The sequence below is a fragment of the Kibdelosporangium banguiense genome (genome assembly GCF_017876405.1).
GTDB lineage: Bacteria > Actinomycetota > Actinomycetes > Mycobacteriales > Pseudonocardiaceae > Kibdelosporangium > Kibdelosporangium banguiense.
In genome coordinates this window covers 459,527-513,910 of the sequence record NZ_JAGINW010000001.1, presented here as the reverse complement: position 1 = coordinate 513,910, position 54,384 = coordinate 459,527, and the positions used below count along the sequence as shown (strand labels likewise).

The following is a 54,384-nucleotide window of genomic DNA, read 5'->3' as shown; positions in this document are numbered from 1 at the left end:
AACGCGAAGCGCCGAGAGTCGCCGCCGCTTCCTCAAACCGCGGGTCCGCACCTCGCAGCGCACCCTCAACGGCGATGACGAGGAACGGCATCGCGACGAACGCCTCGGCGACAACGACCCCTGCGGTGGTGAACGGCAACGAGACGCCGAACCACGAATCCAGATACTGGCCGACCACGCCGCGCCGCCCGAAAACCAGCAGCAGCGCGACGCCACCGACCACCGGCGGCAGCACCAACGGCACGGTGACGAACGCTCGCGCGATCCGTCTGCCCGGAAAGGTGGTCCGTGCGAGGAGCCACGCCAGCGGCACGCCCAGCACCAGGCAGATCACCGTCGCGGATGTGGCGCAGACAAGGGACAACCGGAGGGCGTCGCCGACCTCGGCCGTGCTCAGCTGGTCGATCAATGTCGACCACGGCGACCTGATCACCAACCCGATCAACGGAAGCACCAGGAACGCCAGGCCGACCAGCGCCGGAATCACCAATACCGGCGGTATCCGAGTCCGTACCACCCGCCGAGCAGTCGTCATGGTGCAAGTGTGGGCGCTGGCCGCGTCACGGGGCGTCGAACCCTGCCTTGGCCAGCACCTGACGGCCCTTGTCGGACAGCACGAAGTCCATGAACGCCTTGCCACCGGCGGAGTTCGGCGCCTTGGGCAGCGTCACGATCGGGTAGTCGTTGATCGCCTGCGCGGCCTCCGGGAAGTCCACGCCGTCCACATCCTTGGCCGCGGCGGCGACGTCTGTCCGGTAAACCAGCGCGGCGTCGACCTCGCCGAGCTTGACCTTCGTCAGCGTCGCCTTGACGTCCTGCTCCAGCGTGACCGGCTTGGGCGTCAGCTTGGCCGCCTCGAACGCCTTCTTCGCCGCCGCGCCACACGGGACCTGCTCCGCGCAGAGCGCCAGCTTCACCTCCGGCTTGATCACATCGGCCAGCGTTGCGATCTTCAGCGGGTTGCCCTTGCCTACCGCGATCTGCAGTTTGTTGCGCACGAACGTGACCGCACCGGTCTCCGTGACCTGCTTCATGTTCGTCGGGCTGGCCGACGCGAACACGTCTGCGGGCGCGCCCTGGTTGATCTGCTGAGCCAGTGCCGAGCTGCCGCCGAAGTTGAACTTGACCTTCGCGCCCGGGTTGGCGGCCTCGAAGTCTTTGCCGAGCTGGGTGAACGTCTCGGTCAACGACGCCGCGGCGAACACCGTGATCTCGCCGGTGACGTTCTGGCCCGAGGTGGCCGGACCAGTGGCTGCGGGCTGCTGTTGACCAGTGCTGCCACACCCGGCCAGTGCGATCGACGCCACGAGCAGCGCCACCAGTCTCTTCACGGCAAACCTCCGTATCTGCGGAACTGTACGCAATCTACGTCAGCATTCGCGGAGGTCCAATATTCGTTTGCGGATGTTGTTAGCGTTGTAATCACCATGAAGATCTGACATCGCCACCCGTCCGCGCCCGAGGCTGCTCGCCCGGCGGATGTCCACCCATGAGCTTTCACGGCGGTGTGCGATGTCTAAATCCCCCTATCTGCTTGCCCGCGATCTCGGCAAGGTCTACGAAGACCGGCGCGTGCTCGACGGCGTGTCCCTGACCGCGTCTCCCGGCCAGCGCCTGGGCCTGGTTGGCGAGAACGGTGCGGGCAAGTCCACGTTGCTCCGGCTCCTCGCGGGAGCCGAGGAACCCGACAACGGCGAGATCATCCGACCGCCGGACTACGGATTCCTGACGCAGGAGTCGCCTTACGGTCTGGGCCAGTCGGTTCAGGACGTCATCGACGACGCGTTGGCGGAGATCCGCGTGGCGGAGCAACGGCTGGCTCATCTCAGTGGCCAGCTCGACGATCCTGAAGCGTTGTCGGAGTACGGCGACGTTCTGGAGTGGGCGCAGGCGCACGACATCTGGGATGCCGACAGGCGTGCGGCACTCGTGCTTGAAGGCCTCGGCCTCGCCGGTATCGGCACTGACCGATTGCTCGGCTCGCTGTCGGGTGGTCAACGGTCCCGGCTCGGCCTGGCCGCGTTGCTGATCAGGCAACCGCAGGCGTTGCTGCTGGATGAGCCGACGAACCACCTGGATGACGACGCCATGGTCTTCCTGGAGAGCCGGCTCAATCGGCTGCCCGGGGTGGTCGTCGTGGCGTCCCATGACCGGGTCTTCCTCGACGCTGTCTGCACGGCCATCATCGACCTGGATCCGACACGCGACGGGACCACGCTGTACGGCGGCGCCTACAAGGACTATCTCGACGCGAAGCGCGCGGAACGCGCGCGGTGGGAGCAGCAGTACGAGACCGAGCAGAGCGAGCTCAAACAGCTCAAGCACGCGGTGGCCGTCACGGCGCGCGGTGTCGCGCATAACCGTGCACCACGCGACAACGACAAGATGAGCTACGACTTCTTCGGTGGTCGCGTTCAGAAACAGATCTCCCGGCGCGTCCGCAACGCGCAACACCGGCTCGATGAGCTGACCCGTACACAGGTCCGCAAGCCACCGAAGCCCTTACGGTTCTCGGCGGACCTGACGACGGCTCCGTCGACCGACAAGCTGGCTCTCTCGTTGCGCCACATCCGGGTCGACAGCCGTCTCGACATCGGGAATCTCGACGTCGAGATGGGGGATCGGCTCATGATCACTGGCTCGAACGGCGCCGGGAAGTCGACCCTGTTGCAGGTGCTCGCCGGTCGGCTCGCACCCGACGACGGCGAGGTGCGCCAGGCGCACGGCGTCCGGATCGGTTTGCTGGAACAGGACGTCGTCTTCGCCGAACCGACCAAGACCGCGCGGCAGCTTTACTCCGGTTCGGTCCCGCTGTCCGACCTGGGACTGGTCGCGCCGCATGACCTGGACCGCCCAGTGAGCCACCTGTCGGTCGGGCAGCGGCGCAGGCTGGCTTTGGCCATGCTGATCGGCAACCCACCGGACGTGCTGTTGCTCGACGAGCCCACCAACCACCTGTCGCTCAGTCTCGTCGAGGAGCTGGAGGAGGCGCTGCGGTCCGCTCCGGGAGCCGTCGTGATCGCGTCGCACGACCGGTGGCTGCGTCGCAGTTGGGACGGCGCCGAACTGGTCCTCCGGGAGGGCCAGGTGAAGTGAGAGAACGAAGTGGAACCTCGACCGGTCGATAGACGTCTAGTGGGTACTTTCGATCGTCTGCTGAAGACATGAGGAGCGCGGCGAGTTGCCCCTTTGGCTACCCACAGGTGCGACGTCGCTACGTTCGGGAGCTTCGTACGTAGAAGCTCGACAGGATGTGCGTAATTACCACGAAGCGCTGATCTTTGCCGTGGGCCACCATTGTCCGGGGTAGGGGACCTCCTGGGGAGAGAGTCGAGGAAGCAATGACGGGGACTGCTCATTACAAGCGCCTTGTGCTGGAGCTGTGCCGGGCGTTCAACGACGGGAAGATCTCGAAGATCGACGACTATCTGACGCCCGACTTCGCTGATCTCGGTGTGTCGGCTGGACCGGACTGGTTCAAAAGCTCCGTCCAGGCGTTGCGGCGATCGTTCAGCGAAGCGCGGTGGGACGTGCTGGGATTGGTAGCCGAAGGCACCACGATCGTGGTGCGGTTGAGGTTCTCAGGCGTGCACATAGGTGAGTACCTCGGCGTCGCACCAACTCGGTGCACGGTCAGCGTGGAACAGGTGCACATCTACGAGGGCCGTGACGGCCGGCTCGCGACGCACTACTGCGTGCGTGACGACCTGGAACTGCTTGACCAACTGGGCGTCCGCCCGGACACCACGATGGTCGGGGAGACCAAGCCCATGCGCAAGAAGAAGATCACGGTCGCCGCGGCTCAGGCATCCTGAGCGGGCTAGGACGACTGACCAGCACGGATGACCGCTGCGGCGAGCGCGGCCCTGGATGTCACATCCAGTTTCGCCCGGATGTTGGAGACATGTGTCTCGACGGTGCGTCTGCTGAGCCGTAGCCGCTGCATGATCTCCTTGTTGGTCAGACCGTCCGCAACCAGCTGGGCGACCTCTGTCTCACGAACGGTCAGGTGCGGAAGGGTGGCTCCCGCCGTGGACCTCCCGGCATTCGACCTCCTGCAGGACATGGTCGATCCCGCCGAACGCCAGAGCCGCTTTGCTCGCCCATTCGATGGCTTGTGTCGGCTCTTCGTCGGCCATATGCACGGTTGCACGGCTCAACGCGATGTGGCCCTCCCGGTTGGCCGGCACGTCACCGCCCCGGCTTTCGGCCACGGACTGCTCCATCAAGCTGATCCACTGCCACGCCTGGTCCAGCCGGCCGCGCGACAACTCCGCAGGCACCAGGCCCTGAGCGAAGACCGGGCGATGCAACGGGCCAGCAGCGGTAGCCCCGGACCGCCGGACAGGCGCAGCAGATCAGCCACCGTCAGCGCGGCCGATCAAGGTCATGAGTGGAAGTATCACAGGGATCTGCCCCGCTCTTGACAAAGCGTTGCACCGCAGGCGAAGTTGTATAACTGACTGGCCAGTTAATTTTCGGAGGAGTCATGGCACGCCCAGTTCGTGACGCGATCCAGTTGACTGCCGAGCAGCGCCAGTTCCTCGAACTGGCAACGGACTTCGCAGAGCGCGACATCAGGCCTGTGGCCCGTGCGGTGGACGACGCGCAGGTCGAATCCCCGCTGGACCTGTGGCGTGCGGCGGCGAAAATCGGGCTGACGGCTTTCATGCTGCCCGCGGATGCCGGTGGCGGCGGTGTCACGGATCTGCTGACCCAGGTCAGGGTCCAGGAAGAGCTGTGCCGCGGCGACATCGGGATCGGCAATCTGATCACCTCCAATGGTTTCTACGCCGCGCCGATCCTGGAGCTCGGTTCCGCTGAGCAACGTGCACGTTGGCTGGAACCGCTGTGCGGAGTCGACCCGCCTTTGACAGCGCTCGCAGTCACCGAGCCCGATGTCGGCTCCGACGCGGCCTCCCTGCGCACCACGGCGGCCCGGCGAGGGGACCACTACGTCCTCAACGGACAGAAGACCTGGATCTCCAACGCGCCCTACGCGCAGTCGTTCGTGATCTTCGCGACGGTGAATCCAGGATCGCGCAGCAAAGGGGTGACCGCATTCGTCGTCGATCGCGAGTCCAAGGGCCTCACAGTGGGCAAGCCGATGCGAAAACTGGGCCAACGCGCGATCGTCAACGCCGAGGTGTTCCTGGACAACGTCCAGGTCCCTGTGGTGAACCGGCTCGGTGAGGAGGGCCAGGGTTTCTACGGTCTGATGCGTACGTTCGACGCCTCCCGGATTCTCATCGGTGCCGCCACCACCGGTCTGTCCCGCGCCGCGCTGGACCTGGCTACGGACTACGCGAAGCAGCGCCAGCAGTTCGGCGTACCGATCATCGAGCATCAGGCGGTCGCGTTCCGGCTCGCCGATATGGCCACCAAGGTGGATATTTCACGGCTGTTGACAACGCGCGCAGCCCAGCTTTTCGACGCGGGCGAGGACGTCACCCCGGAAGCCGCGATGGCCAAGCTCGTCAGCTCGGAGAACGCGATGTGGTGCACCTGGGCCGCCGTCCAGACACTCGGCGGCTGGGGGTACTCCCAGGAGTTCCTCGCCGAGAAATGGATGCGCGACGCCAAACTGGAGGAGATCGAAGAGGGCACCTCCGACATCCAACGGCTGGTCATCTCCCGTCGGCTGGCCCGGCCATGACCCTAGCGGTCTTCCGTGACCCCGCATCCGTGGCAGTCGTCGGCGCCAGTGACCACCCCGCGAAATGGGGTAACTGGCTCGCGCGTGGTGCCATCTCCGCCGTACACCGCCGAGCGGTGTACCTCGTCAACGCCACGGCTTCCATTGTGCTTGATCGGCCGTCGTATCGCCGTCTCAGCGACTTGCCAGAGGTCCCAGAACTCGTTGTTCTGACGATTCCGGCATCGACGGCCGGCGTAGTCGTTGACGAGGCGCTCGAACTCGGCGTTCGCGGATTGATCGTCATCTCGGCTGGTGGTTTCGAAGAGGATCTGGGCAAGCGGGTCCAGGCGGCCAGTGCCCGGATGATCGGCCCCAACTGCCTGGGTCTCTACGACGCCGCGGCCGAACTGCGGCTCGCGTGGGGGAGCTTTACGGCCGGTTCGCTGGGAATCGTCTCCCAAAGCGGACAGCTCGGCGTTGAGATCGCCAACCTCGCGGCGGCCCAGGGCATCGGCGTGTCCCGGTTCGTGTCGGTCGGCAACCAGACGGACGTCACGATCCGGGATGTTCTGGAAGACCTCGTGGACCACGAGCCGACACGGATGGTCGCGCTGTACGCCGAGGACTTCGGCGATGGTCGCGTCCTGGTGCGTACCGTCGCACGGCTTCGGGAGGCTGGTAAACCGACGGTCCTCCTCACAGTCGGTGGAAGCGACGCGAGCCGAGAAGCAGCGCGTTCGCACACCGGCGCTCTGACGGCGCCATTGGACGTCGTCGATGCCGCGTGCCGCGCTGCGGGCGCGATCCGTGTCCGCACTCCTGCCGAGGCAGCCGCTGTGGCTCAGCTTTTGCTCCGGACAAATCCGGCGGGAGATCGGCTCGCGATTCTTGCCGACAGCGGCGGTCAGGGCGCGATCGCGGCTGACCTCGCGATCGCTGCCGGGCTGCGGGTCCCCAGACTTTCGGACGCACTGTCCGCGCAGCTCGCGCAGTGGCTTCCGGAGGGGGCCACCACCCGTAACCCGGTCGATCTCGCTGGTGCGGGCGAACAGGACCTCGGGGTCTACAGCCGCGTCGCAGGCATGCTCACGTCAAGCGAAGAAGTCGACACCGTGCTGCTGACCGGGTATTTCGGCAGCTACGGCGTGGACACGGCAACCCTGCAGGGCCGTGAGCTGGAAGTGGTCGCTGAACTCGGCCCGGCTACTGTGGTCCACAGCATGTCTGAGTCGTGTTCCACAGTGGATGCACTGCGGAACCAGGGCATCCCGGTGTATCGGGACGTCGACTCCGCGCTGACCGCACTCGGCGGGGGAGTGCGGTCACCGCGGGCCGTGCCGCGAGCCATGTCCCGAGTCGGTCGACTGACGGGCACTGTGGGCTCCGGCTATCTGGCTGCCCGGGAGCTCCTCAGCGCGATTGGGGTCCGGTTCCCGGCGTATGCCGAGGTCAACGGGGTGGTCCAGTTGGAGAGCCTGCGCGCGCCGTACGTTCTGAAGGCGGACTGGCTGTCGCACAAGAGCGAAGCCGGCGGTGTGGTGCTCGGGCTGACAGACAGGAACGAAGTCGTCGCCGCCCATGCGGACCTGGTCGCGCGGATTGGGCCAGGCCGATACGTCGTCGAAGAGATGGACACCCGGCCGCACGTGGTCGAAATGATCGTAGGCGCTCGCCGAGACCCGTCCTTCGGACCAGTGGTCATGGTCGGCGCCGGGGGCATCGAGGTAGAACTCCGTCGCGACACGACAGTCGAACTTGCGCCAGTCGACTCACAACAGGCTCTGGAAATGCTCCATCGGCTGCGCTGCGCACCCCTGCTCGACGGATGGCGTGGCCGGTCCGCAGTGGACAAACGGGGCCTGGCCGATTTGATCGCCGCGGTCTCCGAGCTGATCACAGCACGTCCGGATATCGCCGAAGTCGAGCTTAATCCGGTGCGCGTCACTGTGGACGGTCCTCTTGCCGTGGACGCGCTTGTCGTAGAGGTCTCGTAGTGCCCAGGATGACTGGCGGCGCCGCGCTGGTGGAATCCCTCGCGGCCCACGAGGTGGAAGTAGTGTTCGGCATTTCCGGAACCCACAACCTCGGGATCTACGCACACCTGGGCATCCAGCACATCTCACCTCGACACGAACAAGGCGCTGGATTCGCTGCCGACGGATATGCCCGTGCCACAGGCAAGCCAGGTGTCTGCATCATCACCAGTGGGCCCGGGATCCTGAACGCGGCGACGGCCGCTGCACAGGCCTACTCGGATTCTGTGCCCATACTGTTGATCTCGCCGGGCCCACCCGCCGACCACCCCGGCCGCGGGCCCGGGATGTTGCACGAAGTACGAGACCAGACCGGCGCGATGGAGACGGTCACCGCAGGGAGCCACCGGGTTCTGAGTGTCGGCGAGATCTCTTTGGCTGTTGCGCAAGCGTTTGCCGAGATGACGTCCGGTCGCCGACGCCCTCGCCACCTGGAGATTCCGTTCGACCTGCTCGACGCGGTGGCGGACATCAGAATCATCGACCCAGTCGCGATCACCGGACGACGGCGGACCCAGTCGTCGCGGCGGTAGCTCTGCGATCCGCGCACAGGCCAGGGATCATTGTTGGCGGCGGTGCAGGCGCCGCCGCTGCCGAGGTGGCCCAACTCGCGACCCGTCTGGCGGCGCCGGTTGTCTCGACTGCTAACGGTAAAGGCATCCTGCCGGAAGACCACGCTTACAGCCTCGGAGCCGGACTTCATCCCCCTTCCACGGCCGAGTTCGTGGCCGATTGCGACGTGGTGCTGGCCGTCGGCACTGAATTGGCGCCGTCCGATCTATGGAACGGCCCGCTCACTTTCAACGGTGAGCTGATCCGGATCGACATCGACCCCGTCCAGATCGTGACCAACGCGCTGCCGGACATAACGCTGGTCGGCGACGCCGCACAAACACTCGCCGCCTTGCTGCCGTTGGTGGAGTCCCGCTCTGACCCGGAACGCGCCTACAAGTGGCGCGCCAGGATCGCCACCGAAGCTGAGGTGGAGGCGGTGCGTGGTTGTCCATCGTGGGCGCGTTGACCGACGTGCTCTGCCGGGACGGAATCCTGGCCGGTGACAGTGCGATGGCCTGCTACTACGGTGCCGCGATATGTGCCCGGCCCGTTTCTGTATCCAACGGGTCTCGGCCTGCCCGCGGCCATCGGTGCGAAACTCGGCCGCCAGTTCGCCAGAGTGGCCGCGCTGCACGGCCATGGCGGCTTCATGTTCACCGCACCCGAGCTTGCGACAGCGGCGGCGCTGCGTATGCCGCTCCCGGTCATCGTCGTCGACAACGGTGGATACGGCGAGATCAAACGAGAGATGCAGGCGCGCGGCGACAACCCGATCGCCGTCGACCTGCCGTCACCTGATTTCGCGGCTCTCGCGCGTTCCTTCGGGTGCCATGGCATCACTGAACCGGATGACCTTGCGGGCGCGCTGAGGGAGGCGTTCGAAGCCGACCGGCCGACGCTGATTCACGTCGTCGAGCCCTGACGGAGGTCCTCCACGTAAGCCAGGCACGTGGCCTTCATGCGCTGGACGGTCATGTTCTGTGACCCGAGCAGCACCTGGAAAGCCATTCCGTCGATCATCGCGACCAGCATGTTGGCGAACTGCACCGGGTCGCCGCCGCGAATCTGACCGCCGTCCTGGCCGTCCCGGATGATGCCGGCGACCAGACGGCGCCAGGCGCCGTACATCCGCTCGTTGAGCTCTTGCAGGTTCGGCTCCCGCAGCCCTTCGGCCCACAACGCCGCCCAGACTCGCCACGCCTCAATGGTTTCCTCATCCAGCGGCAGATAGGAATCGATCACGAACCGCAGCCTGGAGACGGGATCGTCCGGAGAATCAAGGATCCACCTGCGGCGCTCCAGCGAGCGCGCAAAGTTGTACTCGAAAGCGGCGTGTACGAGGTCGCGTTTGCTGTCGAAGTAATAGTGGACGGTGCCGCCGCTGACTCCCGCCTGTTTGGCCACATCGGACACACGTAGGTTGACGTAGCCTTGTTCGGCGATGACCTGGCAGGTCGCTCGCAGGATCTGGTCCTTGCGTTCGGCTTCGACGCTGGGGCGGGGCATGGCTCACACCGTACTTGCCGCCGCAGGCCCGAATCGCCGCGAGATCAACTCGGACGCGTCCGCTGCGAGTGTGGCCGCCGCGGCTCGCGGGGTGGTTTTGTCTGCTGAAGCCCGATCAAGAACGCTGGCAACAAGTCGGCGCATGGTGTCCCGGATCTTGCCGAACGCCGCGTCGGCGTTGGCGTCGATGTCGCCGAACAACGTCCACCACCACCATGAATTGGTCGCCGAATTGGCCACCACGTCCGGGACGACAAGCACGCCGCGGTCGGTCAAACCTGCCTCGGCCTCGACCGTCACTGGCAAGTTCGCGGCCTCGACGATCAGTTTCGCGTGTACTGCGTCGGCGTTGTCGATCGCGTACGAGACAGCTGCCGGAATCAGAACCGAGGCCTCAATATCGAGCCATGCGGACCGCGGCAGCTCACGATCACTGTCACGCAACTGCTCACGCGCAATCGTCCCGAACTCGTCGCGAGTGAGCAGCAGCCGCTCAACATCCAGGCCGCCCGAGTTGGCCACGACGCCGGCCGCGTCCGCGATACCGACCACGGGAACACCGGCTCTCGCGAGGAACCTCGCGGTGGCGCCACCCATCGAGCCGAAACCCTGGACGAACGCACGCGGTTGCTCGAGATCAAGCCGTTCGATGCCGACCAACGCGGCCTCCGCGACACCGCAGCCACCGACCAGTTCGTCCAGCCCGATCCCGTCCACCGAGATCGCGAACGCGTCCGCGAGCCGTTGGCGCGCCTTGGTTTCATCGTCGAGCAGCGGATAGACCGCCTGGATCGACGACTGCATGCCCAGCTCCGCCAGCACCTCGTCGATGGTGTCCTGGTGCAGCCCGAGGTCCTCGCCCATCGTCCAGAACCGCTCGATGTAGGGGCGAACCGCGATCAGGTACCGGCGCAGGACATCCTTGGCGCCCGGGTCGCGAGGATCGAAGTCGATGCCGCCTTTCGCGCCACCCAGCGGAATGTAGCGCCCATCCGGGTGGTAGTTGAGCGCCTCTTTCGCTGTCATACCGGCAGCGAGGCCGGCGACTTCAGCGAGCGTGCAACCGGCGCGCATCCGCAGGCCTCCGCTGCACACGCCGCGCACGAGCCTGTCGATGACCAGGAAGCCCGGTCGCCCGGTGACCGGATCGTGCCATGTCACCTGAAGATAAGGCGACTTAACTTGATTGATCACTCAGTCAGTATCCCTGGCCGCTTGCCAGTGTCAAGCAGGCACTTTGCTGACAAGCCTTGACACAATTGGGTGACCCTGGTCACCGTATGCGAAATAACTGACTGACGAACCAGTTATGGAGGTCGTCATGGCGGACGCACTCGGCGCCGGCTGGGACAAGCAGCGTTCGCGGTTACGGCAGTCCTTGCGCCGGGTGGACGTCGTGTTCTTCCTGCTGTGCACCCTGGTCGGCCTCGACACCATCGGAAGTGTCGCGGCCAAAGGCCCGGAAGGCCTGACGTGGATGGTCATCCTGGCCATCGTCTTCTTCTTTCCCTACGGACTGCTGGTAGCTGAACTGGGCACCGCGTTTCCGGTCGAGGGCGGACCGTACGTGTGGACCAAACTCGCGTTCGGCCGTCGGATCGCCGGTGTCAATCAGGTGCTCTACTGGCTGACCAACCCTGTGTGGGTCGGTGGCAGCCTGACTGTCATCGCACTCACCACGTTCGAGACATTCTTCGTGGATCTAGGCGAAACCGGCACGTACATCGCCGGTCTGGTCTTCATCTGGCTCGGCGTGCTCGCTGTGGCCACCTCGATTCGGATCGGCAAATGGGTGCCGACGGCCGGCGCGATCGCCCGTATCGTGCTTTTGGGCTTCTTCACCGTGTCGGTGGTCGTCTACGGGTTCCAGCACGGTGTCCAGCCGCTGTCGCCAGGCAGTTTCACCCCGACCTACGTCGGATTCATCGCGTTGGTGCCGTTCGTGATCTACAACTTCGTCGGCTTCGAACTGCCCTCCACGGCAACGGAGGAGATGCGAGACCCGCAACGCACCGTCCCGTTCGCGATCCTGCGATCCGGTATCGCGTCCTTTCTGCTCTACGGTGGCCCAATCCTGGGGATCCTGCTGGTCGTCCCGGCGGACCGGATCGGGAGCCTGGCCGGCTTCATAGACGCGTGCAAAACAGTCCTGACCGTCTACGGCGGCTCCGTCGACGCGGCGGGCAACGTCACTCTCACCGGCGCGGGCCAGGTCTTCGGCACCATCTGCGCGGCCGGGTTGATCATCGGTCTGCTCACCAGTGGCGTCAGCTGGGCTATCGGTGCTCACCGCGCACAAGCGGTTGCCTGCGGACGGTGCCGGACCACGCTGGTTGGGAGAGATCTCGGCGAAACGAGGCACACCAATCCGTGTGAACGTGCTGTCCGGGATCCTCGCTTCGATCACGATGGCGCTCGCGTTGAGCCTCACGAGCGGATCAGCCGAGAAGTATTTCGCAGCCGGGCTCGGTCTGACGATCTCGATGACCTTCATGACCTACGTCGTCACGTTCCCGTCATTGCTGGTGCTGCGCAAGAAGATGCCTGACGTGCCGCGGCCGTTCCGGATTCCTGGAGGATGGGGCACCGCGTGGGTCGTTACGCTGCTACCTACCCTGCTGGTGGCGTTCACCGTCGCGACCCTGATCTGGCCTGGGCTCGGCGTTGGATGGTTCGACACAGACGGCAATCCTGACGACTCACTGCCATCGGCCTTCGCCGGCCAACGGCTGTCATACACGCTCAGCCAACTGATTCCGCTGGGTGCGTCAGTGCTGGTGGGTGTTCTGTTCGTGCTTTGGGGACAGCGGCAGACCCACACAGACCAGTTCGTCGAGGTGCCTCAACCAGTTCGGTAGACGTCAGTGGCTCCCTCGAAGTCCAACCGCCCGGCACAACGGTGGTAGCGCGAGCAAGCTTGTCCCAATACGGTTGTCCTGGTAGACCGACTGGGGAGGGGAGCATGATGATCGTTCTGGCGCACTTGAGCGACATCCACATCGACAACGACGAGCGAAGCATCGAGCGCGCGACCAGCGTCCTGAACTATCTCAATGACCTGACCGGGACCATCGATGCGGTCATCGTCAGCGGCGATCTCGCCGACCACGGGCTGCATGAGGAATATGAACAGGTCGCGAAACTGTTCGCAGGACCTCACACGCTGCTGCACTGCCCGGGTAACCACGATGCCCGTGGGCCATACCGGGAGGTGTTGCTGGGTGAAGAGGCCAGCAACGAGCCCATCAACCGAGTGCACCACGTCGGCGGCGCGGTGTTCGCCATGTGCGATTCGAGCATTCCAGGGCGGTCAGAGGGATTCCTTGCCGATGGAACGTTGACATGGCTGGAATCTGTACTCATCGAGGCCGGGGACGCGCCTGTTTTCGTGTGCTTCCACCACCCTCCTGTGCTGCTGTACCAGCCGTACATCGACAACATCAAGCAACACGGCGAGGACCGGCTCGCTGCTCTGATCACGCGGTATTCCAATGTCGTCGCTGTGCTGTGCGGGCACGCGCACACTGCCGCGGCGAGCACCTTCGCAGACCGCCCACTGCTTGTCGCGCCAGGTGTCGTGTCCACGCTGATACTGCCATGGGAGTCCGACAAGATCGTCGATCTGGAGGTGCCGCCCGCCATCGCCTTCCACATCTTGGATGACGAACGCAGGCTGACCACGCATTACCGGGTCATGTCACCAGGGCTTAAGCGGTAGCACGGCTTCGACGTTTCCGCCGTCCGGCCCTGGCCGCGCCTCGCAGCGGCCCCCGACCTCGGCGGCACGCTCGGACATCGATGCCAGCCCAACGCCAGGAAGCCAACCGTCAGGGCCGGGCGTGCCATTGTCACGGACCTGGATGTGCAGCTCGTCGCCCACTGTGATGCGCACGCGGACATTCTCAGCGCCAGAATGCTTCGCCGCGTTGTTCAACGCTTCTGCGCTGATCCGGTACGCCGCAACCTCTATCGCCGCAGGCAATTCCGGCATGTCCGGGGGAGCGTCCACGCTCACGGTCAAAGGACGTCCACCATCCTGGTAGGACAATCGCTCGGCTTCCCTATGCAGCGCGCCGACCAGGCCCAGCTCGTCCAAAGCTGGCGGCCGCAGGCCTTCGACCAGCCTTCGGATCTCGACGATCGCGTCACCGATATCGCCGCGCAGGCGCATCAGAAGGTCCACCGCCGTGTCGGGGTCCGAACGCGCAAGGTTTCGCACGGCGTCAGTGGCATAGGCGACTCCGCTCAATGTCGGTCCCAGCCCGTCGTGCAGGTCGCGCCGCAACCGCCGCCGTTCCTCCTCTCGTGCGGCGACAATCCGCTCCCTCGACTGTTGCAACTCCTCGGACAGCATCGTCGCACGGAGCGCCACGCCAAGCGGGATCGCGAGCACCGACAACACGTGTACATCCTGGCTGCCAAGCCGGCTCTGGCCAGGGCGCACGCCGATGACCATTTCGCCGCTCGCCGTACCGGATGCAGCCAGGGGAATGATCTCCAGAACCCCTGCGGCTGAGCCGGAGGCGGCGACCTCCCGCCCTCTGAGCCTGAACGCGACGTAGGGGAGTTGCAGCGCATCCCTGACCGCCGTCAGCAGATCGTCCAACGAGCCCATCTCAGCGTCGAGTCGCGCACTGAGGTGGCTCAATGCGCGGACCGGGTCGCGCCGATGTCCATAGAGCGTGCGATCAAGAACTCGTTGCAGTCGAGTCCTGACCGGGTTGAAAAGGACAGCCACTGCAACCGCTGACAGAGCGGCCACACCAAGGTGCGTCTCGAGGTTCAATGCCCGGCCGATTACGAGAACAACTCCGGAGTACAGCGCGATCACACCAACGGTCAGCAGCAGGTACAACAATGCTCGCGACACCACGAGCCTGATGTCGAGCAGCCGATAACGCAGCAAGGCGATGGTGATCGCGGCCGGTACGAGAACCGGCGTGATCAACAGGGGAATCGGTCCGAGCCGCATGAGCCACGGCAAGAAGGCCAGAGCATTGCCGATCAACGCGAGCACGGGCCACAACAGTTGCCGCCTCAGTACCTCGTCGCCACGCAGATACCGCACAACAAGGGAAGCGAGTACAGCCGCCGCCAGGACAGACTCCACTACCCGGGCTGGCATCCAGTCGATGACGACCATGGGGGTTGCTACCAACAGGGCCCACACGAGCATCTGCCACGACGGCCCGGGCAATCGACCCGTGGGGAACAGCAACAGTGCCAGTGGAAGCAGCAAGGCAAGTGACAGCACCCAAGCGTGCAGGCCAGGCGCGTAGTTCAACGGAAGCGCCACTGCTGTGACTGCGTGGGCCAGCCCACCAACGAGCAGCAGCCACCCGATGGGATTACGGGACCGCCGAGTGGCCAACAGGGCACCGCACACGGCCAGCGCTGCGCTCATCGCCACATTCGCAAGGGCATACCACCAGTGCCTGCCGTTGACCGCGGTCAGCACGACGGAAACGGTCGCCACGGAGACAGCGACCGTGAGCAAAACCCAGGTCAGCCAGGTCGTCAACCGATGAGCGGAGTGCGGCACTCGGTAATGGTCCGTCCTGCCGGCCGATTTGTCCTGGGATCGAGGTCCCAATCTCGTCCGGACAGTTTCCCGTCCTTTCCCTGCCACAGCCCCTGCCGCTCGGGTATTTCGTTGATCCAGAGTTGCTGATGCCAGATCAGGGTAGAAGCAACCAGGGGGCCAAGGGCCAGATGCGTACTCGACTCGGTGTACTGACAGTAGTCGCCGTATCCGTGCTGGCTCTCGCGGGCTGCCAGCAGGCTGCGGTCTCAGGCAGCCCACAGCCGGGCAACGGCTCGGCAGGTGCAGATGCACAACCACCTGCCAAACCCGACAGTCAGCCCAGTGCGGATCCCAAAGCTCTGATATCCAACGCCGCAAAGACTACTCGTGAGTCCACTTCGTGCAAGTTCGAATGGAAGGCCGAGGCCAAAGCGGGCGGCGACACTGGTGTCGGTTTCTGGACGAGCACCGGAGCGATGGACTTCAAGAACAACCGCTCCACCATCGAGTCTGTTATGGACATGGGCGGGCCGAAGATGAAACTGGCCATCATCTCCGATGGCACCACCATCTATGTGCGAACTGTCGCCGACGGAGCTCCGCCATCCGCCTGGAAGAAGATGGACATCGGGGAGCTTGAGCAGTCGCTTGGCCAGTTGGGCGGCGACGGAGGAGCTGCTGGCGGCGGCCGGTCACCGGGGCGGGATCCGATGTCGTTCATTGACGAGATCAAGGAAGTCGCGACAGTGACACCGGACGGATCTGACACAGTTCGTGGCGTACCAACGACTCGTTACATCGTCACTGTCGATCCGGCCAAATCTCCGCTCGGCGCGGGCGAGCCGGGGTCGGTGAAGCTGTGGACTGACGCCAAGAACAGGCTTGCTCGCTTCCAGGTGGGGATCTCCGGAGACGGGACGATCATCGCAGACTTCTTCGCGTACGACGAGCCAGTCAAGATCGATGTTCCAGCCGCAGACGAGGTCGAGGGCGGAAACTGAACCCAGGCCCCGATTGCCGTCCCCCAGCCGGTGATCGGTCAGGAGATCACCTCGTCCACGACTATGGACGGGGTGATTTTTCTCGGTGCTGAGCAGGCAACTCCGTGCGGACGGCCCATTCGCACGGACAAGTCCCGCCCAAAACCCCACAAACCCACTCCGAATGGCTACGGTCGAACCCATGACCAACAACCTCACCGAACCCCAAGTCCTCAAGATGATCGTCCTGGCAGAACGGATGCAGTCCTACTGGAGCGCTGTCCAAATCAGAGCTCTGTCGACGTTCGCCGAGTACCGGCCGCCAGGCCGGGCCGGTATCAAACTGGCCGATGGCGCGTACGAAGAGATCGCCGCAGTGCTCAGTCTTTCCATTGCTGCTGCGACAAACCGGCTCATCGAAGCCGAAGAAATGGTCCGCCGCCTGCCCGCAACCGTCACTGCCTTGGAGGAAGGCATTATCGACATGCCGCGGGCAAAAGCCACCGTGCAGGTGACAAAGCCACTGTGCAACGAGGATGCCTCTAAGGTTGAGCAAGCTGTGCTGCGCCACGGCCGTCACACGAGCTGCAAGGAGTACCGGCGTGCACTACGCCGCCAAGCGATGAAGGTCGACCCTGAAGCCGCTGAACGAAAACGAAAGCAGGTACTGGAGGACCGCGATGTCGTGACCCGCAAGGCAGAGGACGGCTCCATGAAGCTCGTCGCGAAGTTCCCGGCGCATGAGACGCAGGCGACCTATAACATGCTGGACAATCTCGCTCATCTGGCAAAGACCGCCGATGACACAAGGACTTTGGCTCAGCGCAGGGCTGACGTACTGCGAGACCTGGTTCTGGGCAAGGACATGGAACGTGTCCGCGTCAATGTGAACGTCACCGTTCCCCTGACAACGTTGATCGGCTTGAACAGGCATCCTGGTGAACTGTCCGAGTACGGCCCGATCACAGCCGAGCAGTGTCGTGAGTTGGCTGGGAACGCCACGTTCCGCCGGCTCGTGACAGACGAATTCGGCCATCTGCTGGAGGTCGACCGAGACAGCCATCCCGCTACTGGCTTCGGTGACGTCATCCGGGTACGAGACAGGACTTGCCGCCAGCCGGGGTGCGCTGTCCCTGCCCGGAAGTGCGACGTCGTCCATGTATCCCGGTGCAAGTCCGACCCCTCGACCTGCGCTCGCGACTGCGGACTGCTGTGCAAGCGACATCGTCTGATGCGTATGCGTACCAACGGTTGGTTGACCACTCAGCCTGTGCCTGGGTACTTCGTCTTCGTGACACCGAGTGGATGCGTCCGGCAAGTGCCAGTCGAGCGACTTGAGGAGCCGGCTGCTTAACGACCTAGCCCCGTTTTCCGCACTGTTGGGCGGCTGCGCCTGTCAGGTTCGAAGGGTTAGTTGGTCTTTTCGGGCCAGGGCAGGGGGATGTCGAGGTGAGCGAGGATGGCGCGTTGGGGAGGGGTGAGGCGGTCGAGGTGTGGGCCGGTGGGGGTGTAGGTCAGGTGCAGGCCGTGGAAGGCGGTGAGGACGGCTCGGCTGGTGGGGATCGCGGCTCGGTGTTCGGGCAGCAGGCCGGGTAGTGGGGTGTCGGGGCCGAGGGCGTGGCGGAGTTCGGCTTCGATGAGCCCGTAGATGAGCAGCGCGATCCCGATGATCGCGATGAGGGCTTCGATCCGGTCGTCGTTGTGCAGGAAGATGGGGCGGACTTTGAGTGTTTGCTTGAGGTCGCGGTGGCGTTGTTCCACGATCCACTGGTCTTTGTAGACGGTGAGCACGTCCAGTGCAGTCAGTTCACGGTTGGGTGGGTCGGGCAGGTTGGTGGCCAGGGCGTAGAGCCCGTCCAGTTGGGCGGCGGCGGTGATGGCGTCGTGGTTGCGCTGCCAGTGGATGCTGGGTTTGCCGTGACGGGCGGGTCCGGTGGTGACGGTGATCAGGTCGGCGATGTGCGGTCCGATGATCTTCGCAACACGGGTGTCGACCTGCGTCTTCGTCTTGTAGTAGCGGCCACCGAGCCCGTTGCGGATCCTGGTCAGCGCGGTTTCGGCGTGGGTCAGGGTGCGTTCGCGTGCCTCGGTAACGGAGGCGGCTTCTTCGCTGGAGTGGATGTAGGCCACGCGCAGCCGGTGCTGCCCGGTCTGGCGGTCGGTGACTGTGAACGGCCGTAGTAGTCCCTTGTAGACGGTTCGACGGTCCGGGGGAAGGTGTTGTTCGCGCTGGGAGCGGTAATCGAGCTCGGCCAGGGCATCGAGGGTGCCTGCGTCGGCGCGGAAGCGCTGGGCCCAGCCGGTGTCGGCGCGTAACGGGACCACGAACCGGGTTGCCGCAGTATCGAGCGCGCACAGGGTGGTCAGGTAGCCCAGGCCGGAGTCGGCGACCGCGACCAGCCCGGCTGGCAGACAGGCGCGCAGTGCGTCCAGGGCCGCGGTGAACGCGGGCAGTTCGTTGGCGGAGCCTTTGTGCGGCCGGAAGTACAGCGATACTCCGGTTGTCGTGGTTGCTTGCAGGGTTTTGACCTGCCGGCCGAAACTGCGATCGGCGGCCCATCCCTTGGCCACCAGCGCCGAATCGGTGTGCCGGCCGGCGAACCGGACCGCGGTCAGATCCAGGTGCAGCCGGGAGGCGTCGGCCACCGCGAAGGTCTCGATCGCGCGGAGGAGTAGTTGGCAGCGGACCTGTTCGGCCACCGGTGCCAGCGCTTCCAGCGCCCGGCCGAGCCGGTCGTCGTTGAGCAGCAACGCCGGGACGCCGATCAGTTCGGCTACCGCTGCGGAGGTGGCCCATCCGGCCACGTCGTAGAGCGGCGCCGGCCCGCACAGCCGGTTGGCGACCAGCGCGGCGATGATCTCCCCGTGGGTGGCCGAGGCCCGTCCCCGCATCGGGGCGGTGTCATCGACGATCTCGGTCAGTCCCAGCCGGTTCAGGTAGTGCGTGACCAGTAGCAGCGGGCCGACCTCGCGGCGGGTGCCGACCGGGGGTGAGTCCAGCCGGGCCAGGCCTGCTACCAGCTGCTCCAACCGGCCCGTGGCGGTCAGCTCGTCCAACCGGCCCAGTTTTGCCACAACGCGCTGCCGCACCTGGCCGTCGACCCGGTGGCCTTCCACCAGTTCCAGGTACTCATACACGCGGTCGCCGCGGCGAACCCGCTTTACCTTCGGGTACATGTTGTCACAACGCTAGCGTAGTTGGCGCCGGAATCGGCTTGCGACACGCCGTATCCGGGTGGCCTCATACATCAAGTTTGTCACAACAGTCCGACTCTCTCGTCGAGACCGCTCCGGGCCCAAACCCGCAGCCTGGAGCCATCCCAGCAACAGGCAGCCACCCCGCTATCCGGTCACGATGCGGAAAACGGGCCTAGCCCAGCTTCACGTGCACGCACAATCGCAGCTGCTCGGTCAACGACCCTCAGTTTGGCGAAGAGCGCCGAGATGTGATTGCTGACTGTCTTCGGCGCGAGGTGTAGTTGCCGCGCGATCACGGCATTGCCGAGTCCTGCGGCGACCAGATCCAGCACCTCTCGCTCACGGCTGGTCAGATCCGGGAATGGTTCTGCGGTGCGTGGGGTGGCAAGCAGGTCCAGCACTCGGTGCGCGACGCTCTGTCCGAAGATCGCTTCACCCGCGGCGACTCCTCGGACCGCGCGCACGATGTCCTCTTGGCCAGCGCCTTTGAGGATGTACCCCCGCGCTCCGGCGCGCATCGCCGACACCACAGACTCGTCGTCGTGGAACATCGTCAAGACCAGCACCGCGACCTCAGGCGCGGACTGCAGCACCTCGCGGGTGGCCGCGATTCCGTTCAAGTCAGGCATCTGGAGGTCCACAAGCAAGACATCCGGCCGGTGCTTCACCGTTTCGTCTACTGCCTCGCGGCCGTTGGTCGCCTCGGCGACAACAGTGATTCCTTCCACAGAGGACAGCAGCGCCCTCAGCCCGCCACGGACGACCGGGTGGTCGTCTGCAAGGACCACCGTCAGGTCCTTCTCCTGAGACAGCGATGTCATGCGCCCTCCGTCCGCGTCGACGGGATCCTGTTTGGCACCCAGTGTGGAACGGACTGACATGGCTTGCATCTATGGATCATCGCGTCAAGCAGCTCCTAGGAACCAGGGGCCTGCCACCCAGATCAACCGGGAAGCCTTCCTGATCGGATCGCCCATGGCGGGCGAACAGGGAACGAGTTGATTGTGCGGTCGTCTTGAAGGATGGCCACTTGGTCGTTCCGCCCCTCGCCTCGGCAGCGGTCCAGTGTATCCCGGCCTCCTGTCGATGATCACTGTGACAGGGAGCCATGGGCAGGAGATCGGAGCCGAGCTACGTGGGTTGCGACGTTGCTAGCCTGCGAAACGAGCCATAGTGGCGAATTTTGTGGCGGTTGGCTTGGGATCGTGGGGCAGTCTGGGGTTCACGATCAAGGTGAGGTCGGACCGCACGCCGAGTTGGTCGAGCAGAGCGAGGTCGTTGCGGATGTAGTGGTGGGTGGCCAGCCGGCCGTCGCGGCCCTCGTAGAAGTGGATCTGCTCGACGTTGACCTGGCGCCGTGTGGGAGCCACGCCAACGATTTCGCCGATGTGTACGCCGGTCAGCCGGACCCTGAGTACCACTGTTGATCCTTCGGCGACGAGGCCGAGTACCTCGGAGCGGGGCTCGTCCAGTGCGGCCCGCAGCCTTCGGACCGCCGTTTTGTAGCCCTCCGGGCCGGGAGGCATGTCCCGTTCGGCGAAGTCTGGCGTGAGCAGCTCGTCCACGCCGGACAGGTCTCCTGTGTTGAAGGCGTGGTTGAGGGCGAGGACGAGGTTCTTGTAGCGCGGGTTGGCCCCAGACCGATCGCTCATGCTGGAAATCCTGCTCCGAGTGCGCCATTCGGCGTATCCGTGGCACTACGGAACTGGCTACGTAGTCTGCGTACTGAAGGAGATTCTGGTTGTGCGCGCAACTTTATGCGGGGACTTGCGTGAGATTGGTGAAGACTGGTTTTCCCTCGGCTTCGGCCTGGGCGACCATCTCGTCTGCGCCTGAGGAGGGGCCGCCGATTCGTAGGACGGCGTCGCAGCGGGACAGCAGTTGGCGGGCGATGGGGTGGAAGATCTCGTCGAACGCTGGGTCACCGATCTCTGTTGAGCCGGCCAATTGGATCAATGGGAGAGCCAGGGACTCGCCGGTTACCGGGAGGTGGCCCGCACGGAACAACTCAAGGGCGGCTTTGTTCATCGCGGCGACGTTGGCGGCCAGTTTGGCTGGATCGTCGTCGGTGCCGGATCGGTATGGGCCCGCGACCAGGATCATCAGGGACATCAAGGCTCCTTGTCAGACGAGTAGTACGTCGACACCGGCGTCGCGGATATCGTTCAGGGTTTCCTGGCCTGAGCCCGGTTCTGGATCGTTGGTCACGAGCTTGTCGACCTCGGCGAGGCCGGCTACGCGGGCGAACGCCCGGACGCCGAGCTTGGTTGAGTCGGCGACCACGATGGTCTGGTCCGCGCGGCACAGGGCTTGTTGCTTGACTGTCGCGTCCTCCATGGAGAACTCTGACCAGCCGAGTTCCTGGTGTACGGCACCGATCGACATGAGGAAGCAGTCGAACCAGAGTTCCTGCAGCATGCGCAGCGTCAGATGGCCGACCAGGCTGCGCTCGCCTGGCCGTGATTCTCCGCCCATGATCAGCAGCCTGATGCCTGGTTTGTCGGCGAGCCGCTCCGCTGCTTGTAGGCTGAGCACTGCGACGGTCAGAGGTGCTCGGGCGGCCAGGCTTCCCGCGAGGGCCACTGCGGTGGTTCCCGCGTCCAGCAAGATTGTCTGACCTGGCTGGATGAGGTCGGCTGCAGCTGCGCCTATCCGTTGCTTTGTGGCCGCTTGCCAGGGTTCGCGCGCTGTGAATCCGGCTTCCTCGGCTGGAGTGGCCAGGGAGACTGCACCACCGCGGACCCGTTGGACCAAGCCTTGTGCCTGGAGTTCGTCCAAGTCGCGGCGGACCGTCATCAGTGAGACGCCCAGCCGGTCGGCCAGCTCGTTCAGCGATATCCGGTCTGCTCCGCGCACCAGGCGCAACGTGAGGTCGAGCCGGTCGGCTATAGCCATGGCTCATTTCTATCATCGCGATGTGAACTTTGATAGATCTTTGTTTGATAGGCGAGGCTGGATGCCGGTGCCTGTTGCTTTGGGTGGACCTCGATTTGGGCTCCGTCCTGGGAAGGGACGGCTTGGCGGCTTGATGTCGCCGTCGTGGCCGAGGGTGCGGTGACTTAATCACCAGCGTCACTAGGATGAGCGGGTGAGAGTGGCGAGCAGAGGCGGCCAGAGGCTGCTGGCGTGTCTGCGAGGGTGTCCGCTGCATGGTGGCGGACAGGTTCGCTGCCCATGACAGGACCGGCGGAACGGGAACTCAACCGGCTTGGGCTGTTCTATGCCGTTGTCATCCGTACCGTCGTTATCGCGTTGTCGAGTCTGACTTCTCTGTTCACTGCCGAGCCGCGTGAACCTGTGCTCGCGGGCCTGGTTGTTCTGGGGTTCAACGCCTGGAACGTGATCTTCGCTGTTCTCATGGTCCGTCGGCGGAGCCACTTGCTTCTGGCCGCGGACCTGGTTGTGGTCGTGGGTGTCTGTCTGGCTCAGGTGTGGACCGCGGCGCCGGAGATGCGGGTCGATCGGGTGAGCTGGGCGCTTGTTGCCGCCTCGATCATCGTGGTCGCGTACCAGTTCTATGCGTCCGCCTTGATCGGTGCTGTGGCTACTGTGGTGATCTTGGCCGCGTATCTCACCGGCGGTGTGGTTGCGAACCTGCAGGACTGGACCTTCGTAGTGCCCATCGGGTCGTGGATCGCAGTCGAGGCGGCTCTCGGCAGGGGCCTCTATCTGTTGGTGCGGCACGGTGGGCGGACTGCTGACCGTCAGTTTGCGCGTGGTGAGCACGTTCGGCGTGAGGCTGCGGTGGCGACGGCGCGGCGGGCGGACGAGCGGGAGTACTTGGCGGCGTTGCATGACACCGCGTCGGCCACGTTGCTGATGGTCGGAGCCGGGGTTGCGAGTCGTCCTGAGACATGGCTCGCTGAGCAGGCCACCCGTGACCTCGAGGTCATTAGCGGGCACACCGACCCGGCCGACGGCGAAGTCGATCTGGTCCCGATGCTGCGCCATGTTGTCGAGCATGTCCCGCTGCGGATCGGTTGGGACCTGCCTGGGGCGGTGACGATGCCCGCCGTCGTGGCTGTGGCGTTGTGCCGTGGTGCACGTGAGGCGTTGACCAACGTGGTGAGGCACGCGGGTGTGGACGCTGCAGACGTCGCGGTGTGTCGTGATGAGGGCCTGGTCGTGGTGCGTGTCCGAGACCAGGGCAAGGGGTTCGATCCGGCGCTGACTGCGGGGCATGGGTACGGCGTGACTGGCTCGCTTGTTGAGCGGATGGGCCGGATGGGTGGTCGTGCTGTGGTGAAGAGCGCCCCTGGGCTGGGTACCGAGATTGTTCTGGAGTGGCCCGATGAACGCGCCTGAGTATGGCGTCGGCCACGCCGAGAACGTCGCGATGAAGTACATGCACGGGCTGCGGTGGAGCTCGGCGGTGATCAGTCTCGTGGTCCTGTATGGACTTGAGCTGCCGAAGCTGCTGGCCAATTGGGATTCCTACCGGCCGGTCCAGGTTCAGGTGCTGGTGATGGCCGTGCTCACTATCGTCCCGGTGCTGGGGGCGTTCGACCGGGTGCTGCGGCATTGGCGTTGGCCGCTGATCGCTATTGTGCTTGTTGCCTCCGTTGTGGCGACGCTGACTGTTGCTCCGGTCGATCGCTTGGGGACGGCGCATTGGTCGGGTGGTGTCGTTGGGTGGCCGTTGGTTCTGCTGGCGCTGGATCGTCACGCGAGCCTGTTCGCTGGGCTACTGGCGGCGCACTACCTGCCTGCGTTCGCTCTCGCGATCTTTGATGGGCCGGCTGATGTCACGTTCGCTGGCGCGGTGAACACCACGGTCATCACCTCGGCTTTCCAGGTGGCGGTCATTTTGTTCGCCAATGCGTTGCGGCGGGTGGCTCTCTTCGTGGCCCAAGTGGCTCGTGAGGAGGAGCAGGTGCGGACCGGTGAGGCAGTCGCGGACCAACTGCACGCCGACCGCAAGGATCGGTACGCCGCGCTGGGTGAGACAACGGCGCCTCTGTTGGCTGGGTTGGCGTCTGGTGCGCTCGATCCGGGTGACGAGTCGGTGCGGCGGGTGTGTGCGATTGAGGCTGCGCGGATGCGGAGGCTCTTCGGGGACGCCTCCGTGGGGCCTGATCCGTTGGTGGACGAACTGATGGCGTGTGTCGGCCTGGCTGAGCGAAACGGGGTCTCGGTACGGTTCTCGGAGCGGGGCGATCGGCCGTCTGTGCCCATGGCGATGCGCCGGCTGCTCACCGAGCCTGCTGTCGCGGTGCTCGCCACGGCTCGTGGTGATGTCCGGCTCACTGTTGTGGGCGCGGGCGAAGAGGTGACCGTGAGCGTTGTCGCTGAGGCCGTGCCGTATGCCGTACCGACGGTGGACAACGAAGAGATCACCACTTCCACCGTGGTGACTGGGGATCGGTTGTGGGTGCAGGCGACCTGGAGGGGCCGCGGATGACGAGCATCGTGGTGGTGGACGACCATCCTGCTGTGGTCGCGGGGGTACGGGCGTGGTGCCAGGCCGCCGAACCGCCGATCGAGGTGCTGGACTCAGGGGCGAGCGTGTCCGTGGCGTGGCTGGATCCGGGCGATCGGGCCGATGTCGTCGTGCTCGACTTACAGCTGGACATCACCGGTCCGGCGTACGGCGATCTCAAGCGGCTGGTCGACGCCGGACGCCAGGTGGTCGTCTACACGATGCGGGAGGACCGTGAGACGGCACTGACCTGCCTGGATATCGGGGCCTTCACGTATCTCACGAAGGCCGAAGGCGAGGACCACCTCGTCGCGGCGATCCAGGCCGCCGCGAGCAACACCCCGTACACGCCGCCGGCTCTGTCCGGGGCGCTTGGCACGGATACGCGTGCGAACCGGCCGAAGCTCACGCAGCGGCAGATCGACGTACTCCTTGAATGGTTCCACTGTGAGTCCAAGGAGATGGTGGCTCAGAAACTGAACCTCACCGTGAGCACTGTCAACGGCTACCTCGACCGGGTCCGGGTGAAGTACGCCAACGTCGGCCGGGAGGCGCCGACGAAGGCCGCGTTGGTCGCGCGGGCGATCCAGGACGGGATTGTCCGAGTCGACGAGCTGTGACCCCTGGCACCGCCGGTGAGCCATGAGGGGCGATTGACTGTCAACCTCTCCTCGGCAGACGGCCTACCCTGCAGGTCAGCGATCCAATGGGGAGGAGATCCATGGCCGCCAGCGGGATCCCGGTCGGCGTGATCGAGGACCATCCGTTGTACCGTGCAGCGGTCGCGCAGCTGCTGGCGGACGAGCCGGATCTTGAGCTGGACGCGGTCGCGGGGTCGGTCGCTCAGTTCGCGGCCCACCGCCAGAGCCAGTCCGGGGTCGTCGTGCTTGACCTGCGGCTTCCTGGGGTGCAAGGCGCGTCCGCAGTCGTCGAGGTGGTCAGCATGGGGTACCGGGTTCTGGTGCTCTCAGCGTACTCCGGGCGGACCGAGGTGCTGGGTGCCATGGCTGCTGGGGCGAGCGGATACATGTCGAAGGATTCCGACGGCTCCGAGATAGTGCACGCGGTGCGGCGAATCGCGGGTGGCAACAGTTATGTCAGCCCGATGCTGGCTGCGCACGTTCTGGACGCTCTCCCGGGCCGGGACAACGGCCTGGCGATCGAGCTGTCCATGCGTGAGCGGCAGGTGCTCTCGTTGGTCGCGGCCGGGGAGCGGGACCAGGACATCGCGGAGGCCTTGGACATCAGCATCCGGACGGTCCGCTCGTATCTGGACCGGATCCGGGACAAGACAGGGCAGCGGAGGCGCCCTGAGCTGACCAGGTACGCGATTGAGAAGGGCGTTGCGTACGTGCACCCGGTCGCGCAGACCATGCCGGTGTGAGCGATGGAGATCCTGGTCGCGGTGCTGTCAGCCGGGTTTGTCGGCGTTGTCGCCTATATGACCGGCGTGCGGCGTGGTCGTGTGGCGGAGCGTCGGGAGCTCAACCGGTACATCCACGACACCGTCCTGCAAGCGCTGGAAGCCATGGCGATGCGTACGCCCTCGGATTCGATCGACGCGAAGGCGAAACTCGCGGAGTTCCGGAACATCGCCAGGGCCCAGGCCGCCGCGTTGCGCCGTGGTTTTGACGAGCAGGCGGGTGGGCGGCTCATTGACGAGCTCGCCGCCATGGCCACGGATATGGCGCGCGACGGGCTGAGGGCTCAGCTCGTGATGGCGGATATCGACGACGGGTTGTCTGACGCGAGGCGCAAGGCCGTCCGTGAGGCGACCAGGGAGGCCCTGCGCAACACGTTGAAGCATGGGCAGACCACGCAGGTGACGGTCCGGGTGGAGGAGCGCGATGGTGGGATCGCGGTGACTACGAGGGACCACGGGGTGGGCTTCGATATGAGCCAGCAGACGCGGGGCTTCGGGATCAAGGAGTCCATCATCGGCCGGCTCGGGCAGGTCGGCGGCCATGCCGACATCGTTTCCCGGCCCGGTGGCGGTACCCGGGTGACTCTGTGGGTGCCCAGATAGTTCAGGGGCTGGCGAGTTTGCGCAGCCGCAGGCCGAGCGCGATCAGGACCACGCCGTAGATCAGCGAGAACACCCCGATGAACGACGCGATCGCGGCGGCTCCCAGGGCGGGCCACAGCAGCACCAGGACGCCGAAGACCGCCGAGAGCAGGCCGGCCAGGCCGAGTAGGAGCTCGCCCTGGATCTGCTTGCGCAGGCGGATCGCGGCGGCGATTTCGGCGATGCCGGTGACCAGGGCCCAGGCTCCGACCAGGATCGCGAGCGCCGCGGCGGTGATGCCGGGCCACACGATCGCGATGAGGCCCGCTGCGATGCCGAGGACTCCGCCGAAGACGCGCATGCCTCGGTTGGACTTGTCCGGGTTGCGGAAGGCGTCCATCAGCAGGCCGACGCCGTCGACCAGTACGTAGACACCGAAGACCAGGGCGAGTGCCACGGCGGTGATGCCTGGCCACACCAGGGCGAACACACCGAACAACACCGCCAGGCTCCCGCGGAGGACCACCACGCCCCACGCTCGCCGCAGGTCGATGACGAGCATCGAAGGGTTCGGATCAACGCTGCTCATGGTCGCACCTCCTGGTGATTTGCGGACATTGTCACCCCACGTGACCGGGTATGCACAGTGGCTCGGCGGTAAAAATCCGCCGGCGGCTCTCTGACGGCGCCTATTCAGTGGACAAGCGGAATCATGGGTCCGTATAGTTTTAGCGGAGGGATGATTCCGGTTGTGAGGAGTGATGGAGTGACCAGTCCGCGGGAAGTGGTCGAGAAGTTGATCAAAGGGCTCTCTGGCGGAGCCTGGGATGAGTTGGCCCAGCTGTATGCCGAGGATGCGGTGGTCGAGCATCCGTACGCGGAGTCAGGGCCTTCGCGTATTGAGGGGCGCGCGGTGCTTCATGAACGGTTCATGGGTGCGTACGTGCGGCCGTTCGAGCTGAGCGCACACAATCTGGTGATCCGTCAGACCGACGACCCTGAAGTTGTGGTCGTCGAATATGACTACGAGGTCCGGATGCCCAAGACTGGCAAGGGCTTCCGGACGGCCAACATCCTGGTGGTCCGTGTGCGGGACGGCCTGATCGTGCACTCGCGGGACTTTCACGACCATCGAGCGTTCGCGGCGGCGGTTGAAGCGGCCTAGTGGGTCTGCGGATTCCGTTGGGTGGCAAGGCGTCTGGGCACGCGACAACTAGGTTGGCGATGCAGGAGCCTTGGGGCAGCTGACTTTGACCGGGCAGTCGCTCGGCGGGCTCACAGCGTGTGGGCCTGCCGAGCCTGGCGAAAGTGGTTGTGGCGCATGGGCCGGCTGCCGGGTAAGTGATCTTGGGCGGCCGTCGGCCCCCTGACATCCAGCCTACTGATGGGGTCTGACAGGAATGGGGTGTTGAGGGTGGGAGCGCTCGATCGGGTGAGGGGGAAGGGTTTAGTGGGCTGGTGGGGTGGTTGGTGCGCTCACTGATGGGTCATGAGGGGGTCTGGCCGTCGCGCCAGGTTGCGTTGTAGCGCTGTTTCTCCGCTTCCTTCAGGGCGTGGCGGACTTGGGAGGCGTATTCGTCGGGGAATCCGTGGCGGGTCACCCGGCTGTCCACGCTGTGGGTGCTGAAGATCAGGGAGTAGTAGACGCCCGCGTAGACGCCCAGCGCCAGGCCGAGCAGAACTATGGTCGGGGAGAAGTCCAGGATCACGGCCAGCAGCACGTAGAGCGCCGCCAGGATCGGCAGCATGAACACCAGGCGTCTGATGACGTGCCGGACCAGCCAAGTGGGCGCTGTGGCGTCGTGCAGTACCCATTCGCGGTAGCGGTCGGGCAGTTTGCCGCCCACCGCGTACCAGAGCCATAGCAAAGGGTTCGGCCGTTTCACAGCCATGGGGTACCACCTCCGTGCCGGGGCGACACGTCCTAGTAAACAGCGTCGCCTGGCTCTAGTGTGCGCCTACGCTGCTTGCGACCTGCGTCACGGTGATCATGTTGGTGTCAAAGGGATGGAAAGCCGGACAATGAACGTTGCCTGCCTGCAAGCCGTAGTCGTGCGACGTCCTGCCGATTCCGTCAGTCGAAATTGTTCCGCTTGTGGAAAGCTCCAAGTAATCTGTCAGTACCGGTGGGCCAGGCCAAAAGGTAACGTTGCGGCAACGCTACCCGGCTGCAGGGCTGCCCGGCCGTCGAATGACCTTCGTCACGGGCCCGCAACGGCCGGCTGTTCGGCGACGCGGCTCGGATTTCCGACACCGAGTCAGGTCGTAACACGCCGGCCGCCGGGCGTGTACGAAGTGGCCGAAATCGTCGGCCGCCCAGGACAAAGAGGCGTCGCCGGTGGCGGTCACCCCGGTGTTATTCGCCGACCTGCCCGTCGGCGAACTCGCGGAGTACGTCAAGGTGTCCCACATGCCGGGCGGTCTCCTGGACGACGTGCGTCAATATCCAGCGAACCGTGCGGTCCTGATCCCGGAACTTCAGTTTCGCTTTGTCGGAAGCGGTCATTCCGGTCAGCGCCGAGGCCGACAGGGCCCATTCCCGCTGATATGCCGAGACCACGCTCGCCGGTGTTGCGTCTGGCGCGACCTCGAAGTCCGAGTCCGGTGCGCCACCGTCGTCCCACCACAGCGTGGGCAGGTCGGACCCGCCTCCGACCTTGGAGATCCACCATCGTTCCACCGCGGTCAAGTGCTGGATGACGCCCAGGATGCTCATCTTCGGAGATGTCGGCCACGGTGTTCGGACCGCTTTGGACCGGTCCAATCCGGCCGCCTTGTTCACGACTGTGACACGCAGGAAAGTCAGAAACTCGAACAGCAGCTGAAGTTCGTCTACGGCGTCTTCCGACGGCCAGGAACGTTTCTGCACTTCAACGGATTCTCTCGAACTGGTGTTCGCCACGGGGATAGCCTACGGCACGCCCAAAAGGGCGATTGACGCTCCCCCTGGCAACAGCGACTCTTTTTCTTAGGCGGTCGTCGCCGGTGCCGGTTCGCGGGGAGCCCACCGTGCGCGCCCAGAGGGAGGCTCGCATGAAGAGTCTGGGATGGGAAGCGTCGATACCGCCTTTGCCGGATCACCCGGAATTGAGTCATTCACTCGCATAGCTAGAACCCCTTTTCCCTTTTCGTGACCTGGGACCGGTCGCCCCACAAGGGCGACGGCCCTGGGTTACGCACACCCCAAATGAAAGGGGGAGGCGATGAAACAGACGGCACCCGTCAGCACTGCGATCGTCTTCGTGCTGGCCCTCAACCTCAGACCCGCCGTGACCAGTCTCGGAGCCGCCCTCGAGGACGTCTCGCTGGCACCTGGAATGACCGCGGCGGTAGGTGCGGTTCTTGTCGCATTGCCTTTGTGGGCCAGCGGATTCGGAGGATGGATAACTCCCTGGTTGAGAGCCCGGATCGGCATCCACCGCGCGGTCTCGTGGGCCTTGGTGATTCTCGGGATTTCCCTGATCGTCCGGGTGCAAAGCGGTCCTGACGTGCTGCTGGCCGGCACCGCGATGGCCTGCCTGGCGATCGCCGTGGTCGGAACAGTCCTTCCTGTCCTGGTGCAGCCGGCATCCTCGCGTACCAAAGCGAGTTTCACGCTGGCGCTCGGCACGGGCAGCACGATAGGTGCGCTGGTCACGCCCACTTTGGTCGCCGCGTTCTCGTGGCAGTTCGCCTTGGCGGGCTGGGCATTGCTCGCCTTGGTGACCCTCCAGGTGTGGCAGCGCGCGCCGCGGTCCAGCATGGTCATCATGGCCCGTGCGTTGAGCCCGCGGCAGCTGTTTCATTCCCGTGTGGCCTGGCACCTGACCCTCTATTTCGGACTGGTCTCCACCCTGACGTTCCTGATCATGGGCTGGCTGCCTGCGATTTTGCGGGATGCCGGGATCTCGGCGGGGTACGCCGGATTCTGCCTGGCGCTCTCGATGGCGATGGGCCTGCCGATGATGTGGCTGGTTCCGTTCGGTGTCCACAGGATGCGCAGACCAGGCATTTTGGTCGTTCTGCTGGCGGCGCTGAACGGGGTTGGCGTAGTCGGCCTGCTGGTCGCGCCTGCGGTCATGCCGTGGCTGTGGTCGACCGGGCTCGGCCTTGGCATGGGCGGTCTCGCGATGGCGCTGACCACGATTTCCGCTCGGGCGGCCGGGAATCCGGATATCACGACCGCACTGTCCGGGATGGTCCAGGGACTGGGCTACTTCCTCGCCGGGGCGGGTGCGCTGGCCTGCGGCCTGGTGCACAGTGCCACCGGCAGCTGGGAACTACCGCTGATCATGGCTTTGGTTGTCCTCTGTGGACAAGTCTGGTCCGGCGTGCGGGCGGCCAGGCCGATTGTGGTGGCACCGAGGCCGCTGGCCGAGCTGGAGCCGGCCAAGCCGAAGCCCGACTTGACGCACCTGAACAACGGGGTTCGCGTTACCGCACAAGCCAAGCCGGAACCCTTGAACAACGGCGTACGGGTTACCGCGAACGGCGATTGGGAGTCGGTCAGGCCGGAACCGGCGCATCCGACGAACGGTGTACGGGTCACGGCGCACCTCGAGGCCCAGCCGACGAATGGCTTCCGGGTCAAGGCAATGCCTGATCCTGACGTGACCCAGCCGGTCAGCGGTGTCTGGGTCGCCGCGGTGGACGACCTGGAATCGATCAAGTCGGAGCTGGTCCAGCTGACGAATGGCGTGCGGGTCACGGCGACGGATGAGCCGGAGCCGGACTTGAGTCCTGTGTCGAATGGTGTGCGGGCAGCTGTCACGGGTGAGTCGGAGTCGGGTCGGGCGCATCTGTCCGATGGGGCAGGGGATTCAGAGGTCACGGAGCCGGATCTGTCCAATGGGGTACGGGTTACGCCATCGGCTGACACGGGGCCGGAGTCGGACTTGGTGCCTGCGACGAACGGGGTGCGGGTCACCGGTGAGATGGAGCCTGTTCAGTTGGAGCTGGATCTGATTCTTCTGGCCAATGGGGTCCGCATCACCGGGATGGATGAGACTGAGCCGGAGTCCGACTTCGTGCCTCTGGCCAATGGGGTGCGGGTCACCGCGGTGGTCGATGCCTCGATTCCGTTGCCGCGCCAACCTATGGTGGGGCCGGTGCGTCCGGTTGCCCTGCCTGCTGAAACGGCCAATCAGGAGGGTTGAGATCGGTCAGTCGGCGGCGCGGCGGTAGTCACCGCTGCGGCCGCCGGACTTGGCCTCCAGTCTGATGTCGCCGATGGTCATTTCCTTGTCGGCGGCCTTGCACATGTCGTAGACCGTCAGGGCTGCGACGCTTACCGCGGTCAGGGCTTCCATCTCGACGCCGGTTTTGCCTGTCACCGAGGCTGTGGCGGTGATTGTCAGGGTGCCTGGGCCGGTGGGGTCCAGGTTGACCTCGACGCTGTCGAGGCCGAGGGGATGGCAGAGGGGGATCAGTTCGCCGGTCTTCTTGGCGGCCATGATCCCGGCGATCCGGGCGGCGGCGAGGACGTCGCCTTTGGCGATGCCGCCGGACGTGATCAGCGCCAGCGTTTCCGGCTTCATGACCACGGCACCGGAAGCGACCGCGCGCCGGGCGGTCACCGGCTTGCCGCCCACGTCGACCATTCGCGCCCGGCCCGCTGAGTCAAGGTGGGTCAGCGACATTTCATCCTCCGCGGGTGTGCATTTCCAGGTGTGGGTCGCGTTTCAGGCTTTCCAGGCTCACGAACACCTGCCCGTTGGCACGTTCGGACACCCTTTCCACGGCGCCGCGGTCACGTCGCTGCTGCCAGACCCCGGTGATCAGATCGCGCAGTTCGTCGTGGGACGCACCCGACCGCAGCGGGGTCCGCAGATCTGTTCCGGTCATCGCGTACAGGCAACGCAGCCACATCCCGTCGGCGGTCAGCCGGCTGCGGTCACAAGTCGCGCAAAACGGCTGAGTGGTCGACGAGATGATGCCGAAAACAGTTCCGTCCGGCAACCGGAAACGATCCGCGGGTGCCGTATCGTTCTTGCGAAGTTCTTCACAGGAACCGTATTCCTGCGAAAGGGTTTCCAGAATTTCCGCCCGGGAGAAGACTTTTTCCGGTGTCCATCCGGTGGCGCCGCCGACGTCCATATACTCGATGAACCGGACCTCCGCCGACACCGACTTGCCGAACTCGATCAACTCGGCCAGTTCGTCGGAGTTGAAGCCGCGCAGCACCACGGTGTCGATCTTCAGGTCGGTCAGCCCGGTGGCCACGGCCGCGTTGATCCCGGCCAGCACCTCGCCGTGCGTGCCGCGCCTGGTCATCGAGGTGAACCGGTCCGGCCGCAGGGTGTCCAGGCTGATGGTCAGGCGGTGCAGCCCGGCCTCGCGTAGTGACTCGGCGTGCCGCGCGAGCAGGACGCCGTTGGTCGTCATCGCGAGGTCCTTGACGCCCGGCAGGCCCGACAGCCGCCGGACGAGTTCCGGCACGTCCCGCCGCAGCAGTGGTTCGCCGCCGGTGAGCCGGACCTTGTCGGCGCCCAGTGAGACGAAGACCTCGGTGAGCTGCTCGATCTCCTCGAACGTCAGCAGGTCCTGCCGCGGTAACCAGGCGTACTCCTCCTCAGGCATGCAGTACCGGCACCGCAGGTTGCACCTGTCGGTGAGCGATATCCGCAGCGCGCCCATCGGGCGGCCGAACACATCGACTGGAGAGCCGTCCACACCCGAGGCTAACACTCCCGCGCGGCCGTGAGCGCGATCATTCATTTGTCTAGACCACTCAATTAAGGCATGTCCGGCGTTCCCGGTTGCCGATTGACAAGCAGCGCTGGCAGGTGGTGTGATCCTGCTTACTGTTAGGAAACTTTCCTATTCATTTACCGGCAGACAACCTACCCAGCAGACGCCGCCGCCCCCAAACCCTGCAGGAGGCACAAGTGGCACGATCAAGATGGGTCGCAGCGGCCCTCAGCCCGGCGCTGATAACGACAGCGATAGCCGGGGCCGTGTTCAGCGTTCCGCAGACCGCGTCCGCCGCGCCGGTGACGTACCAGTCGGAGAACGCGACGATCTCCCAAGGCGTGGTCGAGTCCAACCACGCGGGCTTCACCGGCACCGGGTTCGTCAACTTCGACAACGTGACCGGCAGCTACGTCGAATACACGGTCAACGCCGCACAAGCGGGCACGCACTCGCTGACGTTCCGGTACGCCAACGGAACCACGGCGAACCGGCCGGTGAACGTCACCATCAACGGCAATCCAGGGGTCTCGAACCTGGCCTTCCCCGGCACCGGCGCCTGGACGAGCTGGCAGTCCGTCACCACCAACGTGACGCTCGCCGCCGGCGACAACGTGATCCGCACGACCGCGACCACCGCCAACGGCGGGCCGAACGCGGACTCGCTGACGGTCGACTCCACCACCGGAAACCCGCCTCCGACCGGCACTCCGGTGGAGATCAACGGCCAGCTGCATGTCTGCGGCACCAAACTCTGCAACGAGCGCAACCAGCCGATCCAGCTGCGCGGCATGAGCACGCACGGAATCCAGTGGTACGCCCAGTGCATCAAGACCGCTTCGCTGGACGCGCTGGCCAACGACTGGAACGCCGACATCTTCCGGATCTCGATGTACATCCAGGAAGGCGGCTATCAGACCAACCCGCGCAAGTTCACCGACCTGGTGCACGGCTACATCGAGGAAGCCACCAAGCGCGGCATGTACGCCCTGGTCGACTGGCACCAGCTGTCGCCGGGCGACCCGAACTACAACACCGCGCGGGCCAAGACGTTCTTCACCGAGATCGCCCAGCGGCACAAGGACAAGAAGAACATCATCTACGACATCGCCAACGAGCCCAACGGGGTCAGCTGGGCCAATGTCAAGCGCTACGCCGAGGAAATGATCCCGGTGATCCGCGCGCAGGATCCTGACGGTGTGGTGTTCGTCGGCACGCACGGCTGGTCGACCTTCGGTATCTCCGACGGCAAGAGCGAGACCGAGGTCTTCAACAACCCGATCAACGCCACCAACTTCATGTACACGTTCCACTTCTACGCGGCCTCGCACAAGGACAGCTATCTCAACGCGTTGTCCCGGATCGCCGACCGCGTCCCGGTTTTCGTGACCGAGTTCGGCACGCAGACCTCCAGTGGTGACGGCGGCAACGACTTCACCATGTCGCAGCGGTACATCGACCTGATGGCCAGCAAGAAGATCGGCTGGACGAACTGGAACTTCTCCGACGACGAGCGCTCCGGCGCGGTGTTCAAGGAGGGAACCTGCTCCGGCAACAACTTCACCGGCACAGGCCCGCTCAAGCCCGCTGGTGTGTGGGTGCGCGACCGCGTCCGTAGCCCGGACAACTTCCCAAGCTGACTGGCGCACCCCTCCGAAGCCCCGTGAGCGCCACCACGCTCACGGGGCTTCCCCTTAGGGGCAATGATTCAGGAATTCAGGGGCAGGTCATACCTGAGTCGGTAGCCGTGCACGGCGCGTGTTGGCAGGGTCGGTTGCCTCCAACAGGATTGGGAGGGACAACTCTTGCAAGCGATCACGCGCGCGTTCGGGGTTGCGCTCGTCAGCGGTGCTCTGGTGCTCAGTGCCGGGCTGACAAGCGCTCAAGCAGCGGAGATCGAGGCTGTTCAAGTCGCGGCCATCGACTGGAAACCATGTCCTGAGGACGCTACTGCCGACTGCGGCACACTGCGTCTGCCGATCGACCACCGCAAGCCGTCAGGGGAGAAGTTCGACCTCGCAGTGGCTCGCCGCAAGGCGACCGATCCGGCCAAGCGAGCCGGGATCATGCTGATCAACCCGGGTGGACCGGGTGGATCTGGCGTCAATTTCGCCCTTTCGGCCAAGAACTACTTCAGCGCCGACATCCAGTCGCGCTTCGACATCATCGGCTGGGACCCGCGTGGTGTCGCGCGCAGCCAGCCGGTGAAGTGCTCGCTGGAGCTGCTGAACAAGGCTCCGACCACCTATCCGGCCAACCAGGCCGAATTCGACGCGATGACCAAGTTCAACCGGGAGCTGCGCGACGACTGCCGCAAGCGCAGCGGCCCGATCGCCGACCACGCCGACACCGGCGCGACCATCCAGGACATGGACGCGATCCGGCGTTCCCTGGGCGAGAAGAAGATCAACTATTACGGCGTGTCGTACGGCACGCTGATGGGCCAGCAGTACGCCGAGCGGTACGGCGACAAGATCCGGGCGATGGTCATCGACAGCAACATGGACCACAGCCTGGGCACATGGGGTTTCGCCACGACCGAGGCGGCCTCCGCGGAGAGCTCGTTCAACGAGTGGGTGAAGTGGTGTGACCGCACGGTTTCCTGTGCGCTGCACGGCAAGGACGTCGCCAAGGTATGGGATGGCCTGCTCGCCAAGGCAGATCGCGGTGAGGTGACCGATCCCAGCGACCCGACGGTCAAGGTGACCGCTCGCGACATCATCAACCAGGCGTTCGGCGCGTTCTACGGCCCGGACTTCAAGCCGCTGACCGATTTCGTGGTCGCGCTCGACTCCCAGAAGCCGGTCGGAAAGCCGGCCTTCGCCGCCGATCAGGAAGTCGGGTTCGTGTTCCAGGCGGCGTTCTGTGGCGACTGGAGCCTGCCGATCCGCAGCTTCGGCGAGTACAAGGCGTTGGAGGCCACCGAGAACGCGCTGGCACCGCACATGCGGGGCGGTTCGTTGGGCCACACCGCGATCACCGCGTGCACCGGCCTGCCGGAGAAGGTCAACAACCCGCAGCACCGGCTGGACATCGACAACGCGCCGGAGATCCTGATGCTGAACTCGTTGTACGACCCGGCGACGGCGTACGCGTGGGCTGTCAACGCACACCGGCAGTCCAGGGACACCACTGTGCTGCTGACCTACGAAGGCTGGGGTCACGGCGTGTACGGCCGCAGCGAGTGCACCACGGTCCAGATCGACAACTACCTGGCCACGCTCAAGGCGCCCAAGGACGGCGCCCGGTGCGAGGCCGTGGAACCGCCTGCGACCGCGGCTCTCAGCGCTGAGCAGACCCAGCGTCCGGCTGGGCCCAAGCCAGGCATTCCGGGCTGGGCTCGTTAGTCGAGATAGCAACACGTGACTCGGCGGGGTCGCCTGCCCGCCGAGTCACGTGCGTGGTCCTTACAGCCAGCCGATCCGGTCGGCGAGCGCGTTCTCCATCCGCTGCGCGGTTTTCGCTGTCGAGCCGCGCGAGCTTACCCGGTCAAGTACCGACGCCCATTCCAGGATGATCGTGGCAACGGTTTCGGCTTCCCGTTCCTGCTCGGTGTCGTACGACGATCGCCGCAGCGCACGGCGCACAGCGTCGGGCGAAAGGTCCGGATACTGCGCGCGCAACGCCTCCGGGGCGACGTCCGGATACAGCTCGCCGAGCAGGGCATCGTCTTCTTCATCGCTGTGGTGACCGGCCAGAACATGGCCCAGCTCGTGCAGGATGATGTGGTCCTGGTGGGATTTCGAGGTCTGCAGCTGGTACAGGATGTAGTCGGCGCGGTCGGTGGCGATCCAGACGCCGAACGGCCCGGGAACCGGAATCGGGTGCGCCACCAGGTTGATCGGCCGACCGCGTTGCGCGCCGACCCGGCGGCACAGCTCGGCGACCTCCAGCGGCGGGCGGATGTCCAGCTGCCGCAACATGTCGCGGCAGCGTTTGCGCAGCTCGCGTTCCCGCATCACTGGTCCCTCGGCTGGCGTTTGGTCTGTTCCAGCTGGTAGACCACGTCCAGCAGATCCATCACCTGCTTGCGGCCCTTGGCCGAGAGCTCGCCCGCGCGCATCGCCATCAGCTGGACGTCGGTACTGCCCGCGATCCTGGTCAGCCGGTCCTGCTCGGCCTTGAGCGCCGAGAGCTGCCGGTTGACGCGGTCGGTGACGTCGTCGTCGAAGAAGTACGCGGCAGGCACGCCGAAGAAGTCCGACAGTGCCTGCAGATGGCGCAGTGTCGGGTTGTCCTTCTTGGCTTTGCGCAGCTGCCAGATGTAGCTCTGCGAGATGGTCACACCATTCGCCGAGATGGCCGCGGCCACCTGCTCGTTGCTGTACTCGTGGCCGGCGTGCGGCCGGACCGTTTCGAACAGGTGGTTCAGTTTCTCGGCCAACCGGTTGCTCACCTGGTCAGACATCCGAGGTACTCCTAAAGCGGCGAGGGTGACTGCTGTGAAAGCCTAGGGGCCGAAGCCGTCTGACACCAGTCTGTGGACAGGTCATGACATGATCGCCTTCATGCTCCGGATCGGAATTCTCGGCGCGGCGAGGATCGCACCGGCCGCGTTGATCAGCCCGGCGAAGACTTCGCCGGAGGTCCAGGTTACGGCCGTGGCGGCGCGTGACACTGCCAAAGCACATGAATTCGCTGCCAAACACGACATTCCGACCGTGCACGACGGGTACGACGAACTGATCGCCGACCCGTCGATCGACGCGGTGTACAACCCGTTGCCCAACGGTCTGCACGGCCGCTGGACGATGGCCGCACTGGCCGCGGGGAAACACGTGTTGTGCGAGAAACCCTTCACTGCCAACGTGGTCGAAGCGCAGGCGGTCGCCGATGCGGCCGAGAGCAGCGGCCTGGTCGTGATGGAGGCGTTCCATTACCGGTACCACCCGATGGTCAAACGGGCGGTCGAGATCATGCGCAGCGGCGAACTCGGGACGATAGAACGGATCGACGCCGCGCTGGCGTTCCCCCTGCCGAAATTCTCCGACATCCGGTACAACCTCAGTCTCGCCGGTGGCGCACAGATGGACGCCGGATGTTATCCCGTCCACCTCGTGCGGTCACTGGCCGGCAGTGAACCCGAGGTGATGTCGGCGAAAGCCAAGCTGCACAAGCCGAATGTGGACCGCGCGATGCAGGCCGAGCTGGTGTTCGACGGCACATACCCGGCAAACGTGTCATGTTCGATGTGGTCCAGTTCGCTTTTGCGTGTGTCTGCGTCTGTTTACGGCTCGGCCGGGCTGCTGAGTCTCACAAATCCGATCGCGCCTCAGGTCTGGCACCGGCTGACGGTCGTGACCGACGGGCACAAACGGGTCGAACGGTTCGACAAACGGCCCACTTACGCATACCAGTTGGACGCGTTCGCGGCGGCGGTGTTGCGGGACGAACCGACGCTGACGCCGCCCGCTGATTCCGTCGCGAACATGGCGGTCATCGACAAGATCTACATCGCCGCAGGTCTCAAACCCCGGTCACCCACTGAATAGTCCGGCCGGAATCATGGTGCCAGTGCGAACAACCGGGTCGCGTTGCCGCCGAACAGGGCTTCCAGCGCGGGATCGGGCAGGCCGGAGGCACGCCATTCGGCCAGGGCCCGTCGCGGGGCCATGACCGGCCAGTCCGTGCCGTACAGCACCTGGTCTTTCAGGACGTTGGGCATCATCGTGAACAACGTGTCCCAGCCGGTGCCCGGCCTGGCGACGTACTTCGGCGCCAGGCCACCGAATTCCAGATACACGGTGGGGTGACGACGGGCCACCGCGCAGAATTCCGTGACCCACGGCCAGCCCGCGTGACAGGCGATCAGCTTCAGATCGGGGAAGTCGCACGCGACCTGGTCGAGCAGTTCAGGGCGTTCGTGGCGGATCGGATGCATTCTGGAATAGGTGACTCCGGTGTGCAGTGCGACCACCAGGCCGAGTTCCTCGGCGCGGGCATAGACCGGATACAGCAGGCGATCGTCGATATCGAGGCCGATGAACGCCGGCTGCAGGCTGACACCGCGTAGCCCGAGGTTCGCGATGCCGGCGACCTGGCGGGCCATCACACTGGGGCGCAACGGTTTTGTGTCGACTGTGCCGATACCGGTGAACCTGTTCGGGTGATCGGCGATGACTTTGACGAGTGACTCGTTGAGTCGTCCGGCGGGCTCGGCGGTCTCCGTCTCGGCGTGCATCACCGCGTGGGCGATGTTCTCGGCCCGCATTGTCTCCAGCAGATTCGGGAGTGTGCCGGCGTTGACCTTGTCGCTGAGTTGCAGGACCCGGTCGTACTGCTCGGTCTGGAGCGCGGGGGAGTCGTAACTCTGTTGCGGGCGCAGGTGCTGTGGCAGGCGGACACGGGCATCGACGATCCTCATGCGTCCTCCTCGGGTTCGGACTCCAGGCGTGGAACGACCACTCCCGGCTCGTACTCCGTGCGGTCCACCGGGCGGGAGCCCACCATCCGGCACGCCAGTTCGGCGAACCGGTCCTGTAAACCGGCCACCGTCAACCGGCCGCCCGGCCGGTACCAGTTCGCGACGCCATTGCACATCTCCATCACGGCAAGCCTGGTGATGGACAAGTCGGTGATGTGGAACTGCTGCTTCGCGCCGCGCCGCAACACATCCCGGAACAGGCCTTCGTACTCGTGGCGGATCGCGAGGATCTCGGTGTGGTTGTCACCGGTGAGGGAGTGCACTTCCCGGTCGGTGACCTTCGCGGTCAACGGATTGATCGCCTCGACCGCGACATGCGCACGCACCAGCCGCACCAGTTGGACAGCAGGATCCTCGGTCGGTGCAAGCGCTTCCCTTCCCGCGCGGAGAATCTCGTGCAGGCAGTCGCGCATCACCGTGACCAGCAGTTCTTCCTTGCCGCCCGCGTAGTGGTAGAGCGTCGCCGAGTTCAGGCCCGCGCCGCGGCTGATCTCCCGGATACCGGTGGCCGCGAAACCATGGTCCGCGAACAGCCGTACGGCGGTCCGCTGGATCCTGCCGAGACTCGACACTCGCGCTCCTCCATCGACCCGATGTGCCTCGAATCAGGGTAACCCACCAGTCAATCGATCGATTGATAGAAGGATTGCCGCGCCTCGCCCAAGCGGTGGTGAGGGCACACGGAAAGGTTCTGTCGGGAAAGGACGGTTAGGGTGGGCCGGTGCGTTCCGAGCTTCCGGTGGTGGCCGCTGTCTCGTTGGGCGGCGGTCTGGGCACGCTTGCCCGGTATGGGGCCGGTCTACTGCTGCCGACTGTTCCGGGTCGTTTTCCGTGGGGGACTTTCGGTATCAACGTGCTCGGCTGCTTTCTGATCGGCGTGCTCATGGTGCTGGCCACCGAGGTGATGCGGGCACATCGGCTGATCCGGCCGTTTCTGGGGGTCGGCGTGCTGGGCGGGTTCACGACTTTCTCCACCTACGCGGTGGAGAGCGTGGAGCTGTTTCCCAGCGTCACGGCTTTCGTGTATCTGGCGGGGACGTTGATCGCGGCCGTGCCGGCCGCGGCGGCCGGAGTGTGGCTGGTCAGGCGCCTGGCGAGGCGGCCATGACAGCGGTCCTGGTGTTCGTGGGGGCGATGGTCGGCGCGCCGCTGCGGTATCTGGTGAGCCGGGCGTTTCCGATGCCGTGGGGCACGTTCGTGGTCAACATCGCGGGGTCTTTCATCCTCGGTGTGCTGGCCGGCGCGGCGTCGGGCAGTCCGGCGTACGCCTTGGCAGGAACCGGATTCTGCGGCGCGCTGACGACATACAGCACGTTCAGCTACGAAACGCTCCAGCTCATCGAGCGCAAGAACTACATGCGCGCGGCGTTGAACCTTGTACTGAGTGTGGTGCTGGGGCTTGGCGCGGCGGCGCTGGGGTTCTGGGTGGGTTAGTCCAGAGTGGATTCCCGGAACAGGTCTTAGTATGCGGGCATGGACCTGCCCGTGATGCCACCGGTGAAACCGATGCTGGCCAAGGCTGTGCACGTGGTGCCGCGCACGCCGGGCCTGAGTTTCGAGCCGAAATGGGACGGGTTCCGGTGCATCGTGTTCCGGGACGGCGACGAGATCGAGCTGGGTTCACGCAACGACCGGCCACTGACCCGGTACTTCCCGGAACTGGCCGAGTTGCTGCGCGAAGCCTTGCCGCAACGGTGCGTAGTGGACGGTGAGATCGTGATCGTCAGCGAGACCGGGCTGGATTTCGAGGCGCTGCAGCTGCGGTTGCACCCGGCAGCGTCGCGCGTGCGCAAGCTGGCTGAGGAGACCCCGGCCAGCTTTGTCGCGTTCGATCTGCTCGCGCTCGGTGACCGATCGCTGATGGATGAGCCGTTCAGTGAGCGCAGGCGCTTGCTGGAAAGCGTGCTGGACGACGCGCTCGCGCGAGTGCATCTCACGCCGGTGACAACCGATCCGGACGTCGCCGAGGACTGGTTCACCCGGTTCGAAGGCGCCGGATTCGACGGGGTGATGGCCAAGCCGACCGACCAGCCGTACGAACCTGACAAGCGTGTGATGTGGAAGGTCAAGCACGAGCGCACGGCCGACTGCGTGGTCGCTGGGTTCCGATGGCACAAAGACGGCGAGACTGTGGGTTCTTTGCTCCTAGGACTGCACGATGAGGCAGGGGTCCTGCATCACGTGGGCGTGGCCACCAGTTTCACCGCCGCGCGTCGTCGCGAACTGGTCACCGAGTTGGCGCCGCTGCGTGAGAACGCACTCGAGGGGCATCCGTGGCAGAAATGGGCCGAAGCGCACGCTGAGCAGCGGATTCCCGGTGCGTACAGCCGATGGGCGGTGGGCAAGGACCTGTCTTGGGAACCGCTGCGGATCGAGTGGGTCGCCGAGGTGCGCTACGAGCACGTGCAGGGCCGACGGTTCCGGCACGGCAGCAGGCTGGTGCGGTTCCGGCCCGACCGGACGCCCGAATCGTGCACATACGCCCAGCTTGACCAGGTCGCCCCGGCCGAGCTCAGGACTTTGTTCGATTAGATTGAGATCATGGGGTCTGCGCTGGTTCCGCGTTACGGCGCGGGTTCGTTGTCCGATGTCGTCCCGTCGATCATGGCGGGCCTTGGCGTGCCGGGGATGAGCGCGACTTTGCCGCTGCCGGAGGCGCGCAAGGTCTGCCTGCTGCTCGTCGACGGCCTCGGCTGGCATTTGCTGCGTGAGTACGCCGAAGACGCGCCGTTCCTGGCCGGACTGGCGGGCCACGAGATCACGGCCGGGTTCCCGGCCACCACCGCGACCAGCCTGACGACCGTCGGCACAGGCGTGCCGCCCGGGCAGCACGGCATCGTCGGCTACTCCTTCGCTGCCTCGGACGACGAGCTGATCAACGCACTGAGCTGGGGCCTGCACGCCGGCGGCAAGAACGTCGACTTCCGCGACCGGTACGTGCCCGAGGACTTCCAGCCGGTGACCACGGCTTTCCAACGGGCGATGGACGCGGGCGTGCACGTCCGGCTGGCCACGCACCGCTCGTTCGAGGGAAGTGGCTTGACCAGAGCAGCCTTTGAAGGCGCGGAGTTCGAGGCCGTGCTCGCACTCGGCGACCTGGCCAGCAAGGCGACCGCCGCACTGCGCGCCGCCGACCGCGTGTTCTGCTACGCCTACCACTCGGACCTGGACCTGCTGGGCCATGTGTTCGGGCCGGGCACCAAGGCATGGCGATTCCAGCTGCGCCAGGTCGACCAGCTGGCCGCCACGATCGCCGAGGAGCTGCCGTCCGACGGGATGCTCGTGGTCACCGCGGATCACGGCATGGTGCACGTCGGCGAGGACGACCGGATCGACTTCGACACCTTGCCATCGCTCAAGCAAGGCGTCCGGATGCTCGGCGGCGAGGCCAGGGCCAGGCATGTCTACGTTGACGCGGGCGCGTTGACCGATGTCGCCCAGACCTGGCGTCTGGTGCTCGGCGACCGGGCATGGGTGCTGACCAGGGACGAAGCGGTCGACGCCGGATGGTTCGGGCCGCTGGTGGCCGATTCGGTCCGCACCCGGATCGGTGACCTGGTGGTGGCGGCCCGTGGCGGCTCGGCGATAACCCGGTCGAAGGCCGAGCCGCGGATGTCGTTGCTGACCGGGCAGCATGGTTCGCTCACTCCGGAGGATCAGCTGATCCCGTTGCTGGTGAAGCCGGGCGCGGCAGAGTAGCGATGAGACGGTCCTTTTTGGATAGACCAGATGGACCTGCTAGGCCGCGAGCGTCCGGTGTGCGATGTCGAGAGTGGCCTCACGCAGGTCGCGTAGGTCGTGATCGATCAGCAGTCCGTCCCGCTTGACGATCCGGCCGTTGATCAGGACCGTGTGGACGTCCGAGTTGCCGGCGCTGGTCACCACACCGCCTGCGACCGTTTCCGGGCCTTCGCCGAACAGGTGCTCCAAACCGGCGAGCAGCACGATGTCCGCGCGCTTGCCCACTTCCAGCGAACCGACTTCGTCGCCCATGCCGATGGCGTGGGCACTGTTGATCGTCGCGGCCCGCAGCATGTCACCGGCTGCGGGCCGGCTGTCGCGGCGGGCGCGTTCGTGCAGCAGTGCGGTGCGCATTTCGCTGAACATGTCCGGTGTGTTGTTGATGACGACGTCCACACCCAGTGCTGGAGCGCCGCCGGCCTCGGTGAAGCGTTTGTACGCCAGGTCGCCGTGTCCCATCATCAGTTCGACCACCGGGGTGACGGTCAGGCTCGCGCCGCTGTCGGCGATCATCCTGACCTCGTCGTCACTGATCATGTTGGCGTGCACGAAGTTCAGGTCAGGACCCAGTAGGCCTTCCTTGTGCAGCCGGGTGATCGACTGGGCTTTGGCGCCGTTCCGGCCGCCGCCGACGTGCAACGTGGCGATGACGCCCAGATCGCGGGCCAGCCGGATGTGCCTGGTGGTGTCCTCGATGCAGAGGTAGTCCGGGCCCAGCGGTGCCAGTGCGATCTTGACCTGGTCGGCCCTTGTGCGGACGTCTGCCTCGTCGTCCGGGTTGCTGTGTCCGAAGAGGACACGCAGGCCGGTCTCCTGATGCGTCTCGACCGCAGCGTCGACCTGTGCGGGATCCGAGAACCCGCTCCAGTCCAGAACCGTGGTCACGCCCGCGTCGATCGCCTCGGCCGCGGCGAGCCGAAGGCTGTTGCGCACGTCGTCGATGTCCTGTCGCGCCCCGATTCTGGCGACGACATTGGCCAGGTAGTACTCGAGCGTCATGTCCGCGGCGAAACCCCGCAGCGGCGACTGCGCCATGTGCCGGTGGGTGTCGACGAATCCGGGGATCACCACCTTGCCGCTCGCGTTGAGGACAGTCGCACCTTGCGCGGGCAGATTCGGTCCGATCTCGGCGATGCTCCCGCCGTCGACCAGGACGTCCGCGCCCGGCTCGGACAGGACGTATCCACCTTTGAGCAGTACCTTCACCAGTTACCTCCATGGAAAGCTTTTTGTAAAGCTATCTCGAAAGCTTTCTGGTTGCAAGGTATTCTTCCCGGCATGGAGGACCTGGTTGACGGCGTTGTCGCGGCCTGGAACCGGGAGCTGCCCGAAATCGCCGGGCTGGAACTGGAACTGGGCAAGCGCGCCGGGCTCCTGCACGTCCTGCTCAACGAGGCCGCAGCCAGGGCGCTGGTGAAGTTCAAGCTCACCAAAGCGGAGTACGACGTCCTCGCCGTGCTCCGCGCGACGGGCAAGCCCTACCGGCTCAAGCCGACCGAGCTGGCCGGGCGTTTGTGGCTTTCTTCGGGTGGCACGAGCAATGTGCTCAAACGGCTCACCGATGCCGGCCTGATCCGCCGTGAGCAGGACGCTGGTGACGCTCGCAGCTCATGGGTTCAGCTGACTGCACAGGGCGTGCGGACGGCAGAAGCCGCCGTCCGCGCGGCCTCCGAGGAGCAACGCCGGCTGCTGAAGCCGGTGCCTGAGGAGACCGCCCGAGCGGCGGCTGACGCACTTCGTGAAGTGCTACTCGCGCTGCAGGATCGCGACTAGCTGGCGAGCTGGTAGCCCGCCTCGGTGACCGCGGCGCGGACGTCGTCCTCACTCAGGTCCCGGTCGCTGGTCACGGTCACCAGACCGCTGGCCAGGTCGACGTCGACCTGCTGGACCCCGTCGATCGATCCGACTTCCTCGGTCACCGAGCTGACGCAGTGACCGCAGGTCATGCCCTGGACTGTGTACGTCGACTGGGACATTGCTCTTCCTTTCCGATGTCCGGTGGTGGGTCAGGAGCGCACGAGCCGGGCGATCGCGTCGCTGGCCTCCGTGATCTTCGCGTCGGCCGCGGCGCCTCCCTCGTTGATGGCCTCGGTCACGCAGTGCCGGAGGTGCTCGTCGAGCAATGCCACCGACACCGCCTGCAGGGCGCGGGTCGCGGCCGAGATCTGCGTCAGGATGTCGATGCAGTACTCGTCGTTGTCGACCATCCGCTGCAGACCCCGGGCCTGGCCCTCGATCCGGCGCAGCCGCCGGAGGTGGTCTTGTTTGTTTCCCGTGTAGCCGGCCATGCGCGTCGCTCCTTGTACTCCGGCCCGTCGCGCGGCCGGCCAGGTGAGCCGGGGGAACGACGAGCGCCTACCCGATTTATACCCATAGGGGGTAGGGGATAGGCAACGTGGCCTCGGTCACGCGGCGTAGACGTGCTCCGGCAGCTGCCGCCGGGACCTGACCCCGAGCTTGTGGTAGACGCGCGCCAGATGGCACTCCACCGTCCGCACGGAGATCACCAGCCGGCGGGAGATCGCCAGATTCGACAACCCCGCCGCGGCCAGCGCGGCGATCTGGCCCTCCCGGGTGGTCAGGCCCGGCAGCGCCGCCGGCGGCGACAGGTCGAACGTGTCCCGCAGCAGCCCGGCGAGTTCCGGATCCACTGTCTGTACCGCCGCGCAGGCGCGCAGCAGCAGGTCTACCCGTTTTTCGGCAAGCATGTGCTAACCCCCTTTGTCCCAGCGCCGATTAGTGTGTGTCGCTGCCGGGCCCGCCCGCACCGACTTTCCGGGACAACGGAAAGGTCCGTGCCCAAAAGGGAGGGGGAACGATGTTACGGATTCACTGCACGGAAAGAGATCTGCTGCGCTGCCGTTTCGCCGGGAGCCCCTCGCCGATGACCGAGCTCGTCAACGCGCTGATGATGTTGCAGCGCCGGGACAATCCCCTCTACGGCCCGTGGCGCCGCACGGTCTGGTCACGGTTTCCCAACGAGGCCAGGCCGTTGCTGGACCTCGTGCTGCCCGACACAGCACCTGACTACCTCGACTCGTTGAGCCCGTCCTTCGACGAAGGCCTGGACGAGGTCATGTCGGCCGATCATGCGCTGCAATGGTCGGCGTTCGGGGCGGTGACACGGGAGCCGACGCTGCTGGCAACGCGGCTCGCGGACGGCGACCGGGAGGCGCGTGACGTCCTGGCGACGTCGGTCACCGCGGCGCACCAAGCGATCTTCGGTCCACTGTGGTCACGAGTGGCCGCGACGCACCACGACGACCTTGCGACCCGGCTGCCCACACTGCTCACTGAAGGAATCGGGACAGCGCTGGCGGATCTGTTCCCGGACGCCGCGTGGAACGGTCTGGTGCTGGAAATCCCGGGACGATCCGGCCGGGACGTCAAACTGGACGGGTACGGCATCATGCTGGCGCCGTCCACATTCTGGACCGGCCCGCCGCTGGTGGGCCGTGGCGTGCCCGGACAGCCGTTGCTGATCGTTTACCAGGCCCGGATTCCGTTGCCGCTCATCGACGCCCCCGACGAGCCGGGCCGCAAACTGGGGCCGCTGCTTGGGCGGACACGGGCCGCGGTGCTCGAAGCGATCGTGCTCAACCCGGCCGTCACCACGAGCGCGCTGGCCCACCGGCTGGGCATCTCGCCTGGACGTGCTCACGAACATGCCGCTGTGCTGCGGGAAGCCGGGCTGATCACCAGCCACCGGCACCGCAACACCGTGCTGCACATGGCGACTACGCTGGGCACCGAGCTCAACCCGTTCTGAATCAGTCGGAGACGGTCCTCCCGGGAGTCGTTGTGGACGATGTGCTGGCCCATACCAGGAACGTGCTGTCGCTCTACGACATGTCGGTGTTCCACGCGGCGATGCCGGTGGTCTGGCGGTGCCCGGTCAAGCACGTCCAGGGCCTGTACGACGCGAGTGTCGGCGCGCAGCACCTGGAGATGGGTGTCGCGACGGGACATCTGCTCGCGAACGCCGGGTTCCCGGTACGGGATCCGCAGATCACGCTGCTGGACCTCAATCCGGCACCGCTGGCGTACACCGCTCAGCGGCTGGCCCGGTACGACGTCACCCAGGTGCGGGCCAATGTGCTGGAGCCGTTGCCCCTGGACGATCTGTACGACTCGGTGAGCCTGAATTTCCTGCTGCACTGTGTGCCCGGCAGCATCAAGGAGAAAGGCTCGGTGCTCAAGAACGCCGCGGCCGTGGTCCGGCCGGGTGGCATTGTGTTCGGCAGCACGATCCTGTCGGCGGGTGTCGCGGTGGCGCCGCAGGCACGCCTGCTGATGAAGTACCTCAACGCGCGCGGGATCTTCCACAACGACCGGGACACCCTGGATGACCTGCGGGAAGTGTTAGCCGGGCTGGGCCGCTACCAGCTGGTGGTGCGAGGCAGCGTCGCGTTGTTTCGCGCGCGCCTCGAGCCGTGAGCGGACGAACAGGATCACTGCGACCGCGGCCATGGTGCCGACCAGATAGGGGAACGTCTGTGCCAGCAGTGCGGCGCCGTCGAGGATCGACGCACCGCCCAGGAACACCGATCCTGTCACCACAATCGCGGTGATCAACGGCGGCTGCACGGCCACGGCGAAGAACGCGGGCCGGTGCACCAACAGCGCGGCGGCCACACAGCTGACCGCGATCGAGATCGGGAAGACGGCTCCGCCGAGCGCCAGGCCGCCGATGACGATCGCGGCCGGGCCGAGCACGGCCAGCCAGCCAGGGATCTCGAATCTAGTCGACACAGGGGATCGCCCCGGCGTTGATGGGTTCGACGTTGGCAATCCTCTGCACCCTCTCCTGATTGACGATGATCTTTCCTGCCGCGTCGGCGTCCGGTTGTCGCTGCACGGGTGGCGCGGCCGGTGGGTCGAGCAGGTTCTGTACGAAGGCACGGACCTGGTTGGGATTGACCTCGACCGCGCTGCCGTCCGACGGGGTGGCCAGGTTGATCCGGCCGGTCGGGATCGTGGTGAACTGGATCTTGTCACCGGTCAGGTCGCCCAGCTGCTGGGCGAACGACATCAGGTCCCAGCCCTTGTCGAGCACCACGGCCTTGGTCAGCGCGCTGACCAGGTCGCTGATCCTGCTCGGGTCGGTGAGCGTGCCCGCGCTGAACATCCGGTTGGCCAGCCCGGCCAGGAACGCCTGTTGGCGCCGGACCCGGTCGAGGTCACCATTGGTCAGGCCGTGCCGCTGACGGACGAACTTCAGCGCGTCGATGCCCTGCAGGGTCTGCGGCCCGGCCGGGAAGTTCGCGCCGGAGTAAGAGTCCTTCACGGGATTGTTCAGGCAGACCGGAACGCCGCCGACGGCGTTGGTGATCTCGCTGAACCCGAACAGGTTGATCTCGGCGTAGTGGTCGATGTGCAGGCCGGTCAGCTGGTTGATCGTGGCGATCAGGTTGCGCCTGCCCGCGGTGGTGGACTCCTTTTCCCCCTGGCCGGCGGCGGCGTTCTTGGCCCTGGCGTACGCGGAGTTCAGCTTGTGCTTGCCGAACCCGCCCGCGATGTCCACATAGGAGTCACGCGGCAACGAGATGGCGAACGCCTTCTTGGTGGGATCGGCGGGCACGTGGATCACCATCATGGTGTCGGTGTTCTGCTCGCCGGTGGAGTTCCCGGCCTGCAACGCGTCAAGCACGTTGCGCGGCAACGGGTTTCCCTGCGCGTCGGTGCGGCTGTCCAAGCCGACCAGGAGGATCGTGGTGTCCTGCGGCGGTTTGCGCACCGGAGTGGGGCTGTCGCCGGTGCTGGCCTGCGGTGCGTCCGGCGTCTCCGGGACGATCACGTCGTCGGTGGCGAGGTTGGTCGTGGCCGTCCGGTAGGTCCACCAGCCGCCGGCCGTGACCGCGAGCACAGCCAGCGAAACCACCGCGATCAGGCTTTTTGTCGTGATCCTGGCGATCTTCTTGGCGTTCATCGCAGGTAGTCCGTGAGTAGAGCGGGTGTCAGGCCGTTGGTGCGGGCCTGGGCGACGAATGCGTTGACGTCGGCCTCGAAGCCGGGCCCGAAGTGCATCAGCACGATCGAGCCGGGCCGGAACTCACGCGGCCCGCTGAAGTGCACCTTGCCGTTGCGGATCTCCGAACCCCAGTTGACCACGTACTTCGCGCCCGCCTCACCGGCGGCCTGCAGCGTGATGTCATCGCTGTTGCCGAAGGGCGCACGGAACAAAGTCGGGCGCTTGCCGAACGTGGCGGCGTAGTCGTCGGACACCGGGCCGATCTCGGCGGCCTGCTGGTCGGCGGGGCGGCCCTTGAGGTTGGCGTGGGTGGCGCTGTGGTTCTCGATGGCCGAGCCGGTGTCGTCCCGCAACTGCCGGAAGAAGGCCGGGTCCTGGCGGGCGTACTTCTGGGTGACGAACATCGTGGCTTTGACCCCGTTCCGGTTGAGGACGCCGGCCATCGCCGGGTCCCGGTATCCGCCGTCGTCGATGGTCAGGAACGCCACCGGGTCCTTCGTCTCGACCTTGTAGACCAGCGTGGCCGGGCCGATCTTCGGCGCGGGCCGCAGATCGGCCGGCTGGGACGGCTTGACCACAGGCAGCGGTTGCGACGAGGCTCGCTGGGTGGGCTGCTGGGTGTCCGGGCCGGCGAAGATGGCGGCCAGCAGCAGTGCGAACACCGCCGCGGCCACGGCCCTGAACGGCTTGAGACGTTCCAGCATCCGTGCGACTCCCCGATAACCTTGAGATTCCCTCCGATCTCGAAGCTAGGGATGCTTTCCGGCGGAACGCCGTCGGTCGTGTAACAGCCCGCCTGCAGCTGGCCCGCATCCGTGTAACAGAAGACGGGGGCCGACTGGCCGGGTGGGCCTGACCAGGCACAATGGCGGACGTAGAGGAGGCTGGATGCGGAGCGCCTGGATGGCGATACTGTGCGTGATCACGCTGGCGGTGATGTCGCTTTCCGCGTGTGGCCCGGCGAACGGTGGCGTGCAGGTGGAGGGCCGGGCGAGCCAGGTCACGCCGCCGCCCAGCACCCCGCCGCCGCCCAGTGACGAGACGCCGTCCTTCGACGCGGTGGCGCTGCTGCGGGCCGATCCCAAGGTCAGCGACAAGATCAAGAGCACCCTCACGCCGTGTGTGCAGGGCCGCTACCCGGTGGACGCCCGGTACGCCGACGTCACCGAAGACGGCACCGCCGACCTGATCGTGACCGTCGTCCCCTGCGACTCGAAGGCGATCGTGGACGCCCCCGACTACTTGCGCGGCGGTGGCGTGCTGGCCAACTACATCTACGACCTGAAGCCGAAACCGCCGGTGGACGTGTTCGCCTCGGAGGATCCGGGCCAGCTCGTCGAGCAGCGCAACGGCATCCTGCAGGTCATCCGCTGGGAGTACCGCACCAACGACCGCTCCTGCTGCCCGAGCCTGCAGACCTCGGTGTTGTACAAGTGGTCGGGTACCGCTTTCGAGCTGTTCAAGAAATGAGCCCGATGCACGTATTGCTGGTCGAGGATGACGCCGTGATCCGCGAGGCCACCCAGCTGGCGCTTGAGCGTGACGGCTTCGAGGTCACGGTCGCCGAGGACGGCATCAGCGGGCTGGCCCGCTACCGCGAGCAACTGCCGGACGTGGCCCTGCTCGACCTGATGCTGCCCGGGATGAACGGCGTCAGCCTGTGCCGGCAGATCCGGGAGGAGAGCTCGACCCCGGTGATCATGATGTCGGCCCGCGCGGACCCCATTGACGTCGTGCTCGGCCTGGAGGCGGGCGCGGACGACTACGTGACGAAACCGTTCGACAGTACTGTTCTGGTGGCCCGGATCCGTGCCGTGGTCCGCCGGATGAACCGGGCCGAGGCGTCCACCGGCGAGCAACCCCTGCGTTTCGGGGATCTCGAGGTGCACCGCAACGGCCTGGAAGTCCGGGTTGCCGGCCAGCCGGTCGAGCTGACACCCACCGAGTTGCGGTTGCTGCTGTGCTTTGTGGACTCTCCAGGCAGCGTGCTCACCCGTGACGTCCTGCTCGAACAGGTGTGGGATTACCAGTGGGGCGGCGACTCGCGCGTGGTCGACGTGCACGTCCAACGGCTGCGCGCCAAGGTCGGTCAGGATCGCATCGAGACCGTGCGCGGGTTCGGGTACAAACTCAAGAGTTCGCCGTGAAGTTGTTGCCTGCTTCGCTCCGTTGGCGGCTCAGTGCGGCGATCGCTGTGGTCAGTGCATTGGTCGCGGTTGCACTGAGCCTGCTGGTGCGCACCGAGTTCTCCCAGACGCAGCTCGCCGATGCGCGCCAGCTGCAGGACGAACGCATTCAGCTGGTGGTCCGGGACTACGCACTGACCGGGCAGGCCGCTCTGGGCAGTGAGCTGAACTCGTCCGCTGTGCCACCGGAGCTGTTGTCCGCGGTTCGTGGCGGGCAGCGGGCGACCTACCTGGAACGCGCCCCGAACGGGTCGTGGATCTGGGCGGCCGCCGAGACCGACGGCAAAGTCCTTTCGTTGCGTAGCCCCTATTCCGACCGTGATGACGCACTGAGCCGTCTGGACCAGGTGCTGCTGATCGGCTCGGTCGGAGTGGTCGTGCTCAGTTCCGTGGTCGGAGTGTTGCTGGTCAGCCGCTTGTCCCGGCGCTTGCGCCTCGCCGCAGGGGCCGCGCGCCGAGTCGCCGACGGAGATATGACCGCCCGGGTGCGTGACGTGATCCGGGACCGGCCCCGGGATGAGGCCGCCGAACTGGCTCAAGCCATCGACGGGATGGCCGATGCTTTGCAGGAACGTCTTGTTGCCGAGCAACGCGTCACCGCCGACATCGCTCACGAACTGCGCACGCCGGTGACGGGGCTCGTCACTGCCGCCGAGTTGCTTCCTCCTTCGCGCCCCGCCGAGCTTGTCCGCGACCGCGTGCGTGTCCTGCGAGTCCTGGTCGAGGACATCCTCGAGGTCGCCCGCCTGGACACCGCCGCCGAACGCGCCGAGCTGGCAGAACTACAACTGGGAGAGTTCGTCCGCCGCCGGGTCGCGGGTGTCGCACCGGACGCACAGGTCTCAGTGCTTTCCGAGGTCCCCGTCCGCACCGACCCCCGCCGCCTGGAACGAGTCCTGGTCAACCTCCTGGTCAACGCCGGCAAGCACGGAAAACCCCCGATCGAGGTCGAAGTGGACGGTCTCACCCTGCGAATCCGTGACCACGGCCCAGGTTTCTCCGACGAACTGCTGCGTGACGGTCCCAGCCGCTTCCGCACCGGCAGCAGCGACCGAAGCAGCGGCCACGGCCTAGGCCTGACCATCGCCGTCGCCCAAGTCAAAGTCCTCGGCGGAACCCTGACCTTCACCAACCCCGAACCCCAGGGCGCCCTGGCAACCCTGGTCCTACCCGACAGCCCTGTTTAGCCAGGAGTACCAGGCTTGCATGCCGTCGCCCTTGGTGGCGGAGACTTGGCGGACTTCGGCGTGGGGGTTTACCTGGTGGACATGGGTGGTGAAATGCTCGGGCGGGAAGTCGAGGTGGGGCAGGAGGTCGATCTTGTTGAGCAGGACGAGGTCGGCGGTGCGGAACATGTGGGGGTATTTCAGAGGTTTGTCGGGGCCCTCGGTGACGGATGTGATGACGACGCGGGTGGTTTCGCCTAGGTCGAAGAGAGCTGGGCAGACCAGGTTGCCGACGTTTTCGATGAAGAGGGTCGAGCGGTTGGGTGGGTTGAGTTCCTCCAGGGCGGTGGCGAGCATCGATGCGTCGAGGTGACAGCCTGCACCTGTGTTGATTTGGATGACGGGGCAGCCGGTGGCGCGGATTCGGTTGGCGTCGAACGCTGTCTCCTGGTCGCCCTCGATCACTGACACCGTGAGGTCCGGCAGGTCCTGGATGGTGCGTTCGAGCAGGGTGGTCTTTCCCGATCCGGGCGAGCTCATCAGGTTGACCGCCAGGATTTCCCTTTCGGACAGCCATTTTCTGTTCTGCTCGGCCAGGTCGTCGTTGCGGGCCAGGATCTTGTGTTCGAGTGTGACTACTTCGGTGGTTGAGCAGCCGCAGGTGCCGCACATGTGATCACCTCCACGGATTTGATCCGCAGCTCGCGACCGGCCAGCACGGTCACCTCGGAGGTGCCGCAGTCCGGGCACAGCACGATCGGATCGGACGTCTCGAACTGGATCTGGCAGGACGGGCAACGCACTTGCCCGAGCGGTTCGTGCACGACGAGTTCGGCGCCTTCGAGTGTCGTTCCCTCTGCCACCAGGTCGAAGCAGAACCGGATCGAGTCGACCACCACCCCGGAGAGCCGGCCGATCAGAAGGGTCACCTTTGTCACCCGCGTGTCACCCAGCTTCTCGGCGATATCCGAGACGATCGACTGGGTGATCGACAGCTCGTGCATCTCAGCAGATCCGGGGCAGGGGATCGCCGACGAGCAGGTCACAGATCCTGGTTCCGCCGAACACTGTGTTCAGCAGTACTAGTCCCGGTGGGTCGGCCTTGATCCGGCCGACCACGGCGGCTTGCTCTCCCAGGGGGTGTGCGCGCATCGCTGCCAGCGCGGCATCGGCGGCAGATCCGTCCACAATAGCCACGATTCGGCCTTCGCAGGCGACGTACAGCGGGTCGATGCCCAGCAACTCCGATGCGCCACGGACTTCATGGCCGACCGGGACCGCAGCCTCGTCGACCACCACCGCAACGTCAGCGGCCTTGGCGACCTCGTTGAGGATCGTCGCCACGCCACCGCGCGTCGCGTCCCGCATC

General features: G+C 65.6%; 62 protein-coding genes and 1 pseudogene (2 of these 63 only partly in view). 32 read left to right on the top strand and 31 right to left on the bottom strand.

The window, feature by feature from the left end; genetic code table 11:
• Both JOF56_RS02415 and modA read right to left on the bottom strand, forming a co-directional pair.
• Nucleotides 1–535, bottom strand: the 5' portion of a protein-coding gene (locus JOF56_RS02415) for an ABC transporter permease (RefSeq protein ID WP_209633938.1). The gene continues 272 nt to the left of window position 1, outside the view; only the first 535 of its 807 coding nucleotides appear in the window; its start codon is at nt 533–535; its stop codon lies off the left edge, out of view.
• A gap of 25 nt (nt 536–560) precedes the next feature.
• Nucleotides 561–1,331 carry a molybdate ABC transporter substrate-binding protein gene (gene modA / locus JOF56_RS02410; RefSeq protein WP_209633928.1) on the bottom strand — a complete coding sequence of 257 codons (771 nt, stop codon included), beginning with the start codon at nt 1,329–1,331 and terminating at the stop codon, nt 561–563.
• 181 nt (nt 1,332–1,512) lie between these two features.
• On the opposite strand from modA, the gene JOF56_RS02405 reads away from it, so the two are divergent.
• Nucleotides 1,513–3,096: an ABC-F family ATP-binding cassette domain-containing protein gene (locus JOF56_RS02405; protein ID WP_209633926.1), complete on the top strand. Its 1,584-nt coding sequence runs from the start codon at nt 1,513–1,515 to the stop codon at nt 3,094–3,096.
• A 245-nt stretch (nt 3,097–3,341) separates the two neighbouring features.
• Nucleotides 3,342–3,815 (top strand): ester cyclase, encoded by a 474-nt coding sequence (locus JOF56_RS02400; protein WP_209633924.1) that lies wholly within the window; start codon nt 3,342–3,344, stop codon nt 3,813–3,815.
• Between the two features lie 5 nt (nt 3,816–3,820).
• Here the strand turns inward: JOF56_RS02400 and JOF56_RS02395 are convergent, their stop codons facing one another.
• Together JOF56_RS02395 and JOF56_RS02390 are read right to left on the bottom strand one after the other, a co-directional pair.
• Nucleotides 3,821–4,066 carry a response regulator transcription factor gene (locus JOF56_RS02395; RefSeq protein WP_209633922.1) on the bottom strand — a complete coding sequence of 82 codons (246 nt, stop codon included), beginning with the start codon at nt 4,064–4,066 and terminating at the stop codon, nt 3,821–3,823.
• Complete coding sequence (locus tag JOF56_RS02390) at nt 3,996–4,313, bottom strand: hypothetical protein (RefSeq protein ID WP_209649128.1); 318 nt, start codon at nt 4,311–4,313, stop codon at nt 3,996–3,998. Before JOF56_RS02390 ends, JOF56_RS02395 begins: the two co-directional genes overlap by 71 nt.
• Before the next feature lie 176 nt (nt 4,314–4,489).
• Between JOF56_RS02390 and JOF56_RS02385 the strand changes: the two genes are divergently transcribed.
• From JOF56_RS02385 to JOF56_RS02365, 5 genes are read left to right on the top strand one after another with little or no spacing between them, the layout of a single operon-like run.
• Nucleotides 4,490–5,656 carry an acyl-CoA dehydrogenase family protein gene (locus JOF56_RS02385; protein WP_209633920.1) on the top strand — a complete coding sequence of 389 codons (1,167 nt, stop codon included), beginning with the start codon at nt 4,490–4,492 and terminating at the stop codon, nt 5,654–5,656.
• The gene (locus JOF56_RS02380; protein ID WP_209633919.1) at nt 5,653–7,632 is read left to right on the top strand and encodes an acetate--CoA ligase family protein; all 1,980 of its coding nucleotides are present in this window, start codon (nt 5,653–5,655) and stop codon (nt 7,630–7,632) included. Before JOF56_RS02385 ends, JOF56_RS02380 begins: the two co-directional genes overlap by 4 nt.
• 8 nt (nt 7,633–7,640) lie before the next feature.
• The gene (locus JOF56_RS02375) at nt 7,641–8,204 is read left to right on the top strand and encodes a thiamine pyrophosphate-binding protein (protein WP_245378953.1); all 564 of its coding nucleotides are present in this window, start codon (nt 7,641–7,643) and stop codon (nt 8,202–8,204) included.
• Between the two features lie 2 nt (nt 8,205–8,206).
• Nucleotides 8,207–8,692 (top strand): hypothetical protein, encoded by a 486-nt coding sequence (locus tag JOF56_RS02370; RefSeq protein WP_209647960.1) that lies wholly within the window; start codon nt 8,207–8,209, stop codon nt 8,690–8,692.
• Between the two features lie 60 nt (nt 8,693–8,752).
• Nucleotides 8,753–9,148 (top strand): thiamine pyrophosphate-dependent enzyme, encoded by a 396-nt coding sequence (locus tag JOF56_RS02365; RefSeq protein WP_209633915.1) that lies wholly within the window; start codon nt 8,753–8,755, stop codon nt 9,146–9,148.
• Here the strand turns inward: JOF56_RS02365 and JOF56_RS02360 are convergent.
• Together JOF56_RS02360 and JOF56_RS02355 are read right to left on the bottom strand one after the other, a co-directional pair.
• On the bottom strand, nt 9,130–9,732 hold the full coding sequence (locus JOF56_RS02360) for a TetR/AcrR family transcriptional regulator (RefSeq protein WP_209633914.1): 603 nt from the start codon (nt 9,730–9,732) through the stop codon (nt 9,130–9,132). The two genes, JOF56_RS02365 and JOF56_RS02360, sit on opposite strands and share 19 nt — an antisense overlap.
• A 3-nt stretch (nt 9,733–9,735) precedes the next feature.
• Entirely contained in the window at nt 9,736–10,926 is a 1,191-nt protein-coding gene (locus tag JOF56_RS02355) for a Glu/Leu/Phe/Val dehydrogenase dimerization domain-containing protein (RefSeq protein WP_307854887.1), read from the bottom strand.
• Between the two features lie 115 nt (nt 10,927–11,041).
• On the opposite strand from JOF56_RS02355, the pseudogene JOF56_RS59385 reads away from it, so the two are divergent.
• The 3 genes and pseudogenes from JOF56_RS59385 to JOF56_RS02340 form a co-directional block, all read left to right on the top strand.
• A pseudogene (locus JOF56_RS59385) lies at nt 11,042–12,013 on the top strand (APC family permease); the annotation flags it as partial.
• Nucleotides 11,994–12,590 carry an amino acid permease gene (locus JOF56_RS59380; RefSeq protein ID WP_307854886.1) on the top strand — a complete coding sequence of 199 codons (597 nt, stop codon included), beginning with the start codon at nt 11,994–11,996 and terminating at the stop codon, nt 12,588–12,590. The pseudogene JOF56_RS59385 and the gene JOF56_RS59380, both read left to right, overlap by 20 nt.
• 104 nt (nt 12,591–12,694) lie before the next feature.
• On the top strand, nt 12,695–13,450 hold the full coding sequence (locus tag JOF56_RS02340) for a metallophosphoesterase (protein WP_307854885.1): 756 nt from the start codon (nt 12,695–12,697) through the stop codon (nt 13,448–13,450).
• Here the strand turns inward: JOF56_RS02340 and JOF56_RS59955 are convergent.
• Complete coding sequence (locus JOF56_RS59955; protein ID WP_209633910.1) at nt 13,430–15,274, bottom strand: sensor histidine kinase; 1,845 nt, start codon at nt 15,272–15,274, stop codon at nt 13,430–13,432. The genes JOF56_RS02340 and JOF56_RS59955 overlap by 21 nt on opposite strands.
• A gap of 170 nt (nt 15,275–15,444) precedes the next feature.
• Here JOF56_RS59955 and JOF56_RS02330 point away from each other — a divergent pair, with 170 nt between their 5' ends.
• The gene (locus JOF56_RS02330; protein WP_209633908.1) at nt 15,445–16,257 is read left to right on the top strand and encodes an SCO4651 family lipoprotein; all 813 of its coding nucleotides are present in this window, start codon (nt 15,445–15,447) and stop codon (nt 16,255–16,257) included.
• A 181-nt stretch (nt 16,258–16,438) separates the two neighbouring features.
• Nucleotides 16,439–17,590: a DUF222 domain-containing protein gene (locus tag JOF56_RS02325; protein WP_209633906.1), complete on the top strand. Its 1,152-nt coding sequence runs from the start codon at nt 16,439–16,441 to the stop codon at nt 17,588–17,590.
• A 56-nt stretch (nt 17,591–17,646) separates the two neighbouring features.
• Here JOF56_RS02325 and JOF56_RS02320 read toward each other — a convergent pair whose 3' ends face one another.
• The 5 genes from JOF56_RS02320 to JOF56_RS02300 all read right to left on the bottom strand — a co-directional run bounded on the left by JOF56_RS02320 (nt 17,647) and on the right by JOF56_RS02300 (nt 22,329).
• The gene (locus JOF56_RS02320; protein WP_209633904.1) at nt 17,647–19,413 is read right to left on the bottom strand and encodes an IS1634 family transposase; all 1,767 of its coding nucleotides are present in this window, start codon (nt 19,411–19,413) and stop codon (nt 17,647–17,649) included.
• A 173-nt stretch (nt 19,414–19,586) separates the two neighbouring features.
• Nucleotides 19,587–20,255 (bottom strand): response regulator, encoded by a 669-nt coding sequence (locus JOF56_RS02315; protein WP_209633902.1) that lies wholly within the window; start codon nt 20,253–20,255, stop codon nt 19,587–19,589.
• Between the two features lie 330 nt (nt 20,256–20,585).
• Nucleotides 20,586–21,086, bottom strand: coding sequence for an ester cyclase (locus JOF56_RS02310; protein WP_209633900.1), 501 nt, complete (start codon nt 21,084–21,086; stop codon nt 20,586–20,588).
• Nucleotides 21,087–21,189: 103 nt separating this feature from the next.
• The gene (locus JOF56_RS02305) at nt 21,190–21,546 is read right to left on the bottom strand and encodes a DUF4406 domain-containing protein (RefSeq protein WP_245378121.1); all 357 of its coding nucleotides are present in this window, start codon (nt 21,544–21,546) and stop codon (nt 21,190–21,192) included.
• Between the two features lie 12 nt (nt 21,547–21,558).
• Complete coding sequence (locus JOF56_RS02300) at nt 21,559–22,329, bottom strand: DeoR/GlpR family DNA-binding transcription regulator (protein WP_209633898.1); 771 nt, start codon at nt 22,327–22,329, stop codon at nt 21,559–21,561.
• A 279-nt stretch (nt 22,330–22,608) separates the two neighbouring features.
• Between JOF56_RS02300 and JOF56_RS02295 the strand changes: the two genes are divergently transcribed.
• The 5 genes from JOF56_RS02295 to JOF56_RS02275 all read left to right on the top strand — a co-directional run bounded on the left by JOF56_RS02295 (nt 22,609) and on the right by JOF56_RS02275 (nt 26,879).
• The gene (locus tag JOF56_RS02295) at nt 22,609–23,739 is read left to right on the top strand and encodes a sensor histidine kinase (RefSeq protein ID WP_209633896.1); all 1,131 of its coding nucleotides are present in this window, start codon (nt 22,609–22,611) and stop codon (nt 23,737–23,739) included.
• Complete coding sequence (locus JOF56_RS02290; RefSeq protein ID WP_209633894.1) at nt 23,726–24,835, top strand: hypothetical protein; 1,110 nt, start codon at nt 23,726–23,728, stop codon at nt 24,833–24,835. Before JOF56_RS02295 ends, JOF56_RS02290 begins: the two co-directional genes overlap by 14 nt.
• Nucleotides 24,832–25,473, top strand: coding sequence for a response regulator transcription factor (locus JOF56_RS02285; RefSeq protein ID WP_209633892.1), 642 nt, complete (start codon nt 24,832–24,834; stop codon nt 25,471–25,473). Before JOF56_RS02290 ends, JOF56_RS02285 begins: the two co-directional genes overlap by 4 nt.
• A gap of 101 nt (nt 25,474–25,574) precedes the next feature.
• A complete protein-coding gene (locus JOF56_RS02280) occupies nt 25,575–26,237 on the top strand; it encodes a response regulator (protein ID WP_209633890.1) in 663 nt (220 codons plus the stop codon).
• Nucleotides 26,238–26,240: 3 nt separating this feature from the next.
• Nucleotides 26,241–26,879: a sensor histidine kinase gene (locus JOF56_RS02275; RefSeq protein WP_209633889.1), complete on the top strand. Its 639-nt coding sequence runs from the start codon at nt 26,241–26,243 to the stop codon at nt 26,877–26,879.
• A gap of 1 nt (nt 26,880) precedes the next feature.
• Here the strand turns inward: JOF56_RS02275 and JOF56_RS02270 are convergent, their stop codons facing one another.
• Nucleotides 26,881–27,447 carry an HdeD family acid-resistance protein gene (locus tag JOF56_RS02270; protein ID WP_245378120.1) on the bottom strand — a complete coding sequence of 189 codons (567 nt, stop codon included), beginning with the start codon at nt 27,445–27,447 and terminating at the stop codon, nt 26,881–26,883.
• A 177-nt stretch (nt 27,448–27,624) separates the two neighbouring features.
• Between JOF56_RS02270 and JOF56_RS02265 the strand changes: the two genes are divergently transcribed.
• Nucleotides 27,625–28,023, top strand: a complete 399-nt coding sequence (locus JOF56_RS02265; protein WP_209633887.1) for a nuclear transport factor 2 family protein — start codon at nt 27,625–27,627, stop codon at nt 28,021–28,023.
• A gap of 322 nt (nt 28,024–28,345) precedes the next feature.
• Here the strand turns inward: JOF56_RS02265 and JOF56_RS02260 are convergent, their stop codons facing one another.
• Together JOF56_RS02260 and JOF56_RS02255 are read right to left on the bottom strand one after the other, a co-directional pair.
• Nucleotides 28,346–28,750, bottom strand: coding sequence for a DUF5313 family protein (locus tag JOF56_RS02260; RefSeq protein ID WP_209633885.1), 405 nt, complete (start codon nt 28,748–28,750; stop codon nt 28,346–28,348).
• A 464-nt stretch (nt 28,751–29,214) separates the two neighbouring features.
• Nucleotides 29,215–29,727, bottom strand: a complete 513-nt coding sequence (locus JOF56_RS02255) for a DinB family protein (protein WP_307854884.1) — start codon at nt 29,725–29,727, stop codon at nt 29,215–29,217.
• Between the two features lie 334 nt (nt 29,728–30,061).
• Here JOF56_RS02255 and JOF56_RS02250 point away from each other — a divergent pair, with 334 nt between their 5' ends.
• Entirely contained in the window at nt 30,062–31,993 is a 1,932-nt protein-coding gene (locus JOF56_RS02250) for an MFS transporter (protein WP_209633881.1), read from the top strand.
• A 6-nt stretch (nt 31,994–31,999) separates the two neighbouring features.
• Here JOF56_RS02250 and moaC read toward each other — a convergent pair whose 3' ends face one another.
• Together moaC and moaA are read right to left on the bottom strand one after the other, a co-directional pair.
• Complete coding sequence (moaC, locus tag JOF56_RS02245) at nt 32,000–32,476, bottom strand: cyclic pyranopterin monophosphate synthase MoaC (protein ID WP_209633879.1); 477 nt, start codon at nt 32,474–32,476, stop codon at nt 32,000–32,002.
• 1 nt (nt 32,477) lies between these two features.
• Complete coding sequence (moaA, locus tag JOF56_RS02240; RefSeq protein WP_209633877.1) at nt 32,478–33,509, bottom strand: GTP 3',8-cyclase MoaA; 1,032 nt, start codon at nt 33,507–33,509, stop codon at nt 32,478–32,480.
• Between the two features lie 215 nt (nt 33,510–33,724).
• Between moaA and JOF56_RS02235 the strand changes: the two genes are divergently transcribed.
• Entirely contained in the window at nt 33,725–35,167 is a 1,443-nt protein-coding gene (locus JOF56_RS02235) for a cellulase family glycosylhydrolase (protein ID WP_307854883.1), read from the top strand.
• A gap of 165 nt (nt 35,168–35,332) precedes the next feature.
• Nucleotides 35,333–36,874 (top strand): alpha/beta fold hydrolase, encoded by a 1,542-nt coding sequence (locus tag JOF56_RS02230; RefSeq protein ID WP_209633875.1) that lies wholly within the window; start codon nt 35,333–35,335, stop codon nt 36,872–36,874.
• Between the two features lie 60 nt (nt 36,875–36,934).
• Here the strand turns inward: JOF56_RS02230 and JOF56_RS02225 are convergent, their stop codons facing one another.
• Nucleotides 36,935–37,486 (bottom strand): hypothetical protein, encoded by a 552-nt coding sequence (locus tag JOF56_RS02225; RefSeq protein ID WP_209633873.1) that lies wholly within the window; start codon nt 37,484–37,486, stop codon nt 36,935–36,937.
• Nucleotides 37,486–37,935 (bottom strand): helix-turn-helix domain-containing protein, encoded by a 450-nt coding sequence (locus JOF56_RS02220; RefSeq protein WP_209633871.1) that lies wholly within the window; start codon nt 37,933–37,935, stop codon nt 37,486–37,488. The genes JOF56_RS02225 and JOF56_RS02220 overlap by 1 nt, the downstream gene beginning before the upstream one ends.
• 100 nt (nt 37,936–38,035) lie before the next feature.
• Between JOF56_RS02220 and JOF56_RS02215 the strand changes: the two genes are divergently transcribed.
• Nucleotides 38,036–39,019 (top strand): Gfo/Idh/MocA family protein, encoded by a 984-nt coding sequence (locus JOF56_RS02215; protein WP_209633869.1) that lies wholly within the window; start codon nt 38,036–38,038, stop codon nt 39,017–39,019.
• 11 nt (nt 39,020–39,030) lie between these two features.
• Here JOF56_RS02215 and JOF56_RS02210 read toward each other — a convergent pair whose 3' ends face one another.
• Together JOF56_RS02210 and JOF56_RS02205 are read right to left on the bottom strand one after the other, a co-directional pair.
• Complete coding sequence (locus tag JOF56_RS02210; RefSeq protein ID WP_209633866.1) at nt 39,031–39,891, bottom strand: amidohydrolase family protein; 861 nt, start codon at nt 39,889–39,891, stop codon at nt 39,031–39,033.
• Nucleotides 39,888–40,523 carry a TetR/AcrR family transcriptional regulator gene (locus JOF56_RS02205; protein ID WP_209633864.1) on the bottom strand — a complete coding sequence of 212 codons (636 nt, stop codon included), beginning with the start codon at nt 40,521–40,523 and terminating at the stop codon, nt 39,888–39,890. The genes JOF56_RS02210 and JOF56_RS02205 overlap by 4 nt, the downstream gene beginning before the upstream one ends.
• A 149-nt stretch (nt 40,524–40,672) precedes the next feature.
• Here JOF56_RS02205 and JOF56_RS02200 point away from each other — a divergent pair, with 149 nt between their 5' ends.
• The 4 genes from JOF56_RS02200 to JOF56_RS02185 are packed head-to-tail and all read left to right on the top strand — an operon-like array spanning nt 40,673 to nt 43,650.
• Nucleotides 40,673–41,059, top strand: a complete 387-nt coding sequence (locus JOF56_RS02200) for a fluoride efflux transporter FluC (RefSeq protein ID WP_307854882.1) — start codon at nt 40,673–40,675, stop codon at nt 41,057–41,059.
• Nucleotides 41,056–41,385 carry a fluoride efflux transporter CrcB gene (gene crcB / locus JOF56_RS02195; RefSeq protein ID WP_209633863.1) on the top strand — a complete coding sequence of 110 codons (330 nt, stop codon included), beginning with the start codon at nt 41,056–41,058 and terminating at the stop codon, nt 41,383–41,385. The genes JOF56_RS02200 and crcB overlap by 4 nt, the downstream gene beginning before the upstream one ends.
• Before the next feature lie 39 nt (nt 41,386–41,424).
• Nucleotides 41,425–42,483 carry an ATP-dependent DNA ligase gene (locus JOF56_RS02190; protein WP_209633861.1) on the top strand — a complete coding sequence of 353 codons (1,059 nt, stop codon included), beginning with the start codon at nt 41,425–41,427 and terminating at the stop codon, nt 42,481–42,483.
• A 9-nt stretch (nt 42,484–42,492) separates the two neighbouring features.
• Nucleotides 42,493–43,650, top strand: a complete 1,158-nt coding sequence (locus JOF56_RS02185) for an alkaline phosphatase family protein (RefSeq protein ID WP_209633859.1) — start codon at nt 42,493–42,495, stop codon at nt 43,648–43,650.
• Nucleotides 43,651–43,689: 39 nt separating this feature from the next.
• On the opposite strand, the gene JOF56_RS02180 is transcribed toward JOF56_RS02185, so the two are convergent.
• Nucleotides 43,690–44,898 (bottom strand): amidohydrolase family protein, encoded by a 1,209-nt coding sequence (locus JOF56_RS02180; protein WP_209633857.1) that lies wholly within the window; start codon nt 44,896–44,898, stop codon nt 43,690–43,692.
• Between the two features lie 72 nt (nt 44,899–44,970).
• On the opposite strand from JOF56_RS02180, the gene JOF56_RS02175 reads away from it, so the two are divergent.
• Entirely contained in the window at nt 44,971–45,465 is a 495-nt protein-coding gene (locus JOF56_RS02175) for a MarR family winged helix-turn-helix transcriptional regulator (protein WP_209633855.1), read from the top strand.
• Here JOF56_RS02175 and JOF56_RS02170 read toward each other — a convergent pair.
• The 3 genes from JOF56_RS02170 to JOF56_RS02160 form a co-directional block, all read right to left on the bottom strand.
• Nucleotides 45,462–45,668, bottom strand: a complete 207-nt coding sequence (locus JOF56_RS02170) for a heavy-metal-associated domain-containing protein (protein WP_209633853.1) — start codon at nt 45,666–45,668, stop codon at nt 45,462–45,464. The two genes, JOF56_RS02175 and JOF56_RS02170, sit on opposite strands and share 4 nt — an antisense overlap.
• A gap of 30 nt (nt 45,669–45,698) precedes the next feature.
• A complete protein-coding gene (locus tag JOF56_RS02165) occupies nt 45,699–45,980 on the bottom strand; it encodes a metal-sensitive transcriptional regulator (protein WP_209633852.1) in 282 nt (93 codons plus the stop codon).
• A gap of 117 nt (nt 45,981–46,097) precedes the next feature.
• Nucleotides 46,098–46,400 carry a helix-turn-helix domain-containing protein gene (locus JOF56_RS02160; protein ID WP_209633850.1) on the bottom strand — a complete coding sequence of 101 codons (303 nt, stop codon included), beginning with the start codon at nt 46,398–46,400 and terminating at the stop codon, nt 46,098–46,100.
• Between the two features lie 176 nt (nt 46,401–46,576).
• Here JOF56_RS02160 and JOF56_RS02155 point away from each other — a divergent pair, with 176 nt between their 5' ends.
• Complete coding sequence (locus tag JOF56_RS02155; RefSeq protein ID WP_209633848.1) at nt 46,577–47,461, top strand: winged helix-turn-helix domain-containing protein; 885 nt, start codon at nt 46,577–46,579, stop codon at nt 47,459–47,461.
• Nucleotides 47,462–47,493: 32 nt separating this feature from the next.
• Nucleotides 47,494–48,129: a class I SAM-dependent methyltransferase gene (locus JOF56_RS02150; RefSeq protein ID WP_209633846.1), complete on the top strand. Its 636-nt coding sequence runs from the start codon at nt 47,494–47,496 to the stop codon at nt 48,127–48,129.
• Here JOF56_RS02150 and JOF56_RS02145 read toward each other — a convergent pair.
• From JOF56_RS02145 to JOF56_RS02135, 3 genes are read right to left on the bottom strand one after another with little or no spacing between them, the layout of a single operon-like run.
• Nucleotides 48,055–48,444 (bottom strand): DUF6542 domain-containing protein, encoded by a 390-nt coding sequence (locus JOF56_RS02145; RefSeq protein WP_209633844.1) that lies wholly within the window; start codon nt 48,442–48,444, stop codon nt 48,055–48,057. The two genes, JOF56_RS02150 and JOF56_RS02145, sit on opposite strands and share 75 nt — an antisense overlap.
• Nucleotides 48,434–49,621, bottom strand: coding sequence for an LCP family protein (locus JOF56_RS02140; RefSeq protein WP_209633842.1), 1,188 nt, complete (start codon nt 49,619–49,621; stop codon nt 48,434–48,436). The genes JOF56_RS02145 and JOF56_RS02140 overlap by 11 nt, the downstream gene beginning before the upstream one ends.
• Nucleotides 49,618–50,367, bottom strand: a complete 750-nt coding sequence (locus JOF56_RS02135; RefSeq protein ID WP_209633839.1) for a polysaccharide deacetylase family protein — start codon at nt 50,365–50,367, stop codon at nt 49,618–49,620. The genes JOF56_RS02140 and JOF56_RS02135 overlap by 4 nt, the downstream gene beginning before the upstream one ends.
• A 184-nt stretch (nt 50,368–50,551) precedes the next feature.
• Between JOF56_RS02135 and JOF56_RS02130 the strand changes: the two genes are divergently transcribed.
• The 3 genes from JOF56_RS02130 to JOF56_RS02120 are packed head-to-tail and all read left to right on the top strand — an operon-like array spanning nt 50,552 to nt 53,036.
• Entirely contained in the window at nt 50,552–51,133 is a 582-nt protein-coding gene (locus tag JOF56_RS02130; protein WP_209633837.1) for a hypothetical protein, read from the top strand.
• On the top strand, nt 51,130–51,810 hold the full coding sequence (gene cseB, locus JOF56_RS02125) for a two-component system response regulator CseB (RefSeq protein WP_209633834.1): 681 nt from the start codon (nt 51,130–51,132) through the stop codon (nt 51,808–51,810). Before JOF56_RS02130 ends, cseB begins: the two co-directional genes overlap by 4 nt.
• Nucleotides 51,807–53,036, top strand: coding sequence for a sensor histidine kinase (locus JOF56_RS02120; RefSeq protein WP_209633833.1), 1,230 nt, complete (start codon nt 51,807–51,809; stop codon nt 53,034–53,036). The genes cseB and JOF56_RS02120 overlap by 4 nt, the downstream gene beginning before the upstream one ends.
• On the opposite strand, the gene hypB is transcribed toward JOF56_RS02120, so the two are convergent.
• The 3 genes in view from hypB to hypE are tightly spaced (at most 1 nt apart) and all read right to left on the bottom strand, a layout consistent with a single transcriptional unit that may run on beyond the window.
• The gene (gene hypB / locus JOF56_RS02115) at nt 53,016–53,687 is read right to left on the bottom strand and encodes a hydrogenase nickel incorporation protein HypB (protein WP_209633831.1); all 672 of its coding nucleotides are present in this window, start codon (nt 53,685–53,687) and stop codon (nt 53,016–53,018) included. The genes JOF56_RS02120 and hypB overlap by 21 nt on opposite strands.
• Nucleotides 53,651–54,019 carry a hydrogenase maturation nickel metallochaperone HypA gene (hypA, locus tag JOF56_RS02110; RefSeq protein WP_209633829.1) on the bottom strand — a complete coding sequence of 123 codons (369 nt, stop codon included), beginning with the start codon at nt 54,017–54,019 and terminating at the stop codon, nt 53,651–53,653. Before hypA ends, hypB begins: the two co-directional genes overlap by 37 nt.
• 1 nt (nt 54,020) lies before the next feature.
• On the bottom strand, nt 54,021–54,384 hold the 3' end of the coding sequence (gene hypE / locus JOF56_RS02105) for a hydrogenase expression/formation protein HypE (protein WP_209633827.1). 716 nt of this gene lie beyond the right edge of the window; the window shows 364 of its 1,080 coding nt (coding positions 717–1,080); its start codon lies off the right edge, out of view — the gene reads right to left on this strand; its stop codon occupies nt 54,021–54,023.

Coding starts and splice junctions, on each gene's coding strand:
- JOF56_RS02405 (WP_209633926.1), top strand. CDS start 1,513: ATGTCTAAATCCCCCTATCTGCTTGCCCGCGATCTCGGCAAGGTCTAC.
- JOF56_RS02400 (WP_209633924.1), top strand. CDS start 3,342: ATGACGGGGACTGCTCATTACAAGCGCCTTGTGCTGGAGCTGTGCCGG.
- JOF56_RS02395 (WP_209633922.1), bottom strand. CDS start 4,066: ATGTCCTGCAGGAGGTCGAATGCCGGGAGGTCCACGGCGGGAGCCACC.
- JOF56_RS02385 (WP_209633920.1), top strand. CDS start 4,490: ATGGCACGCCCAGTTCGTGACGCGATCCAGTTGACTGCCGAGCAGCGC.
- JOF56_RS02380 (WP_209633919.1), top strand. CDS start 5,653: ATGACCCTAGCGGTCTTCCGTGACCCCGCATCCGTGGCAGTCGTCGGC.
- JOF56_RS02375 (WP_245378953.1), top strand. CDS start 7,641: ATGACTGGCGGCGCCGCGCTGGTGGAATCCCTCGCGGCCCACGAGGTG.
- JOF56_RS02360 (WP_209633914.1), bottom strand. CDS start 9,732: ATGCCCCGCCCCAGCGTCGAAGCCGAACGCAAGGACCAGATCCTGCGA.
- JOF56_RS02340 (WP_307854885.1), top strand. CDS start 12,695: ATGATGATCGTTCTGGCGCACTTGAGCGACATCCACATCGACAACGAC.
- JOF56_RS02330 (WP_209633908.1), top strand. CDS start 15,445: ATGCGTACTCGACTCGGTGTACTGACAGTAGTCGCCGTATCCGTGCTG.
- JOF56_RS02325 (WP_209633906.1), top strand. CDS start 16,439: ATGACCAACAACCTCACCGAACCCCAAGTCCTCAAGATGATCGTCCTG.
- JOF56_RS02320 (WP_209633904.1), bottom strand. CDS start 19,413: ATGTACCCGAAGGTAAAGCGGGTTCGCCGCGGCGACCGCGTGTATGAG.
- JOF56_RS02315 (WP_209633902.1), bottom strand. CDS start 20,255: ATGACATCGCTGTCTCAGGAGAAGGACCTGACGGTGGTCCTTGCAGAC.
- JOF56_RS02310 (WP_209633900.1), bottom strand. CDS start 21,086: ATGAGCGATCGGTCTGGGGCCAACCCGCGCTACAAGAACCTCGTCCTC.
- JOF56_RS02305 (WP_245378121.1), bottom strand. CDS start 21,546: ATGTCCCTGATGATCCTGGTCGCGGGCCCATACCGATCCGGCACCGAC.
- JOF56_RS02300 (WP_209633898.1), bottom strand. CDS start 22,329: ATGGCTATAGCCGACCGGCTCGACCTCACGTTGCGCCTGGTGCGCGGA.
- JOF56_RS02295 (WP_209633896.1), top strand. CDS start 22,609: ATGACAGGACCGGCGGAACGGGAACTCAACCGGCTTGGGCTGTTCTAT.
- JOF56_RS02290 (WP_209633894.1), top strand. CDS start 23,726: ATGAACGCGCCTGAGTATGGCGTCGGCCACGCCGAGAACGTCGCGATG.
- JOF56_RS02285 (WP_209633892.1), top strand. CDS start 24,832: ATGACGAGCATCGTGGTGGTGGACGACCATCCTGCTGTGGTCGCGGGG.
- JOF56_RS02280 (WP_209633890.1), top strand. CDS start 25,575: ATGGCCGCCAGCGGGATCCCGGTCGGCGTGATCGAGGACCATCCGTTG.
- JOF56_RS02275 (WP_209633889.1), top strand. CDS start 26,241: ATGGAGATCCTGGTCGCGGTGCTGTCAGCCGGGTTTGTCGGCGTTGTC.
- JOF56_RS02270 (WP_245378120.1), bottom strand. CDS start 27,447: ATGAGCAGCGTTGATCCGAACCCTTCGATGCTCGTCATCGACCTGCGG.
- JOF56_RS02260 (WP_209633885.1), bottom strand. CDS start 28,750: ATGGCTGTGAAACGGCCGAACCCTTTGCTATGGCTCTGGTACGCGGTG.
- JOF56_RS02250 (WP_209633881.1), top strand. CDS start 30,062: ATGAAACAGACGGCACCCGTCAGCACTGCGATCGTCTTCGTGCTGGCC.
- moaC (WP_209633879.1), bottom strand. CDS start 32,476: ATGTCGCTGACCCACCTTGACTCAGCGGGCCGGGCGCGAATGGTCGAC.
- JOF56_RS02225 (WP_209633873.1), bottom strand. CDS start 37,486: ATGCGGGAACGCGAGCTGCGCAAACGCTGCCGCGACATGTTGCGGCAG.
- JOF56_RS02220 (WP_209633871.1), bottom strand. CDS start 37,935: ATGTCTGACCAGGTGAGCAACCGGTTGGCCGAGAAACTGAACCACCTG.
- JOF56_RS02215 (WP_209633869.1), top strand. CDS start 38,036: ATGCTCCGGATCGGAATTCTCGGCGCGGCGAGGATCGCACCGGCCGCG.
- JOF56_RS02210 (WP_209633866.1), bottom strand. CDS start 39,891: ATGAGGATCGTCGATGCCCGTGTCCGCCTGCCACAGCACCTGCGCCCG.
- crcB (WP_209633863.1), top strand. CDS start 41,056: ATGACAGCGGTCCTGGTGTTCGTGGGGGCGATGGTCGGCGCGCCGCTG.
- JOF56_RS02190 (WP_209633861.1), top strand. CDS start 41,425: ATGGACCTGCCCGTGATGCCACCGGTGAAACCGATGCTGGCCAAGGCT.
- JOF56_RS02185 (WP_209633859.1), top strand. CDS start 42,493: ATGGGGTCTGCGCTGGTTCCGCGTTACGGCGCGGGTTCGTTGTCCGAT.
- JOF56_RS02175 (WP_209633855.1), top strand. CDS start 44,971: ATGGAGGACCTGGTTGACGGCGTTGTCGCGGCCTGGAACCGGGAGCTG.
- JOF56_RS02170 (WP_209633853.1), bottom strand. CDS start 45,668: ATGTCCCAGTCGACGTACACAGTCCAGGGCATGACCTGCGGTCACTGC.
- JOF56_RS02165 (WP_209633852.1), bottom strand. CDS start 45,980: ATGGCCGGCTACACGGGAAACAAACAAGACCACCTCCGGCGGCTGCGC.
- JOF56_RS02160 (WP_209633850.1), bottom strand. CDS start 46,400: ATGCTTGCCGAAAAACGGGTAGACCTGCTGCTGCGCGCCTGCGCGGCG.
- JOF56_RS02155 (WP_209633848.1), top strand. CDS start 46,577: ATGACCGAGCTCGTCAACGCGCTGATGATGTTGCAGCGCCGGGACAAT.
- JOF56_RS02140 (WP_209633842.1), bottom strand. CDS start 49,621: ATGAACGCCAAGAAGATCGCCAGGATCACGACAAAAAGCCTGATCGCG.
- JOF56_RS02135 (WP_209633839.1), bottom strand. CDS start 50,367: ATGCTGGAACGTCTCAAGCCGTTCAGGGCCGTGGCCGCGGCGGTGTTC.
- JOF56_RS02130 (WP_209633837.1), top strand. CDS start 50,552: ATGCGGAGCGCCTGGATGGCGATACTGTGCGTGATCACGCTGGCGGTG.
- cseB (WP_209633834.1), top strand. CDS start 51,130: ATGAGCCCGATGCACGTATTGCTGGTCGAGGATGACGCCGTGATCCGC.
- hypB (WP_209633831.1), bottom strand. CDS start 53,687: ATGTGCGGCACCTGCGGCTGCTCAACCACCGAAGTAGTCACACTCGAA.
- hypA (WP_209633829.1), bottom strand. CDS start 54,019: ATGCACGAGCTGTCGATCACCCAGTCGATCGTCTCGGATATCGCCGAG.